Source organism: Pseudoalteromonas sp. MTN2-4, assembly GCF_042848605.1.
Classification (GTDB): Bacteria; Pseudomonadota; Gammaproteobacteria; order Enterobacterales; family Alteromonadaceae; genus Pseudoalteromonas.
On record NZ_BTGK01000003.1, the window covers coordinates 57,672 to 115,342 of the forward strand.

The window sequence follows — 57,671 nt, forward strand, 5'->3', positions numbered from 1 at the left end:
GGAAGACCGCTTTATTGGTTTATTCTCTTCAAGCTTTTATAACAACAGCGCAGCAGATGTGCCAATCTTAGAGAGCAAAATTAATCGCATCATGGAAGCATGTGATTTTGCAAAAGGCACGCACGCATACAAAGCAGTATTGAACATCCTTGAAACATATCCTCGTGATGAATTAGTTCAAGCTCGTGAAGCTGAGCTTTTAGAAGTTGCAACTGGTGTTTTGCAGGTACAAGAGCGTAACATGTGTCGTTTATTCATCCGCAAAGATGTTTATGGCCGTTTCTTCTCATGTATGGTGTATGTGCCTCGAGAACGATATAACACTGCGCTTCGTCGCGAAACACAGCAACTCCTAGCCCGTTCATTTAATTCAACGGATAAAGTTGAATTTACCACTTTCTTCTCAGAATCTACGTTAGCGCGTACACATTATATCGTGCGTGTAGCTGACAACAATATTGAATATAACGTGAAAGATATCGAAAATAATTTAGTTGAAGCAGCCCGCACTTGGGAAGATAAGCTTCAAGCAGCGCTTTTAGAGAGCAACGGTGAGTCTCGCGGTAATGAGCTAAACCGCAAATATAGCAATGCGTTCCCGTCAGCATATAAAGATCAAGTTTTACCTTCGGCTGCGGTTGTGGATATTGAAAAACTTGAAACGCTAGACGAAGAGAACAAACTAGAAATGTTGTTCTATCGCCCTCAAGAAGAAGCAAATTCTAACATTGTTCGTTTAAGCTTATTCCATAAGGATGAGCCTATACACTTGTCAGACGTAATGCCGATGCTTGAAAACTTTGGTTTACGTGTCATCGGTGAAACACCGTATGCAGTGAAGACCAGCGATGGTCAAGTTAACTGGATCATGGATTTCTCTATGCTACTTGATAGCAAAGGAATTTCTGATTTCAATCAAGTTTCAGCGCGTTTCCGTGCAGCACTGACAAATGTTTGGAACAACCTTTTAGAAAATGATGGTTTTAACCGTCTAGTGCTTATGGGCGGCTTAAAAGGTCGCGAAGCGTCAATTCTTCGTGCATACGCTAAGTATATGCGTCAAATCGGTGTTACTTTCTCTCAGTCATACATCGAGAATACTTTTGAGCATTATCCTCAGATCGCAAGCAAGATTGTTGAGCTATTCACTAAAAAGTTCTCTCCTGCAAAACCTGCTGCGCAGAAGACTTTAGACAAGCTAGTTGCGAGTATTCATGAAGATCTGGAACACGTAGCAAACCTGGATGATGATCGTATCATTCGCTTATATGTTGATATGATCAATGCAACACTTCGTACTAACTTCTTCCAAAAAGAAGCTGATGGAACGAACAAATCATATGTTTCATTCAAAGTTCAGCCAAGTGCTATTCCTGAAATGCCATTACCGCTGCCAGCATTCGAAATCTTCGTATACTCGCCTCGCGTAGAAGGTGTTCACTTACGAGGTGGTAAAGTTGCACGTGGTGGCCTACGTTGGTCTGACCGTCGTGAAGATTTCCGTACTGAAGTACTTGGTCTTGTAAAAGCACAACAAGTTAAGAATACTGTTATAGTGCCTGTTGGTTCAAAAGGAGGCTTCGTTTGTAAGCAGCTTCCAACAGAAAGAGAAGCCTTCTTTAAAGAAGGTCAAGAGTGTTACAAGCTATTTATCCGTGGTCTATTAGACATCACTGATAACATCATTCATGGTGACATTGTGCCACCTGTTGATGTTGTTCGTCACGATGAAGACGACCCTTACCTAGTTGTTGCAGCTGATAAAGGCACGGCAACATTCTCAGATATCGCAAATGGTATTGCTGAAGAGTACAATTTCTGGTTAGGCGATGCGTTTGCTTCAGGTGGTTCTATTGGTTATGACCACAAGAAGATGGGTATCACAGCCAAAGGTGCTTGGGAATCAGTTAAACGTCATTTCAGAGAAATGGGAATCGATTGTCAAACAACTGATTTCACAGCGGTTGCTATTGGTGATATGGCAGGTGACGTATTCGGTAATGGTATGCTTCTATCTAAGCATATTCGTTTACAAGCTGCATTTAACCACATGCACATTTTCATCGACCCGAACCCTGTAGCGGCAAGTTCTTACCTAGAACGCGAGAGATTATTTGCACTACCTCGCTCAAGCTGGGAGGATTACGACAAATCATTGATTTCAGAGGGTGGTGGCATATTCTCTCGTGCTGCTAAATCAATTACGCTGACACCAGAAATTAAAAAGATGTTAGGCACTAAAAAAGCCAGCATGACACCAAACGAATTGATCAAAGCATTATTAATGATGCCTTCTGATCTTTTATGGAATGGTGGTATCGGTACTTACATTAAAGCTAAATCTGAAACTGATGCTGATGTAGGTGACCGCGCAAATGATGCTCTTCGTATCAATGGTTTTGAACTAGGTGCTAAAATCTTTGGCGAAGGTGGTAACTTAGGTGCGACCCAACTAGGTCGTATAGAGTTTGCTGCTAAAGGTGGCCGTATCAATACTGACTTCATAGATAACGTAGGTGGTGTTGCGTGTTCAGATAATGAAGTAAATATCAAAATCTTGCTTAATGGTTTAGTGGCAGAAGGTGACTTAACTAAGAAGCAACGTGATGAATTACTCTATGCAATGACAGATGAAGTATCTGAGCTGGTATTGGCTGATTGTTACCGTCAAACTCACACGCTTTCTATCACTAAGTCTAAGGGTCCAGCGACGCTTAAAGAGAAGATCCGCTTTATCCATGCCTTAGAAAAAGATGGCAAGTTAGACAGAGCAATCGAGTTCCTTCCGACAGATGAAGAATTAGCAGAACGTGCAGCTGCAGGTCAAGACTTAACGCGTCCTGAGCTTTCTGTTCTTGTTTCTTACTCTAAAATGGTACTAAAAGAGTCTTTAGTAACAGATGAAGTTTCTGAAAACCCTTATTACCGCCAGTTATTGGTGAATTCTTTCCCTGTTCCGCTTCGTGACAAATTCAATGCGGCAATGGATAACCATCCACTACGTAAAGAAATTATTGCGACTAAACTTGCGAATAATATTGTTAATGACATGGGTCTTAACTTTATGGTTCGTATGCATGAAGAAACAGGTGCTTCAGACAGCGAGATTGCACTTTGTTACTCAATTGCAAGTGCGATTTTTGAAATGTCAGGCACTTGGAATGAGATTGCTGAGTTAGATAACCAAATCTCGGCAGATGTTCAAACTGAAATGCTATATCAACTTCGTCGTACGGTTCGTCGTGCAACGCGTTGGTTCTTACGTCATCGCAATAAGGCTATGACAATTGAACAAACAATTGCATTCTTTGCACCGACATTTAAAGATGTAAGTGCAAACCTAAGTGATTACTTAGTTGCTGACGAATCTGAATCTATTGCTAAAAATGCAGATAAGTTGATTGAACAAGGCGTTCCTTCTGATATTGCGACACGAATCGTATCTCTATCTAGCTTGTTCTCAGTCATGGACTTAGCTGAAGTCGCAGATAACTCGTCTAAAGCGATTGATATGGTATCTAACACTTACTTCAAGTTAGGTGCGAAAATGGGTCTGCATTGGTTCTTGGACCAAATTACGGCTCAGCCAGTGACAAACCACTGGCAAGCACTAGCACGTGCTTCATATCGTGAAGAGCTAGACTGGCAACAACGTTCATTGTCTGAAGTTGTACTTAACAGCCTAGAGACTGAAACAGCAGATGTGAATGAACTTGTAGAGTCTTGGATGGACACTCAATCTGTGTTGCTAACACGTTGGCAGCATATGCTCCAAGAGTTTAAGACATCACAGAGCCACGACTTTGCGAAGATTTCAGTTGCGCTACGTGAATTAATGTTACTTAGCCACAACTGTGACACTTCCAAATAATTTATAAACCGCTAAAATACCTCAGCTTTGCTGGGGTATTTTTTTGCCCTGATTTTTTAACGATTACTAAGGAGTTTTCATGTTTTATGAACTAGCGCGTCGCTATATGTTCGGTCGAGATGCCGAGTGGGCCCATGATTTTGCATTGGGTAACCTTCGTCGTTTTGCCAATACACCGCTCAGTATGGCTTGGTCGCAATCTGTTGCAGATAAACCTGTAAACTTTCTTGGTATAGATTTCAAAAACCCAGTTGGTCTCGCTGCCGGATTAGACAAAAATGCTGAATGTATCGATGCATTTGGCCAAATGGGTTTTGGCTTTATTGAAGTAGGCACTGTAACACCGCGACCTCAAGCTGGTAATGATAAACCACGAATTTTCAGGCTACCTGAAGCACATGCTGTTATTAACCGTATGGGTTTCAATAACAAAGGCGTTGATAACCTCGTTAACAATGTAAAAGCTTCACAATACACAGGCGTTTTAGGTATCAACATTGGTAAAAACAAAGATACGCCAAACGAAAAGGGTAAAGATGATTACATTCACTGTATGCGAAAAGTATTTGAACATGCATCTTACATCACTGTGAATATCTCATCACCGAACACACCAGGGCTTCGAGATCTACAATATGGTGATGCTCTAGATGACTTACTACAAAGTCTTAAGAATGAACAAGTGGATTTAATCGCGAAACATGACAAATCGGTACCAATGCTTGTGAAGATTGCACCTGATGTTGATGCTGTGCAAGTTCAACAAATTGCCGAGTCGCTTATGAAGAATCGAATTGACGGTGTTATTGCGACTAATACGACTCTTGAGCGTGAAGCGGTTAAGGGTTTACAGTACGCTGATGAAATGGGTGGTTTGTCAGGTCGTCCAGTTCGCGAAAAATCTACCTTTGTTGTTAACGAATTGAAAAGGATCACTGAAGGGAAACTTCCGATCATTGGTGTAGGTGGTATCGACTCTGCAGATTCTGCGAAAGAAAAATTGAACGCAGGTGCCGATTTAGTCCAGGTATATACAGGCTTCATCTACGAAGGGCCGCAATTAGTCAAGCGTATTGTCGACGCTTTATAATGATCAGTTATATAACTAAACGATCCTTTTAAATTTGTTCTTATAAACAATTTTAACATTCGTTATTTTTCGTTATACTCCTGTCTCTATCTAGATATGGCTAGTAGGCAGGAGATTTCACAGTGCAAGCTTCTAAAGAATGGCAGTGGTTACGTTGTAATGAACGCAACCGACTTCTTATTGACTTAGGCGATGAGCTTCAACTTTGCACACCCTACAAGTTATACCAACTCACTGGTGACTCAGTATCTAATCCGAAATTTTGTATCGACGATGCAGAATACTACCAAAACGTATACTTCTATTTGCAAAACTTTAAGGTCTGGACAGACGCCCAGTGTTGTCAAATAGCTTTGAATGCGACGGCTGCTAAGTTTCATTTAAAACCCATGCTTGCAAAAAGTTGGTTTTTTAGCGAATACATAGGAAATGCTGATAGAACAGAAGCCATTATTGCACTTACTTCATCTGAACAAACCGGTGAATTTTTAATCGTTGAGTGTGACGCTGAGAGTTCATTGTGTATTAGTTTAAACACTGAATTTAAGCTAGATGAACACCTTACTTTAGAGCCATTTCAAGCAATACGCGTTTTGAATAATCGTATTCACCCTCTGATGTTAGCTGACAAAATTACCAAAACAGCTTAACTCAACAAGGCAAGCAACAAACAACCTGTGATATACTTTCGACCATTAAAGTATATAGGGTTAAAACATTGCAATTTATCGCACTTACTTCGATTGGTATTGAAAATTTATTAGTAGATGAAATCAAAGAGCAAGGCTTAGAGGTTATCAAACAGTCTGTTGGTTCAGTAAAGTTTGAGGCGGATAATAGCCAAGCACAACGATTTTGTTTAGTCACACGTTTTGCAACACGTGTCATGCTGCTTTTAGAAGAAAATGCTGAAATAAAAACCAAAGAAGATTTATATAAATTTGCACGTTTTCAGCCTTGGCAAGAATTCTTTGGCCCAAAACAAACATTTGCGATTGAATTCAATGGTACTAATCAGGCTTTAAAAAATACTCAATTTTCAGGTCTTGTGATTAAAGATGCGGTCGTAGATTATTTCAACGACTTGTTTGAGCAACGTCCGAATGTAGATAAAGCCGAGCCAAATATTCGTATTGTGGCAAAATTAAATAAAAGCCATTGCATGCTTTATCTAGATTATTCAGGCCCACGTTTATCTGACAGAGGTTACAGAACTCGTCAGGGTAAAGCCCCTATTCGTGAAAACTTAGCAGCCGCATTGGTAAAACGCAGTGGTTGGTTGAATGATGTAAGCCGGCCTTTATTTGATCCATGTTGTGGTTCGGGTACTTTACTCATTGAAGCAGTTGGAATGGCAAACAAGGTGCCTGCAAACATTAATCGTAAGTTTGCATTCCAAAACTTACCTAGCTTCAGACCAGCAAAATTTGATGAAATCAAACAGGCTTTAAAAAGTGAAGTAACAGAAAATAACCTATGGATCATGGGGGCAGATTTTGACGAGCGAGTAATCAATGTTGCACAGCAAAATGCGCGCAGGGCAGGCGTTGAAAATCTCATTGATTTTAGTGTTAAAGATGCAAACAAATTGTCTCAAGTTGCCAAGCGTTCTGGTGTTGTATTAAGTAACCTACCTTATGGTGAGCGTTTAGGTGCGATGGCTGAGCTTATAAACCTATACAGAAATATGGGTCTAGGGTTTAAAAAGTACTTCCAAAATTGGCAATTGGCACTTTTAGGCACAGATGAAAGTTTATTCAAATTACTCAAATTAGCAAAATCTAAAACCTATAAGTTTAAAAATGGTCCACTTGATGTTGCACTCTATCTTTATGATGTGAACGAAAAGCAGGTAAGTCAGAGTCAAGAGAAGACAGGTCTGAACTTTGAAGGTTCATCGGCTTTTGGCAACCGTTTAAAGAAAAATAAAAACGCACTTAAATCATGGATTAAAAAAGAGGGCATTAACGCCTACCGCTTATACGATGCTGATATACCTGAATACAATGTCGCTGTTGATATTTATAACGATTCAGCGGTTATCTTTGAATATGCAGCACCTAAAGAAATTGACGATACTGTTGCTCAAAAACGTCTACAAGATGTCATCACCTTAACGTCTGAACAACTTAATATTCCTGCTGAGAATATTGCAGTTAAGGTTCGTAAAAAGCAAAAAGGCGATGCTCAATACAACAGTTTCGATAAGCAAAATAGAGTTGATGTAGTTGAAGAATTTGGTGCAAAATTTAAAGTAAACTTGTTCGATTATTTAGATACCGGTTTATTCTTAGATCACCGTCTGGCACGTCGCTACATTCAGCAAAATGCAAAAGGTCAACGTGTATTAAATTTATTCTCTTACACAGGCAGTGCCTCTGTTCATGCCGCAATTGGTGGTGCTAAGTCGGTTACAACCGTTGATATGTCGAAAACCTATCTGAAGTGGGCAGAAGAAAACTTTGCTCTAAACAATCTCAAAAATCCTCGCTTTAGATTTGAGCAAGCTGATTGCTTAAAATGGCTCGAGCACGCACAAGGCCAATATGATTTGATCTTTTTAGATCCACCAACCTTCTCAAACTCAAAACGTATGAAAGCAGAGTTCGATGTACAGCGAGATCACATTAAATTGATGGAGTGGGTGAAGAAAATTTTAAGTCCAAAAGGTATATTATTGTTTTCTAATAATAAGCGTGGATTCAAAATGGATGAAGTCGCCTTAATGGGCTTAGGTCTGAAGGCTGTGAATATCTCTGATAAGACACTTTCACCGGATTTTAAACGCAATAAACAGATCCATAATAGTTGGTTGATTACACATGGATAAGTTTACCCTTTATCATACAGAGGGCTGTCATTTATGTGAGCAAGCCCTTGAATTATTGAATGCTCAATTACAGTCTGAGCAAATAATTTTAAGAGATATTGTCGAAGAACCAGAGTTGATAGAAAAATATCAGTTCACCATCCCTGTTGTGGCAAATAAAAACAACCAAGAGCTAGGTTGGCCATTCGACGAACAAAAATTAAAAGAGTTTATAGACTAAGATGGATTTAATCAGAATTGCAAAAGCGCAGTTAGCTTTTGGCACACACCCACTATTAGATAATGCCGATGCGGTTATTGAAGCCGGGGAACGTGTCTGTATTGTTGGCCGTAACGGTGCAGGTAAATCAACTCTATTGAAGGTGCTTGATGGGCAAGTTCAATTAGATGATGGTGAAATCAACCAAGTTGGTGATTTAAAAGTATCTCGACTAGAACAAGATCCTCCAAAAGGTGCTGAAGGGTCAGTGTTTGATTACGTAGCGAATGGCATTCCTGACATCGCTAATTTACTGATTGAGTATCACCATGTCAGCGAGCAAATGCAATCAGATTATTCTGAGTCTGTACTAAATAAATTTGAGAAACTGTCTTCTCGTATTGAAGCACAAGATGGTTGGCGTTTTGAAAGCCGTATAAAGCTGGTTTTAGCACAGTTAGAGCTGACTTCTGAGATGCGATTAGAGAAGTTATCAGGTGGCTGGCTAAGAAAGGTTGCCTTGGCAAAAGCACTTGTCAGTGAACCTGATTTATTGCTACTCGATGAGCCAACGAACCACTTGGATATGAACAGTGTTATTTGGCTAGAGCAGTTTTTAAAAGACTTTAAAGGCGGTATTGTATTTATTTCGCATGATAGGGCGTTCATCCGTAGTATTGCTACACGTATTTTAGACTTAGATCGAGGTAAGTTAATTTCTTATCCAGGTAACTACGAAAAATACCTTGAACAAAAAGCGCACGACTTGAAAGTAGAAGAAGCGCAAAATGCCTTGTTTGATAAAAAATTGGCCGAAGAAGAAGCCTGGATCAGACAAGGTATTAAAGCACGTCGTACTCGTAATGAAGGTCGTGTAAGAGCGTTAAAAGCACTGCGTGTAGAGCGAAAGCAGCGTGTTGAGCAAGTAGGTAAAGCTGATTTCAATATCGAAACTGCAGATCGCTCAGGAAAACTTGTATTTGAAGCTAAAAACCTGAAACATGCTTTTAAAGATAAACCTATCGTCAATGATTTCTCTACCCTTGTTATGCGTGGAGACAGAGTAGGTCTGATTGGACCAAACGGTGTAGGTAAAACTACTTTGCTTAAATTGCTATTTGGTCAACTCGAAGCTGTATCTGGCAATGTAAAGCAAGGCGTAAACCTAGAGGTTGCTTATTTTGATCAATATCGAGAGAAGTTAGACGAAGAAGCAACGGTGCAAGACAATGTTGCTGAAGGTAAGCAAGAGGTCATGATGGGAGGTCGTAGCCGACACGTGCTAGGATACTTACAAGATTTCTTATTTCCTCCTGCGCGAGCTAGAACACCAGTTAAGGCATTGTCAGGGGGGGAGAAAAACCGTTTATTATTGGCCAAACTTTTTTTGAAACCTTCAAATGTCCTTGTTTTGGATGAGCCGACTAATGACTTGGACATTGAAACGCTTGAGTTGTTAGAAGATATTATTAACCAGTACCAAGGCACGATTTTAATAGTTAGTCACGACCGAGAGTTCATTGATAACACTTGTAATAGTGTATGGGCGTTTTCGGGTGATGGTGAAGTACTTGATATTGTTGGTGGTTACACTGACTATCAAGTGTATAAAGCTGAGCTTGATGAAAAAACAAAGCAATTAGAAAAGCAGCAAGTTGCACAAGCTGTTAAAGAAGTAAAAAAAGATAAGACAAGTAACAAAAGCAGTAAACTAAGTTACAAATTAAAACTTGAATTAGAACAACTGCCCAGTAAAGTAGAAGCCCTTGAACTTGCACTTGAAGAACAACAAGCTCTAGTCAACGACCCTGAGTTTTTTAAGCGCCCTCAACAGGAAACGCAAGCTGCATTGAACCAATTAGCTGAAACAGAGTCTGAGCTTGAAACCGCTTATGCCCGCTGGGAAGAGTTAGAAGAATTACAGAATCAGTAGTAAGGATTAAAATGAAAAAAACAATTTTAGCAGCAAGCATGTTGTCTGTACTTAGTAGTACGGCATTTGCTGCTACTTACCAATTAACTGAATTGCCAAGATATGCAAATGGCAAGAATACATTCATCTCAGATGTGAATGAGTCTGGAGACATCATAGGTGCCGCAACAGAGTTATTCAATTATGCCATTGACGTGTCTCAATTAGACATCGATGATGCGGATTTAAAGACATCCTATGATAGCTATCTTAGACGGCTTGCAGATAGAAATGAAGAAGCCACCTTTACACTAGACGATATAAAGAATGGTATTTCTGCAACAAACGCAGATGCTAACTCATTTATGCTAGGGTTTTTGGCTGCTAAAAGCAGCGATGCTGAATACCAAAAACTCAATGACCGTATTGGGTTAACAATTACCGCAAACTCTGCAGATGAATTTGTTATTTTTGATACTCAATCGTCAAATGCTGATTCACTTACTCGTTCAGTGACTAACTTCCCGACTGCAATTACTAACGACGGCGTTATTGCAGCCTGGGGCTCTGCACCTTACAGAACAGAAGTTTTTACAAAAGAGGGCGAAGACGATAAAACCTTTTATGTTAGAGATTGGTCTTCTAGGGGATTAGTTATTTCTCCAAGTGGTAAAAGGGTTACGCTTGAGCCTGAATTAGATACTTATGGTGGCTACTCGTCAGTTGCAGATATTGTGCTTCTAGATTCTGGTAACTACATTGCCGTAGGTAATAGTAGTGTATCAATCCCGGAAAATAGTCAAGAAAGTTACAATGAACAATGTGATGGCGTTGATGAGTTAGTTCAAGTCTGTTCATGGAATTTGCAAAGGAGTAGCTTTTACAACACTGAAGCCTACCAATGGGAGCTAGATAATAATTTTAATGTAATAAGTACTAAAAAGTTAGGTTTAGGCTTAGTTCGAAAAGAAGATGAAAAAGGTACTTTCAGCAGTTTTGCACTTGCTACGAATAAAAATGGTGTATCGGTAGGTTACTCAAATGTAAGAAACACTGACGATGACAGATTATATTCGTACGAGCAGGCAGGTTATTTTAAAGATGGCCAATTTATTCGAATTCATGATCATGAAGACTATATTCAAGGTGGTAAAGCCATTGACATCAATAATAATAATATAGTTATTGGCAATTACTACGAACAAGGCAGGAGTTTTGGTGGTGGCGTTATAGTAAGGAAAAAGGTTGGCTTTTACTATGACATAAACGCTGATACCTATAAAGAAATTCCTGCATTCTTTAATGGCTCAAAAGCGACATTAAGAGATATCAATGATCAAGGGCAGATCATTGGTCAAGGAGAGATCGAGAAGAACACTTCAGTACCAAAATATGAGGCGTTCTTATATGAAATAGGTTCAGATACAGTAACAAATATCAATGATTTCTTGCCTTGTAAAGCTGAAGATGGCAGTACATTTCCTTATACGATTGCAGAAGCAACTAAAATCACTGAATCCGGTCATATCTACGCAAATGCGACTAAAACGGTTGAGCGTCGAGACAGCTTAGGTCAAGTAATGAAGGACTCTGAGGGTAACATTGAGAAAGAAGCTGTTTCAGTTCCCGTCCTTTTGACGCCAATCGCTGGTGGTACAATCGAAGAGTGTACAGCTTCTGAAGCTGAACAATATGAAAGACAATCAGCAAGCTTTGGATTTATTTCTCTTTTCGCACTTCCTTTATTGTGGTTAAGAAGAAGAAAAGCTTAAAACTTGTCTGAAGACATAAAAAAAGCCCGTAAGGGCTTTTTTTATGTCTATAATTTAAGAGTTTATTGGCCCCGAGAATTCCAAGCCTTATTGACTGAATGTCGCCATAGCCAGTCAATACCAAAATAGCCAATGAGTGCTGCAATAGAGGCACAAATGAGAGAGCCAACCATGAATGCAGGGCCGATGGTTGATAGACTTTCAACTAACCATTCCCAGCTTGCTTCAAAGTGGAAAGGTTGTGTTTCTTGACCTAACGCAAATACACCTACTCTGTAAGAGCAGTAAAAAATAGGTGGCATAGTTAAAGGGTTTGTTAACCACACTAATGCAACTGATAAGGGTAAATTCACTCTAAAAGGAATAGCACAAGCTGCTGCTAATACCATCTGAAAAGGAACAGGGATGAAAGCGAAAAACAAGCCTACAGAAAAAGCGCCCCGTGCTGAGCGGCGATTGAGATGCCAAAGGTTAGCATCGTGGAGTAAACTGCCAAAAATCTTTAAAGATTTCTGCTGTTTGACCTTGTTGTGATCAGGTAAAAATTTTTGGATCGTCTTTTTTGGCATAACAAGCAACCATATACTTCAATGTTGATGTGCTGGGGATTTCTGTACGGCTGTGTTCAAGCGGTATTTTACTTTCACACTTGGCAGTTTTACAGCTCACTAATATTCCTCATCGTAATGTGTTGCTATTTTAAGCCCATTTTGAATCTATTGTTAGGGTTTATTTTTGCTATTTTTGTTGTAGTCCTACAATCTGAGCTTTTTTATAGTTATAAACTTGATAAAAGGGTGCTTAACGAAGTAAGTGGAATAAACGGAATTGTCACAAAAGTTATTTCACCACATAAAAACTCGCTCGTAGAGTTGAAATTAATCGCAATAAACAATCAAAAAATTCCATTTTATAAGACGGTTAAAGCGCAACTAGCAATACAAGCTGGCAATACTAGCTTAAACCAAGGTGACCTTGTTACAGCAAAGGCTAAATTAAAAGTTTTTAGAACACGGAAAAATAATCATAGTTTTGATTCTGAACTTTATGCTTTTAAGAAACAAATCTACTTTAAGGGAACAATTAAAGAGCTGAAAGTCCGTACTTCAGCTGAAAAAAGTATAAGGCAAAGTTATCGAAATAAAATATGGGAGGCTTTCAAAGCAAAAGAACTAAATTGGCTTTACTATGGATTGAGTACCGGCGATAAATCAACAATTCCCGAAGACAGAAAAGATCATGTAATAAAACTTGGTATCGGACATATGCTGGCAATATCTGGGTTACATGTAGGCATATTGGTTTTCATTTGTTTTTATGTTGCAAAGGGCACAGCTTGGATAATACTAAGTGCGTTCCCGATTAGTTACCAGCGTTTTAATCTTAATAAACTCTACGTTACTTTGAGTCTATTAATTTCATTTCAGTATATTTACCTTTGTAATTTTCCAGTTTCAGCTATCAGAGCCTGGCTAATGGTGGCCATATTCTCGTATATTTTCCTCGCAGGGCGATCTGTAAAAGTAGTTCAAATGATAAGTTATGCGCTGGCTGTTGTGTTATTGCTAAACCCCTTCTCATTACACGACCCCGGTTTGTATTTATCTTTTATCGGTTTTGCAACCGTAGTATGGGTTTTGAATAAAACAAAAGTTCACAGTTTATTTTCAAATTCTTTAATGAGGTTATTGTTAATTCAGTTTGCTTTGTTAATTAGCTTAGCGCCACTCAGCATCTTCTATTTCAATGGGGTGAGTATTGTTGGCTTGCTTGTGAACTTATGCGTGATTCCGTTATTAAGTATCGTTATTTTCCCGTACATTATCTTATGTTTATTAGTTAACGGTGTGTATAGCAATATAGATTTTATGTTTGTTGATTATCTATTGTCAGCTGGGTTAAATATTACAACGCATTATCTTCTTGATTACGCATGGCTGAGATGGTCAAAGTTATCACCTGAAACTGTGGTGCTATTCTACCTGATAGTGATTCTCCTACTAATCAAACACTACAGGGTATTTTCACTTGTACCAGCATTTTCATTGGTATCCAGTTATGCCGTTTCGACCCCTCTATGGCAGGTTGATGTGATGGATGTGGGTCATGGAACATCAGTCCTCATTGCGTCTGATAATCAAGCATTCTTGTATGATCTAGGAGCAAAATACTTTAACTTTTATTCACTGTTTGAACGTGTCACTTTACCTGAGATAAAGGCGCGAGGGTTAGAGCTAAGGCACACGATCATTAGCCATGATGATAAAGATCACAGTGGGGGCCTTGATGAGCTTTATACATTTGATAATTTTGCTTCATTAAGAACTTTTCATAATGGAGATCCGTTAAATCTCTGCCATATTCAGAATATAGAAATGAAAAACATAAGTATTCAAACTATTTGGCCCATTGAAAACATGGACTCTGATAACAACAATTCATGTGTAGCTAAAGTGACAGGCCCTAGTGGAAGTATTTTATTAACAGGTGACATTGAATTTGAAGCAGAAAGAAGACTTGTTGAACAATATGATCAAATATTAAGGTCAGATATCTTACTTGTGCCTCACCATGGTAGTAAAACATCTTCAAGTATAAAGTTTTTAGAAGTTGTTAAACCAGATTTAGGCATAATTTCAAGAAACTATTTTTCACCTTGGCATTTACCCCATAAAACAATTGAAGAACGTTATTCTTCTCTGAACATAAACATATTAGACACTGCACATTCCGGACAAATTACCATTAAATTCTTTGCGGATTCTTACGAAGTAGAACAGTCAAGAGAAAAAACTAACTTTTGGGTAAAGCATCGATATAGATTTTAATTTCGAGTTTAAATACGGCTGTAGCTTTGAGGTAAAATGAAACATTTTCATGAATGTTCATCATTGGTTGTAGCTTAATTCATCGGATTTAGCGCCTAAAGCAAGTGTTATAGCTAGATTTATTATCTGTAGTCTGGGTTATTTGAAGTAGAGCATTTAGTTTTATGCGTTTGAGAAGTACAATAGCAAGGTTATTAAGTAGTTGAGAGCTTCTATGCAAACCAGTGCAAAGCATAATGCAAAGCAAATTTATAAACGTCTTTTTTCATATACGTATGATTTTAAACTAGCAGCCATATTTTCATTCATTGGTATGCTGGGGTATGCGGCGATGGACGCTCAGTTTATTCGCTTAATGCAGCCATTTATCGACGATGGTTTAACATCAAGAAATACAGAAGTATTAACTTGGGCACCTGTTGTTGTAATTTTGCTTGTGTTAGCTCGCGGCGTATTTAATTTCATGGCTTCTTATTGTTTAAGTTATGTTGGCTCGAGGGTCGTACAAAAACTCAGACAACAACTGTTTGAACATATGTTGTTTTTACCTGTTTCATTTCATGATCAGCACTCAAATGGTGAGCTAATATCTAAGATCACATTTGACACTGAACAGGTTCAGCAAGCCATTACAAAAGCGTTACAAGTCATAATCAGAGAAGGCGCATTTGTCGTTTTCTTGCTTTACGTTATGTTCGAAGCGAACTGGAAATTATCGTCTATATTCTTAACTGTTATTCCAATTGTTGCAATAATTGTGGGTGTGGTGGCAAAACGTTTTAGAAAAATCTCGAAAAATATTCAAGACGCTATGGGCGGGGTAACTCGTGGCTCAGAGCAAATGTTGGCTGGTCATAAAGTGATCCACGGTTATGGTGGTCAAGATAAAGAAATCACCAATTTCGCCCAAGTAAATAACCAAAACCGCCAACAACGAGTGAAAATGGATGCAACTCGAGCAATTAGTGTCTCTGTCATTCAATTTTTGGCGGCAGGGGCGATGGCATTAATCTTAGCCATTATTGCAATGCCAAGTGTTATCGATACTATCACTTCAGGCACGTTTGTGGTTCTTTTGTCATCAATGATGATGATGTTAAAGCCATTAAAACAACTAGCGAATGTGAATGTTGAATTGCAACGTGGTATAACTGCGGCGCAGAGTATCTTTGAAATTTTAGATTTAGACATTGAAAAAGATGCGGGCACGCGAAAGCTAGGCAATGCGAAAGGCAACATTGAAGTTAACAACATCACCTTTACTTACCCTACGAAGGATGAGCCGGTTCTAAGCAACTTGTCATTAAAGATAAAAGCAGGTGAAAGTATCGCTTTAGTTGGTCGTTCTGGCTCTGGTAAATCGACACTGTCATCTCTACTTCCTCGTTTCTATGAATTCACAGAGGGTGAAATTTTATTAGATGATCACAATATTGCAGATTACCCGCTTAAAGATCTGAGAGCTCAATTTGCGATTGTTTCGCAGCAAGTAGTGTTGTTCAATGATACGCTAGCAAACAATATTTGCTATGGTGCTGATAGGGTTTTGACCGAACAAGAAATCATCGAAATAGCCAAAAAAGCCCATGTTTGGGAGTTTGTAAAAGACTTACCACATGGTCTTAACACAGTGGTAGGTGAAAATGGGGTGATGTTGTCTGGTGGTCAAAGACAACGTATTGCAATAGCACGCGCAATCGTCAAAGATGCGCCGATTTTGATTTTAGACGAAGCTACTTCAGCACTCGATACTGAATCTGAACGTTTAATACAAGCCGCCCTTGATGAACTGATGAAAGAAAAAACCTCAATTGTTATCGCACATAGACTATCAACAATAGAAAATGCTGATTGTATTTATGTCCTCGATAAAGGCAAAGTGATTGAGCAGGGCGACCATAAATCGTTACTTGAGCATAAAGGCACGTATGCAGCGCTTTGCCAAATGCAATATGGCGAATAACTATGAGCTATATAGAATCATCTTGGTATAAAAAAAAGTCACTGATGACTTGGCTTCTTTCGCCATTAAGTTGCCTATTTTTAATGCTATCAAGTGTTCGAAAACTCCTTTTCAAACTCGGTATTATAAAATCATTTAAGGCTGATATTCCAATTATAGTTGTGGGTAATATTGGCATTGGTGGAAATGGAAAAACTCCGTTTGTATTATGGTTGGTGCCGCATTTAGAAAGTATGGGGCTAAAAGTCGGTGTAATAAGCCGAGGGTATGGTGCTAAGGCGCTTGCTTATCCATATGAATTATCAAGTACCTCGACAGTAGAAGAAGCCGGTGATGAACCTTTTCTAATTTATACTCGCTTACAATGCCCTGTAGTGATAGGAGCAGATAGAGAAGCTAGTTATAAAGTACTTAAAAAAAAATACAAAGTAGATGTGATTGTTTCTGATGATGGTATGCAGCATTATAAAATGCCAAGAGCTATTGAGTTTTGTATTATCGACTCTAAAAGGCGTTTCGGAAACGGTTTTTTAATTCCTGCGGGGCCATTGCGTGAATTACCTTCACGTATTGAAAGTGTTGATTTGGCAATTGAGAATGGCGGCGATAGCCTTTTCTCTTATCAGTTAGCGGCGTCAGGTTTTTATAGCGTAAAGAATAAAAAGTTTGTTGAAAACACACCGACCGAGGGAATTGCTGTCAGTGCCATCGGCTCTCCTGAACGATTTGAAAGCAGTCTTGAAGCGCTCGGTAAAAAGCTTACTGAATGTAAGCATTACCGTGATCATCACGCATATACTGAACAAGATTTTACAGACACAGATTCAAACGCTGTATTTATGACGGAAAAAGATGCCGTAAAATGTCAGCAGTTTGCAAAAAATAATTGGTATTACTTAAAAGTAGACGCCACACTAACCAAAGAATTGATTGAAAAGATCAATCAATTATTAAAACAAAAGGGTATTACACATGGCATTTGATAGAAAATTACTAGAGATCATTGCGTGTCCGGTAACTAAAGGAAAGTTACAGTACGATGCAGAAAATAAAGAGTTGATCAGTACAGCGGCTAAGCTTGCATACCCTATAAATGATGATATTCCAGTTCTATTAGAAAATGAAGCACGTGAGCTTTCTGCTGATGAGGTAGAGCAGTGGAATTCGTAGTCGTTATTCCCGCGCGTTACGCGTCTACTCGTTTACCAGGCAAGCCTTTGGCTGATATCTGTGGTAAGCCAATGATTCAAAGAGTTTATGAGCAAGCATGCAAATCAAAGGCTGCTGCGGTTTATATCGCAACAGATCATCATGCTGTATTTGAAAGAGCAAAAAACTTTACAGACAATGTATTGATGACCAGAGAAGATCATCAGTCTGGTACTGAAAGGTTGTCAGAAGTGGTTGAAAAATTATCATTAGATAAAGACACCATTATTGTCAATGTTCAGGGCGATGAGCCGTTATTAGAAGCTGAAAATATCGACCAAGTTGCAGAGCTATTATTTAATTCTACAGCACCTATGGCGACGTTAAGTGTGGATATTGAAGACGAAGAAGAAGTCTATAATCCGAATGCTGTAAAGGTGGTTCAAGATGTGAATAACAACGCTTTATATTTTTCTCGCGCATCAATACCTTTTCAAAGAGACAGCATGCTAGCGAAAAAAGAAGCCATTCCTCTGCAGCACTTTCAGAGGCATGTTGGTATTTACGCTTATAGAGCAGGTTTTATTGCTGAGTATCTAAATCTTGCTATTTCGCCATTAGAAATTCATGAGTCACTTGAGCAGTTGCGCGTTCTATACCACGGTTATCAAATAAAAATTACCAAAGCATGTAAACCTGTTTACGCAGGTGTTGATACCCCTGAAGACTTGGTTCGAGTTAATAACATTCTGAGTGGCGATGCTTGAAGTTATTTCTGACGAAGATGATTTTATCGTTGCGGTAAAACCTGCAGGGCTTAGTTTTCATTCTGAGCAGGGGGCAGGGTTTGTTGCGCTTTTAGAAACTCAGCAAGCATCCAAATTCTATCCAGTCCATAGGTTAGACAAGGTCACCTCAGGTTTAATCATCTTGGCTAAATCGAGTCAAGCAGCGGCTATGCTAACTGAGCTATTTTCAAATCGAATGGTAGATAAGTTTTATCTCGCGATCACTGAAGGCAAACCGAAGAAGAAACAAGGCTGGATAAAAGGTGATATGTCAGCGTCAAGGCGTGGTACCTATAAGCTCGAGAAAACATCAAAGAACCCTGCTGTCACGCGTTTTTATTCAACAAGCCTCGGTCATGGGTTACGAGGGGTGATATTAAAGCCACTCTCTGGTAAAACGCACCAGCTGCGAGTGGCGATGAAAAGTATCTCAAGCCCAATATTTGGGGATACTGCTTATTCGGCCTCGTCTTCCGATAGAGTATATTTACATGCCTTTGCCTTGTCGTTTCAATGGCAAGGAGAAGATAAGTATTTTTCTTATTTGCCTGATTCAGGTAAAGAGTTTAATAAACTAGTAACAACAGATGCTTTTCGACAATGGAAAGCGCCTTTGAACTTAGATTGGTAACATGACAGAAGAGCAACAATTACGATTTGGTGGCATCGGCCGTTTATATGGTGCGCAAGCTTTGACCTGGCTAGGTGAAGCACATTTCTGTGTCATTGGTATTGGCGGTGTCGGGAGCTGGGTTGCAGAGTCTATAGCACGTACGGGTGTTGGTAAAATCACTCTGATTGATATGGATGATATTTGTGTGACCAATATCAACCGTCAGATCCATGCAATGACTGACTCTGTGGGTGAGCAAAAAATTGAAGCTATGGCCGCGCGCATTAAACAAATTAATCCAGAATGCGATGTTCAACTCATTGATGATTTTTTAACGCTAGAGAACATTCGTGAATATATTACTAGCTTTGATTATGTTATTGACTGTATCGATGCGGTAAATGAAAAAGCAGCCTTGATCGCGCATTGTAAAAGAAACAAAATTCCAGTTATCACAACGGGTGGTGCTGGTGGCCAAATAGATCCAAGTCAAATTCTATATGGTGATGTGGCGAAAACGACGCAAGATCCACTACTGGCTAAAGTTCGCTACTTATTACGTAAAAAGTATAACTTCACCACGAACCCTAAGCGTAAATTTGCAGTGGACTGTGTATATTCAACTGAGCAATTGGCTTATCCTACAGCTGATGGTGAAGTTTGTTTAGCAAAGCAGGGCACTGAGGGGGCAAAGAATATGGACTGCGCGACAGGGTTTGGCTCTGCCACTATGGTCACAGCCAGTTTTGGCTTTTTTGCTTCATCAAAAGCGATAAAAAAATATTTAGAGAAAAAGAAAAAAACAGTGGCGGCTTAAAGCCACTGTTTTACTTGTTCATGAATTGTATCAGCAATGGCTTTGATACCGTTGCCTCTTGATGGACTTAAATGCTTGATCAAATCCAGCTGTTCAAACTCATGGTAGGTATTAATATCTAAGCTTTGCTCAGGCGTTTTACCTTGGTGCATAAGCATAATTAGTCCCATTAGACCTTTGACAATGCGCGTGTCAGAATCACCAATCAAAACAAGGATTTGATCATCGCTCAATTCAACTCTCAGCCAGACTTTACTTTCACAGCCTTTGATCAAAACGTCGTCTGTTTTTAGTAGCTCAGGCATTTCTGGTAAGCTTTTACCAAGTAACATGATCTCTCTGTACATTAGTTGCCAAGATTTTAAATTAGAGAGTTTTTCTTTAAATTCGTTATACGTCATTTTTTTAGATTTCAAGTAAGTCAATGGACTCTTTTAATGCGTGAATAAACGCATTAATGTCGTCACGATTATTATAAAAAGCCAGGCTTACACGGATTGTGCCATCGATACCAAGTGACTTCATTAAAGGCTGTGTACAGTGGTGACCGCTGCGTATTGCGATCCCATAGCCATTCAAAAATGTTGCCAGGTCAAAGTGGTGTTCATTTTTATATCTAAAACTCACTGTGCCAATATTATTTTCAGTATCACCATAAATGATAATGTCATTAATGCTGCGCAACTGAGTTAGCAAATAGTTATAAAGCCTTTGCTCGTATTGTTGCAATTCTTTGTGATCAATTGAATTTAAAAAATCGAGCGCTGCTGAAAAACCAATAACAGCTGAAATATTTGGAGTACCTGCCTCAAACTTGCTTGGTGCATCTTGAAATGATGTCTGTTCAAACGAAACTTCTTTAATCATTTCCCCACCAAATCTTAAAGGATTAAGGGCATTTAATTGGTCATATTTACCATACAAAACTCCCAATCCTGTCGGTCCTAATGCCTTATGTGCAGAAAACACATAAAAATCACAGTCAAGTTTACTAAGATCAGGACGAAGGTGCATAAAGGCTTGTGCGCCATCAACAACTGTAGTTGCTGCAACTTTATGAGCTGCTTGAATAATTTTCTCTACGGGTTGAATATTTCCTAAGGCATTTGAAGCGTGGCTTATGGCCACTATTTTTGGCTTCTGTTCGAAAATTAGCTCAACAGATGATTTTAAATCTAAGATCCCTAATTTTGTGATAGGTAAAACTTTAAGAATACAACCTTTTTCTTTACATAACTCTTGCCAAGGTACAATGTTTGCGTGGTGCTCCAAAGCAGACACGCATATCACGTCACCAGGGTTAAGCTGTGCTTTAATACCATTAGCAATAATATTAATGCTATCTGTCGCACCTGAAGTCCAAACAATTTCTTTATTCTGAACATTTAGAAAATTAGCGACTTTTTCACGGGCTTGCTCAAATGCCGAGGTGGCTTGAGTACTTAGCGTGTGTAAACCCCTGTGTACATTTGCATTTTGCTCGCGATAAAAAGAATCTACACTCTCGATAACTTGTCTTGGTTTTTGGCTGGTAGCACCTGAATCAAGATAGATAAAAAAGTCTTCATTGTTAGAAGTGTTAAAGATAGGGAACTGTTTTCTAAGTTCAGAGATAGGGCACATGCTAAAGAGATTAAGTTAAAATTTTTCAAATTATAACAATAAAAAAGGCCGCGAGTGCGGCCTTTTTTAAATGTTAAAGCATTATCTTTCAGATTTTGCTTTGTAGTCGCGCTGTGTGTAGCCTGTGTAAAGCTGACGAGGACGACCAATTTTGTGACCAGGCTGAGAAAGCATCTCATCCCAGTGTGAAATCCAACCAACAGTACGAGACATGGCGAAGATCACTGTGAACATACTTGTTGGAATACCAATTGCTTTAAGAATGATACCTGAGTAGAAGTCTACGTTAGGGTAAAGTTTCTTCTCGATGAAGTATGGGTCTTCAAGCGCAATTTGCTCTAAACGCATAGCAACGTCTAGAAGTGGATCTTGAATGTTTAGTTCTTCAAGTACTTGGTGACATGTTTCACGCATTACTGTTGCACGAGGGTCGAAGTTTTTGTAAACACGGTGACCGAAGCCCATTAGACGGAATGGGTCGTTCTTGTCTTTCGCCTTAGCAACATATTCGTCAATGCGATCAACTGAACCGATCTCTTCTAACATGTTTAAACATGCTTCGTTTGCACCACCGTGAGCAGGACCCCATAGTGAAGCGATGCCTGCAGCGATACATGCATATGGGTTTGCACCAGAAGAACCAGCTAGACGAACAGTAGACGTTGAAGCGTTTTGTTCGTGATCAGCGTGAAGCATGAAAATACGGTCCATTGCTTTAGCAAGAACAGGACTTACTTCATACTTTTCAGCTGGTACTGAGAACATCATGTGAAGGAAGTTTTCAGCATAGCTTAGGTCGTTACGTGGGTATACAAATGGTTGACCGATGTTGTACTTGTAACACATAGCCGCGATAGTAGGCAGCTTAGCGATTAGTTTAACCGCACTACGGTGACGCTGGTCAGCATCTGAGATGTCTAAGTCGTCATGGTAAAATGAAGAAAGTGCACCAACAACACCACATAGCATAGCCATTGGGTGTGAATCTACACGGAAACCTTGGAAGAAAGCAGCAATCTTCTCGTGCATCATAGTGTTGGTTGTGATTTCTTCTGCGAACTCAGCATGTTGTTCTTCTGTAGGAAGTTCACCATTAAGAAGTAAGTAGCATAACTCGATGTAGTTTGAGTTCTCAGCTAACTGCTCGATAGGGTAACCACGGTGAAGTAGAACACCTTTACCGCCATCGATGTAGGTAATAGATGACTCACAAGAGCCAGTAGACATAAAACCTGGGTCATATGTGAAGTGGCCGTGAGCGCCTAAGGTACGAACGTCAATTACGTCTTGACCAGCAGTGCCAGAGTAAATTGGAAGTTCGATTGGATCATGACCATCAATATGGACTGTGGCTTTTTTATCTGCCATCTATTTATCTCCTATGAAATAACAATGTCGATTGTTATGTTGTGATACTAATGTTAAGCAAATTCAGATCATTTTAACGTATAACAGGGGTATAAAGTCAATTTTTATAAGGATTATGCAAAAATGGATAATAAATATTCTACTCGAGTTTAAATATTATACCATTGGCTAATTCGCAAGCTTCTCAATCTAAACAAGAATTGTAAAAGCACTCTCGGCCTTATATACTGTATGCGGTTTAATACCATGTCGTCTGTGGGTAAACCTATTTTTACAACAAAAATTCGTTTCTGTTGCAAAAAAGGTTTACTTAGAGTGTGTCATTTATACATTCGGTATAAATGGTTTTATAAAAACAAGTAGATGAAGCTCCTTATGTGGGCAAGATGGGCAAGTAACTGTGAAAAAGCAAAGACCTGTAAATCTAGATCTTACGACTATATCTATGCCAGCAACTGCTAAAGCATCAATCCTTCACCGTATTTCGGGTGTGGCATTGTTCATTGCTTTAACATTTGTTATCTGGGCTTGGTCTGAGTCTCTTTCTTCTCCTGAAGGGTTTGAATTTGTAAAAGAGCTATTCACTGGCTTTATTGCAAAATTCATTGCATGGGGCACCTTCGCGGCGCTTTCATATCACCTAATTGGTGGTATTCGCCACATGATCCAAGACATGGGTCACTGGGAAGAATTAGAATCGGGCAATAGCAGCGCTAAAATTGCGATTGCACTTTGGGTAATCGTTGCAATTCTAGCTGGAGTGTGGATATGGTCTTAAATCAAGCAACTCTTAAGCGTGATGGTGTACAAGATTATGTATCATTACGTGCTACCGCGTTAATCATTGCAGCATATGCATTTTTTATCGTTGGTTATTTATTCCTTACCCCTGAACTTACTTATGAAGCTTGGACGGGTTTATTCTCAAACCTTTTTGTTAAAGCAGCAACGTTTATTACTTTAGTGTGCATTATGGTTCACACTCGCATTGGTCTATGGCAGGTACTAACAGACTATGTAAAAGCATCTGCGTTGCGTTCAGTTTTAGGTTTCGTATTAAACCTTATGGCCGCTGCTTACGTAGCAATTGGTCTATTCGTTTTATGGGGTGTTTAAGTGAAATATAATGTTCGTGAATTTGATGCAGTAGTAGTAGGCGCCGGTGGTGCTGGCATGCGTGCTGCTCTTGCGATTTCTGAATCAGGCAAAAGCTGTGCCCTGATCTCTAAAGTATTCCCAACTCGTTCGCATACAGTGTCTGCGCAAGGTGGTATTACAGTTGCTCTTGGTAATTCTCATGAAGATAACTGGGAATGGCACATGTACGATACGGTTAAAGGTTCTGATTACATCGGTGACCAAGACGCTATCGAATACATGACTAAGACAGGCCCAGAAGCTATCACAGAACTTGAGAACATGGGTTTACCATTCTCGCGTTTCGAGAACGGCCGTGTTTACCAACGTCCATTTGGTGGTCAATCTAAAAACTTCGGTGGCGAACAGGCTGCGCGTACAGCAGCTGCAGCTGACCGTACAGGTCACGCACTTCTTCACTGTCTTTACCAACAAAACGTTAAAAACAAAACCAACGTATTTTCTGAGTGGTATGCGTTAGACCTTGTTAAAAACGACAAGGGTGACGTTGTTGGTGTAACAGCCATCTGTATTGAAACAGGTGAAGTTGTTTACTTCAAATCAAAAGCTGTTGTACTTGCAACAGGTGGTGCTGGTCGTATTTATGCGTCTACAACGAATGCACACATTAACACTGGTGATGGTGTTGGTATGGCAGTTCGTGCAGGCATTGCTATGCAAGACATGGAAATGTGGCAGTTCCACCCAACGGGTATTGCTGGTGCAGGTACACTTGTAACTGAAGGTTGTCGTGGTGAAGGTGGTTACCTTCTAAATAAAGACGGCGAGCGCTTTATGGAACGTTATGCGCCAAATGCTAAAGATTTAGCAGGTCGTGACGTTGTTGCACGTGCAATGATGACTGAGATCCGTGAAGGTCGTGGTTGTGAAGGTCCTTGGGGTCCACATATCAAACTTAAGCTTGATCACCTCGGTGCTGAAATGCTTAATCTACGTCTTCCTGGCGTTTGTGACCTGTCTAAGACATTCGCGCACGTTGACCCGGCAGAAGAGCCAATTCCTGTAATCCCAACTTGTCACTACATGATGGGTGGTGTACCGACTAACGTAAATGGTCAAGTACTAAACGTGAATGAAAACGGTGACGAGCGCATCGTTGAAGGTTTATTCGCTGTTGGTGAGATTGCATGTGTATCTGTACATGGTGCAAACCGCCTAGGTGGTAACTCACTACTTGACCTTGTTGTATTCGGTCGTGCAGCAGGTAACTTCTTAGGTACTTACCTGAAAGACTTCGAGTCTACAGGTGATGCGACGCAAGATAACATTGACGAAGCATTTGCTCGCTTTAATCGTTGGGAAAACTCTGAACCTGGTAAAGGTGAAGATCCTGCGCAAATCAAGAAAGATTTACAAGAGTGTATGCAGCTTAACTTCTCGGTATTCCGTGAAGGTGACTCAATGGCAGAAGGTCTTGAGCAGCTTAAAGCTATTCGTGAGCGTCTTAAGCACGCGCGTCTTGACGATAAGTCGTCAGACTTCAATACACAACGTATCGAATGTCTTGAGTTAGACAACCTTATGGAAACTGCTTACTCTACAGCCGTAGCTGCAAACTTCCGTACTGAAAGCCGTGGTGCTCACTCTCGCTTTGACTTCCCAGAGCGTGACGATGCAAACTGGCTATGTCACTCATTACATCACCCAGAGTCAGATGTGATGACTAAACGTGATGTAAACTTTGCGCCGACTACGCGTGAAGCATTCCCACCTAAAGCACGTACTTACTAGGAGTTAACGATGGCAACATTAGAATTTTCTGTTTATCGTTATAACCCTGATGTGGACAATGCGCCACGTATGCAGGATTATAAACTCGAGGTAGAAGAAGGCCGTGATATGATGGTTTTGGATGCACTTTTATTATTAAAAGAGCAAGACCCAACACTTTCTTTCCGTCGTTCTTGCCGTGAAGGGGTATGTGGCTCTGACGGTTTAAACATGAACGGCAAAAATGGCCTTGCATGTATTACTCCGTTATCTGCATTAAAGGGCAACAAAGTTATTTTACGTCCTTTACCAGGTTTACCAGTCATTCGTGACCTCGTTATCGACATGACTCAGTTCTACACTCAATATGAGAAAGTTAAACCTTTCTTAATTAATGATAAGCCAACAGGCGGTATTGAGCGTCTTCAGAGTGTTGAAGATCGTGAAAAGCTTGATGGTCTTTATGAGTGTATTTTATGTGCTTGTTGTTCAACATCTTGTCCTTCATTCTGGTGGAATCCAGATAAGTTCATCGGTCCTGCAGGTCTATTACACGCTTACCGTTTCTTAGCGGATAGCCGTGATACTGCGACTGAAGAGCGTCTGAAAGATTTAGATGATGCATTTAGCGTATTCCGCTGTCACAGTATCATGAACTGTGTAAGCGTATGTCCAAAAGGCTTGAATCCAACTAAAGCCATTGGTCAGATTAAATCTATGTTGTTAAATCGTTCGGTTTAATCCATAGTTAAATCCACAAGATGGCATCTGCAGATGCCATCTTGTTTTAGTTTAATTTCTGCGCGAATAAAAAGGGCTAATTAATGCACGAAGGTGTGATGAAGGCATGGCTAGAATCTTCGCATTTATATGGCGGAAACGTAGCTTATGTAGAAGAGCTTTATGAAGCGTATCTAGACGATGCGACTTCAGTGCCAGAAGAATGGCGTGAGGTGTTTGATCAACTTCCTAAAGTTGATGGTGTGGATGTTGATGTAAAACATTCAGAAGTGAAAGCACAATTTGCTGAACTTGCGAAAAACAAACACAGAGAAGTAGTTGTTGCAGCAGCTGGTACTACAGATGCTAAACAAGTACGGGTACTACAGCTTATCAATGCGTTTAGATTCCGAGGCCATCAAAATGCAAACCTTGATCCGTTAGGTTTGTGGCAACGTGAACGTGTTAGAGATCTAGATTTGTCTTACCATGATCTAGATAATGCTGACTTAGACAAAGAATTTAACGTTGGCTCTTTTGCTTGTGGCAAAGAGACAATGAAACTAAAAGACTTGTATGCAGCCTTGAAAACCACTTATTGTGGTTCTGTTGGTGCTGAATACATGCATATCACTTCTACAGAAGAAAAACGTTGGTTACAAAAACGTTTAGAATCTACCTTCTCACAGCCTCAATTTAGCAAAGAAACTAAACTTAGAATTCTTAAAGGTCTAATTGCAGCTGATGGTCTTGAAAAGTATTTAGGTGCAAAATTCCCTGGTGCAAAACGTTTCTCTTTAGAAGGTGGTGATGCATTAGTACCTATGCTTAAAGAGCTTATTCATCGTGCCGGTGAAAGCGGCCAAGAAGAAGCTGTAATTGGTATGGCACACCGTGGTCGCTTGAACGTTCTTGTAAACGTACTAGGTAAAAATCCACAGGTTCTTTTCGATGAGTTTGCTGGCAAATACGGTGAACTAGCAGGTTCCGGTGATGTTAAGTATCACATGGGTTATTCGTCTGACTTCGCTACCAACGGCGGCGATGTTCATATGGCGCTTGCATTCAACCCATCTCACCTTGAAATCGTTAATCCTGTAGTAATGGGGTCAGTAAGAGCACGTCTTGACCGTTTAGGTTGTAAGAATGGTTCTAAAGCACTGCCTATTACTATACACGGTGACTCTGCAATTGCTGGTCAAGGTGTTGTTCAGGAAACATTCAACTTATCACAAACACGTGCATTTGGTGTAGGTGGTACAGTTCGAATCGTTGTAAACAACCAGGTTGGTTTCACAACATCTAAGCAAGAAGATGTTCGTTCTACAGATTATTGTACTGACATCGCAAAGATGGTTCAGGCACCAATCTTCCACGTGAATTCTGATGACCCAGAAGCAGTGGCGTTTGTAACTCAGCTAGCACTTGATTTCCGTAATCAGTTTAAACGCGATGTTGTTATTGACTTAGTTTGTTACCGTCGTCACGGTCACAACGAAGCAGATGAGCCTAATGCAACTCAACCACTGATGTATCAGAAGATCAAAAAGCACCCAGTTCCTCGTCAGCTTTATGCAGACAAACTCGCTGCTGAAGGTGTAATTTCTGCTGACGAGTCAAAAGCGCTTGCTAATGAATACCGTAATGGCTTAGACAACGGTGTATGTGTTGTTGAAGAAGTAAAAGAAGAAACTAAGCACTCGTCTGATTGGTCTAAGTTTGTAGGTCATGATTGGGATGTAGCTTACGATCCTAAAGTGTCTGTTGAGAAGCTGAAAGAGCTTGGAAACGTGCTTGCTGCTTATCCAGAAAACCACAAAGCTCAGTCTCGTGTTAAGAAAATTTATGACGACCGTAAAGCAATGGCGAGCGGTGATAAATTACTAGACTGGGGTATGGCTGAATCTTTAGCATATGCAACTTTAGTTGATGAAGGCACAGACGTCCGTATGACAGGTCAGGATTCTGGCCGTGGTACTTTCTTCCACCGTCATGCTGTTGTTCACAACCAAGAAGATGCATCTGTTTACTTACCTCTACAGAATATTCGTGAAGGTCAGGGCGCATTTGAAGTTTACGATTCAGTTTTATCTGAAGAAGCTGTATTAGCGTTTGAATATGGTTATGCAACAGCAGAGCCTACTTCACTGGTTCTTTGGGAAGCGCAATTTGGTGACTTCGCTAACGGTGCTCAGGTTGTATTTGACCAGTTCTTAAGCTCAGGCGAGCAAAAGTGGGGTCGTTTATGTGGTTTAACTATGCTTCTTCCTCATGGCTACGAAGGCCAAGGTCCAGAGCACAGTTCTGCACGTTTAGAGCGTTACCTACAACTATGTGCTGACCATAATATGCAGGTGTGTGTTCCTTCAACACCAGCGCAAGTTTATGCAATGCTTCGTCGTCAATCAGTTCGACCTTTACGTCGTCCTCTGATTGTTATGACGCCTAAGTCACTATTACGCCATCCTCTAGCTGTTTCTTCTCTAGAAGAGCTTTCGGAAGGTGTTTTCCACAACATGATTGACGAGATTGACGATATCAATCCTGAAAATGTTGAAAGAGTGGTTTTCTGTAGCGGTAAAGTTTATTACGAGCTACTTCAAGAACGTCGTAAGCTTGAATTAAACAATGTTGCTATTGTTCGTGTTGAACAGCTATATCCATTCCCCCATCAGGAAATGGAAGACATCATGTCTCGCTATCAACATGTTAAAGATTTCGTATGGTGTCAAGAAGAGCCACAAAACCAAGGTGCTTGGTATTGTTCTCAACACCACTTCTGGGAAGCAATCCCAGCAGGTGCAAATCTTTCTTACGCAGGACGTAAGGCTTCAGCTGCTCCAGCATGTGGTTATATGTCTACTCATACTAAAGAACAAAACGCGTTAGTTGCTGACGCATTAACAATTAAGAAATAAGGGATAAGAGATGACAACCGAAATTAAGGTTCCAGTTCTTCCTGAGTCAGTAGCAGACGCTACTGTCGCGACTTGGCATGTTAAAGTTGGTGACGCTGTATCACGCGACCAAAACTTAGTTGACATCGAAACTGACAAAGTTGTTCTAGAGGTAGTTGCACCAGAAGATGGTGTCATTGTTTCTATCTCTGAAGATGAAGGCGCAACTGTATTAGGCGAGCAAGTGATTGCTCAACTTGGTGCTGCTGGCGAAGCTGCTGCACCAGCTCAACAATCAAATGAACAAGCTGCACCAGTAGCTGCTGCAGCAACAGAAGGTAAAGACGTGGAAATTAAAGTACCTGTACTTCCAGAATCAGTAGCAGACGCTACAATTGCAACTTGGCATGTTCAACCTGGTGAAGCGGTAAGTCGTGACCAAAACCTTGTTGATATCGAAACAGACAAGGTTGTACTAGAAGTTGTTGCACCTGAAGACGGTGTGATGGGTGAGCAGATCCATGCTGAAGGTGAAACTGTACTTGGCGAACAAGTGATTGGTAATATCGTTGTTGGCGCTTCTGCTCCAGCGGCGGCACCTACTGCAGACGCGGCACCAGCTTCTGATGAGTCTTCAGACGTATTAACACCTTCAGTTCGTCGTTTAATCGCTGAAAAAGGCCTTGATTCTTCACAGATCAAAGGTACAGGTAAAGGTGGTCGTATCACGAAAGAAGACGTTGATGCATTCCTTAAAGCACCAGCAGCTAAGCCAGCTGCAGCACCAGCAGCGGCATCGGCACCTGCAGCGCCTTTAGGTGACCGTTCACAGAAGCGTGTACCTATGACACGTCTACGTAAAACAATTGCTAACCGTCTTCTTGAAGCTAAGAATTCAACAGCAATGCTTACTACGTTCAACGAAGTTAACATGAAGCCAATCATGGACCTTCGTAAGCAATACAAAGATGTATTTGAAGAGCGTCACGGTATCCGTTTAGGTTTCATGTCTTTCTATGTTAAAGCAGTAACTGAAGCACTTAAGCGTTTCCCTGAAGTAAATGCGTCAATCGACGGTGATGACATTGTTTACCACAACTATTTTGATATCAGCATCGCGGTTTCTACTCCACGTGGTCTAGTTACACCTGTACTTCGTGACTGCGATAAGCTTTCAGTAGCTGAAATCGAGAAGGGTATTCGTGAATTAGCACTTAAAGGTCGTGACGGCAAACTAACTGTTGACGATATGACAGGCGGTAACTTCACTATCACAAATGGTGGTGTATTCGGTTCATTACTTTCTACACCTATCATCAACTTACCTCAGTCTTCAATTCTTGGTATGCACAAAATCCAAGAGCGTCCTATGGCTGTAAACGGTAAAGTTGAAATTTTACCTATGATGTACCTAGCGCTTTCTTACGACCACCGTCAAATCGATGGTAAAGAATCAGTAGGCTTCTTGGTAACAATTAAGGAACTTCTTGAAGATCCAACGCGTCTTCTTCTAGACGTATAATCGTTATTGTTTAGATATTAAGCTGTATGACACATCATACAGCTTTTTTTTTGCGGCTTTGGTCTAACTAGGGTTTTCATACTTAGCCTTGGGATCTATACTAGGGGCGCAATTTGGGATAGCTGTTTATGAACTCATAAATAGCTTTAATAGTATAAGAAATTGGATAAAGCATCATGAATTTGCATGAGTATCAGGCAAAACAACTTTTTGCCGACTATGGTTTACCTGTATCTGAAGGTTTCGCTTGTGATACACCACAAGAAGCAGTTGAAGCTGCTGGTAAAATCGGTGGTGACAAGTGGGTTGTTAAATGTCAAGTGCACGCAGGTGGACGTGGTAAAGCTGGCGGTGTAAAACTAGCTGACAGCAAAGACGAAATCCGCGCATTCGCAGAAAACTGGTTAGGTAAAAACTTAGTAACTTACCAAACAGACGAAAAAGGTCAGCCAGTTGCTAAAATCTTAGTAGAAAGCTGCACTGATATTGCAAATGAATTATACCTAGGTGCTGTTGTAGACCGTGCTTCACGTAAAATCGTGTTCATGGCTTCAACTGAAGGTGGTGTTGAAATCGAGCAAGTTGCTGAAGAAACACCTGAACTAATTCACAAAGCAGAAATCGATCCATTAGTAGGCCCTCAGGCATACCAAGGTCGTGAGCTAGGCTTCAAACTAGGTCTAACTCCTGCACAAATTAAACAGTTCACTAAGATCTTCCTTGGTCTTGCGAACATGTTCATCGATCACGATTTCGCACTTCTTGAAATCAACCCTCTAGTAATCACAGATGCTGGTAACCTTCACTGTCTAGACGGTAAGATCGGTGTAGACGGTAACGCATTATTCCGTCAGCCTAAGATCCGTGAATTCCACGATCCTTCACAAGAAGACGCACGTGAAGCTCACGCAGCAAGCTTCGAGTTAAACTACGTTGCGCTAGACGGTAACGTTGGTTGTATGGTTAACGGTGCAGGCCTAGCAATGGGTACTATGGACATCGTAAACCTACACGGTGGTAAGCCAGCTAACTTCCTAGATGTTGGTGGCGGTGCTACTAAAGAGCGTGTTGCTGAAGCATTCAAGATCATCCTTTCTGATGACAATGTTAAAGCAGTTCTAGTTAACATCTTCGGTGGTATCGTACGTTGTGACATGATCGCAGAAGGTATCATTGGCGCTGTTAAAGAAGTTGGTGTAAACGTACCAGTTGTTGTACGTCTTGAAGGTACTAACTCTGAACTAGGTCGTGAAGTTCTTGCTAACTCTGATCTTGACATCATTGCAGCTGAGTCTCTAACTGACGCTGCTGAGAAAGTAGTTGCTGCTGCGGAGGGCAAATAATGTCTGTTTTAATTAACAAAGATACTAAAGTAATCTGTCAAGGTTTCACTGGTGGTCAAGGTACTTTCCACTCAGAGCAAGCTATCCAGTACGGTACACAGATGGTTGGTGGTGTTTCTCCAGGTAAAGGTGGTACAACTCACCTAGGTCTTCCTGTATTCAACACTGTACGTGAAGCTGTAGAAACTACTGGCGCAACTGCATCAGTAATCTACGTTCCAGCTGCGTTCTGTAAAGATGCTATCCTAGAAGCAATCGATGCCGGTATCCAGCTGATCGTTTGTATCACTGAAGGCATTCCTACACTAGACATGGTTGACGTGAAAGAGAAGCTTGAGCAAACTGGCGTTCGTATGATCGGTCCTAACTGCCCAGGTGTTATCACTCCAGGTGAAACTAAAATCGGTATCATGCCTGGCCACATCCACAAACCAGGTAAAGTAGGTATCGTATCACGTTCTGGTACGCTTACCTATGAAGCAGTTAAGCAAACAACTGACGCAGGTTTCGGTCAATCAACGTGTGTTGGTATCGGTGGTGACCCAATTCCTGGTACTAACTTCATCGACGTACTTGAGATGTTCGAGAAAGACGAGCAGACTGAAGCTATCGTAATGATCGGTGAGATCGGTGGCACAGCTGAAGAAGAAGCAGCTGAGTACATCAAGCACAACGTAACTAAGCCAGTTGTTTCATACATCGCTGGTGTTACAGCTCCTCCAGGTAAGCGCATGGGTCACGCTGGTGCAATTATCTCTGGTGGTAAAGGTACAGCTGATGAGAAGTTCGCTGCACTTGAAGCTGCAGGTGTTAAGACTGTTCGTTCACTAGCTGACATCGGTGTTGCACTTAAAGAAAAAGCGGGTTGGTAATCTAACTTCGCTTAAAAAAGGCTCCTAAGGGAGCCTTTTTTGTATCTAGAATTTTGAAAGCTAAAAGCTAAAAGCTAAAAGCTAAAAGTCTATAAACAACTTAAATTTGTTCTCCTTCGCGAAGTGTGAGTACTTCAAAACCGTCTTTTGTGACAAGAATAGTGTGTTCAGCTTGTGCTGAAAGTTTTCTGTCTTTAGTTACTACAGTCCAACCATCTTTCTTTGTTTTAACTCGAGCTGTGCCTTGGTTAATCATTGGTTCAATGGTGAAAGTCATGCCTTCTTTTAAAGTTAGGCCAGTGTTAGGGCGGCCATAGTGTAAAACATTTGGCTCTTCATGCATTTCTCGGCCTATACCGTGGCCGCAATACTCTTTTACAACCGTGTAGCCAAATTTACTCACATAATTCTGTATTGCAAATCCAATATCTCCTAGCTTTGCACCTGGCTTTACAGTTTTTATACCTAACCACATCGCCTCAGTTGTGACTTTGACCAGTTCTCTGGCATCAGGTTTAGCATCTGGCATGACATACATTTTGCTTGAGTCTGTGATAAAACCATTTTTCTCTAAGGTAATGTCGATATTGACGATATCGGTGCTTTTTAAAATCTGGCTTGCACTAGGTACGCCGTGACAGACTACTTCGTTAATTGAGCTATTTAGACAATATTGATATCCGTATTGTCCTTTTGAAGCAGGGCGCGCCTTTAATTCATTAACGATATAGCTTTCTACTTGCGAATCTATATCTAGCGTTGAAACCCCGGGTTTGATGAAATTATCGAGCATTTTGAACACTTGGGCGAGCAACTTGCCTGATTCTCGCATCAGTGCAATTTCATCTACCGATTTAATGGTAACTTCATTCATTCAGTGATGCCTCTTTTTGTCGCTGTAACATGAGCTCTTGTTGAATTAACTCGTTAAATGTTTTGTCAGGATGCATTTCGCATAAGCGACCTATTTTTATCCAAAATTCGGCTTGTGAGTTGATAGAGCGAGACATAACTGACGACGTTGTACGAATTTCTTCGTGTAGTTCATCTGAAATTTTTACAATACCCATTATATATTCCATATATAAAACGTATATACATTGTATAACGTAAAATAAAAAAAGGAAGCGAATGCTTCCTTTGGTTTGCTTAACATTACATCTAAAATGTTTTTATAATTTTTCTATTTTTCCATTCCAAATGGATCATCAATACTATGACTTGGCTCGGTAAACCATTTAGGGCCGTTTTCCGTCATATAGAAATGATCCTCAAGGCGAATACCAAACTCATCAGGGATCACAAGCATAGGCTCGTTACTAAAACACATGCCTGGTGATAATAGTTGCGGGTTATTCTTTACAAGGTAAGGCCATTCATGAATATCTAAGCCGATACCATGGCCTGTTCTATGTGGACACCCAGGTGTTTGATAATCAGGACCAAGATCAACTGACGCTAAATAATCTCTTGCTGCTTTATCTACATCGCCACAAGTATTACCAATTTGTGCCGCTTCAAATGCAGCAGCTTGCGCATTTTTCTCATGTTTCCACATACTTCTTTGGCGCTCTGTAGCATCACCAAAAACAAATGTGCGGGTGATATCCGATAGATAATCATGTACTTTACAGCCAGTATCAATCAGAACCACATCACCTTCTTTTAATGTCTGCGGATCTTTCACACCATGGGGAAACGAGCTTGCTTTACCAAACAGTACAATGACGAAGTAGTTTCCTGATGGAGCGCCCACTTTTTTATGGGCTTCGTTGATGAAAGCTTCAACTTCTGTCGTGGTGATCCCTTCATGCAACATGCTCGCCGTTGTCTTATGTACTTCTAAAGTCATGTCCATAGCACGTTGAATAAGCTTTAATTCGTTGTCTGATTTATGCATACGACAATGCGCAGTGACTTCTTTACCGTTAATTAGTTTAAGAGAAGGAGCAAGGTTACGAATACCATCAAAAATGAAAAACGCTGCACTTTCATCAATGGCAACTTTAGCATCAGAGCCAATGCCATACTGTTCAAGCACGTTTAAAAATAATTGGTAAGGGCTTTGTTCCTCTTGCCAGCCGTGAATCGGACCTTCAACGACTTGGTAATCTAATAGTGTGCCAATTTCGAAATAAGGCGCGATGAATTGTACATCGCCTTTTGCTGGTAATATAGCACCGACCATGCGCTCACTGGCATACCACTGCATTCCGGTGAAGTATTTTAAATTCGTGCCTGCATTCAAATATAAAGCTGCAATATCGTTGTCTTGCATATAGCGCTGCGCTTTTTCAATACGCTGCTGGTATTCTTCGATGCTAATTGGCTTTAAGTCATGAGTCATATTTTGTAATGACTCTAAAGCTTCTTGTTTGGTTTTCGTACCAACGCCTAATGGCTTCATATTTTGCTCCTAGAATCTGTCTATTCTGTAGGGGGTTAAATCTATGCTAGTTTTCTCACCTAAGCAAAGTTGTGAGACGATTTTTGCCGTAATTGCCGCTTGGGTCAGACCTAAATGTTGATGGCCAAAGGCAAATACAATATTTTTATTATTGGGTGCTGTATTTAATACAGGTAATGAATCAGGAAGAGAAGGGCGATGACCCATCCACGTGGTTTTAACGGTTTGTTTTTCGATACCGTTAACTAGCGCTTTAGCGTGATCTAAAAGCATGGTTGCTCTTGTCATGTTTTCAGTTGCTTCTAGTCCTGCAAACTCGACTGTCCCTGCTAGTCTAAGCCCTTGCTTCATGGGGGTAATAATAAATTGTCTATCGGCTGAAGCAACAGGACGTTTCAAACAAGTCGAATTATCAACCATGGCATGGTAACCACGCTCGGTATCTATCGGTACTTTAAAACCAAGTTGTTTTGCTAAAGGTTTGCTCCAAGCGCCGGTTGAAACTACCACTTTTGCAAACTGATGTTTAGCACCTGATGCGAGCTCTATCATGACGCCATTTTTGTTCGGGATAATTTGTGTCACTTTATCTTTTTTAAATACTAAGCCCTGAGACTCTGACATTTTATATATAGCTTGGCATAAGTCATATGGGTCAACGCTGTGGCCAACCTCAGTAAAATATAAAGCTTGTTTAATGTTCTTGCTTAGACTTGATTCTAGTTCAAAAACCTCATCAGCTTTTAAGTGTTTAACTACAACGCCATTAGCTCGAAATGATTCAGCGATAGACGCAGCCAGTTTAAAATCTTCATGTTCAAAGCTGAGTAGGCTGCCATCTACATGGACCAACCTTTCGAAATTCTCCTCACCTAATAAAGTTTTATATGCAGGTAATGAGGCTTCGTTTAATTGCCTAAGTGCCTTGGTATGCGCACTAAATTTTGACTTAGACATATTGATTAGGAAGCGAGTGAACCAAGGTAAGGCTTTGAATAGATATAACCAATCTATTCTTAAAGCGCCTTTTGGATTTAACAACATACTAGGAAGTTTTGGTAATAAACTCGCTTGTGCAAGTGGGAAAACTTGTTCTGTAGCGAAGTGACCGGCGTTACCTTTAGAACATTTTTCTGCAATACCGTGTTCATCAAATAATGTGACTGAAAAGCCAGCATCAGTTAGACTTTTCGCATTACAAAGCCCAATGATCCCAGCGCCGATAACAGCAATATGTTGCTTTTCTTGCATCGATTGTCTCCAAAATACCTTGAAAGCCTAATTTCAAGATATTGCATGTCTCTATTTTATAGTTTGCATAGAAAACTTTGTTCGTCTTCAAACTGTAAGATTTCTTAATAGTTTCAGTTGCTTAATCTTTTAAATGTCAATATACGTTTAGAACGATAAAAACTTTTAATGAAAAATACATAGTGGAATATTGAACATTGTATACAATATGCGTAGGATGTAAACCATAAAAGGTAAAGAGGAAAGACAATGGACATTAATTGCCAAGTTTTGTATTCAGTAGTTGCTCCGCAATTAAATGAAAGTTTTACGAATCTACTTCAAAATGCTGTGAACACGAATACGGCTCTTAGCATAGTCAAGCAGGGTTATTAATATGCGTAAAGGGACATTTTCTTGTATCGATGGCCACACTTGCGGCAACCCAGTACGCTTAATCACTAGCGGTCACCCTTACCTTAAGGGTGAAACAATGAGTGAAAAACGTCAGCACTTTCTTGCTGAGTTTGATTGGATCCGTCAATCACTGATGTTTGAACCGCGCGGGCACGATATGATGTCAGGTTCATTTATTTATCCACCAACAACCGATGATGGCGATGCGGCTATTTTATTTGTTGAAACATCAGGCTGTTTACCTATGTGTGGTCACGGCACCATTGGCACAGTAACGTTTGCACTTGAAAACGCACAAATGCATCCAAAAGTACCCGGTAAATTAAAGCTAGATACGCCAGCAGGGCGTGTAAATGCTGAATACTCTATGGTTGATGGAAAAGTTGAATGGGTAAAAATATTCAATGTGCCAGCTTTCTTAGCCTATGAAAATATTGAAGTTGATGTGCCAGAGCTTGGCAAGTTAACGGTAGACATTTCTTATGGTGGTAACTACTACATTATTGTCGAACCACAAGAAAACTTCCCGGGTATTGAAAATTGGTCTGCCTCTGAAATTCTTAAATATAGCCCGCTTGTTCGAACAGCAATCAATGAGTTGCTTGAGTGTGTACACCCTGAAGATCCAACCGTAAAAGGCGCGTCGCATCTTCTTTGGACTGGCAAACCAAAGCACGCAGAATCAAGTGCAGCCAATGCGGTTTTCTATGGTGATAAAGCCATAGATAGATCGCCATGTGGCACCGGCACCAGCGCAAGAATGGCGCAGTTATTTGCCAAAGATAAATTACAGCCAGGCGAGGAATTTATTCATGAAAGTTACATCGGCAGCCAGTTCGTAGGGTGCATTGAAGGTGTTACTGAAGTAGCGGGAAAAACAGCAATCCTACCAAGTATCAAAGGATGGTCGAAAGTAACGGGCACTAGCAACATTAGCGTGGATGATAGTGACCCGTATGCTTTTGGCTTTCAAGTTGTATAACAAATTTAAACTAGACTAAAACTAGCATTTAGTAGCTGGTTTTTTCATTGAGGAGAAAAAGATGGAAATTAGCGGTGCAAGCTTTATCGCAGGTGAATGGTTAAAGGATGCGGACGCATCAGTATTTCATGCCTTTTCACCAAAGCGCCATGAGCCAATCGATACTCAGTTTTTCGAAGCAAGCCAAGACATGCTTGCAACTGCGATCAATGAAGCTGAAAAAGCATTTAAAGTTTATAGAAAGACTTCTCTTATTGAGCGTGCAACATTCTTGCATGCCATTGCAGATGAAATAGAAGCCCTAGGTGATCAACTGCTTGAAGTGACTCACGAAGAGACAAACCTGCCGTTTGCCCGTTTACAAGGCGAACGCGGCCGTACTATGAATCAGTTACGTGCTTTTGCACAAGGTTTAGAGCAAAGCCAAAACGGCATTGTGAACCTAAGTGTATTAGACGAGGCAGATCCTGCACGTGCACCGTTAGCTAAGCCGCGCACCCAACTTGATTTTATCCCTGTTGGTGTTGTTGCTGTTTTCGGAGCTTCAAACTTCCCTTATGCGTTCTCGACACTAGGTGGTGATACGGCATCGGCACTCGCTGCAGGTTGCCCTGTTGTTATGAAGAGCCATACTGCTCACCCAGCAACCAGTGAGTTAATGACCCGAGCTATTGAAAAAGCGATTGAGAAGTGTGATATGCCAAAAGGTGTATTCTCAATGATCCAAGCGAAGAAATACGACATGGCACATGCACTTGTTGCAGCAGAGCCAGTTAAAGCTGTTGGTTTCACAGGCTCAATGTCTGTCGCGAGTAAATTAATCGACACGATTAATACTCGTAAAGAAGCTATTCCATTCTATGGTGAATTAGGCAGTATTAACCCGCAGTTTGTGTTACCAGAAATGGCAGCACAAAATGGCGAAGAGCTTGGTGCGAATTTATGTAATTCAATGTTGATGGGCAATGGCCAATTTTGTACTAGCCCAGGTCTTTGGTTAGTACCAAATAGCTCAGTTGCATTACAAGAAAGCGTTAAGAAAACTGTGGCAGCAAGCAGCTCAGATACATTATTATCACCAAATATTCTGAATAGCTTCAAACAAGCCATGGTTGAGCGCACAGATATCGAGGGTGTAGAGCTTTTGGCAGTGGCAGAGTTATCTGAAGAGTTTCATGCAAATGCCCATATCTTTAAAACTGATATTGGCACTTACTTGAATACACCTTCATTACATGAAGAAGTGTTTGGTCCAGCTGCTATGTTGGTAACATATGACTCTATGGTACAGTTAGAAACCTTGGTTGATAAGTTAGAAGGTCAGTTAACAGCATCAATTCATGGCACGGGTAATGATTTAGCATCGGCGTCTGATCTAAGTGAAGATCTACAATACAAAGTAGGGCGTTTAATCGAGAATCAAATGCCTACTGGCGTTGAAGTTTGTGCATCAATGAACCATGGTGGCCCATTCCCATCTTCAACAGATGTACGTTCAACCTCTGTTGGCTTGAATGCGATTCAACGTTTTTTACGTCCAATATGCCGTCAAAGTGCGATGTAATCTAAGTATTGTATTGCTTTATTCGCATATTTAATGCAAAAAAAGACCCAGAGTACAGATTACTCTGGGCTTAGGGGACGGCTCATTTGAGCCAATGCGTTAACTTAAAACACCTTTCTAACAATCAGGGAGAAGTAAGAAAGTAATTTAATTGTAGTTAACTCTTAACAAAAACTACAAATAAACAACACAAAATAAAATCTATAATTATCAGTGGTATATATCCTTATAAGAAATTAGTCTAAAAACTTATTTCGACTGCTAGAGCGACCATTCAATAACGCGATTATTCATAACCAAATCTCTAGGTAATGAGTTTTTGATTTTATTTTTCTGCCATTTCCCTAAGCCTATTGGCGAGCCACAAAGGGTTAAAATAACCTCACCACTATGATTAGAGACTGTTTCAAGTCGAATATCTTTGCCTTGATAATAATCTGCGGCTTGTGATTGGGTAAGCGCATAGGTGTTATTTTCTGCAAGTTTCCCAAGTGCTGTTGCAAATTCATGTTCAAGCCTCACGCCATTTTTATGGGTTGTGCCTAACTTGATCCCGATACGAGAATATTTGATCTTGTTTTCAATTTCAGAGAATCTTTCAGGAAAAAGCCAGAGCTCTTTGTCACGAACTGTCAGCTCACCTGGTAGTGATTTAATTCCAAACTGTTTTTTGATTGCTGACATGAAGCTATTTGTTAACTTTGTTTCAGCCGATGAAAACGGGAAAGCGCCTTTTTTGGTTTTTAAATTCGGGTTATCAACTGATTTTAACTTTTTAAATTTAGCGATGAAAAAGCCTTCGCTGTCAAAAATCTGAGGCCATACATGCAAATAGCCTTCTGAAGTACAGGCTTTATCTGCATTTTCAAACAGTTCATTTAATGGTTCGATTTCAACACAGTCACCAAATTGCTCAAGCAGATACAGACAAACCGCTTGGTTTTCAACAGGCGTGAGTGTACAGGTTGAGTAAATTAAAGAACCACCGGGTTTCAGAGCAAAGAATGCGCTCTTGATAAGTTGTTTTTGTACATTGGCTATATCAATATTTGACGCAACAGACCAATTTTTTAAAGCGTCAGCATCTTTTCTGACTGTGCCTTCACCAGAACAAGGTGCATCAAGCTGAATGTTATCGAAACACTCAAACATATAATCGCCAAAGACAGCACCGTCAAAATGAGACAGTGCACAGTTATGCACGCCCATACGCTTCATATTTGCAGCCAGTACTTTTAAGCGTGAAGAAGAAAGCTCGTTTGCAACCAGAATGCCTTGGTTATTCATCATTGCGGCTATTTGCGATGTTTTTGACCCAGGGGCAGCAGCCACATCTAGGACTATACCATCTTCTTTTAAACTTGATTGAAGCGCCATAGGTGGCAACATTGAGCTGGCTTCTTGAACATAAATACCACCACTCAAGTGAATATCCGTGTTGCCAAGAGGAAGGGCTTTTTCCTCTTCAGCACTTCGCTCAAGCCAAAAACCGGTGTCACACCAAGGAACAGCTTCAATTTTCCAATTATTCGCTGTGCAATATTGCGTAAATTCATTGACTGTAATCTTCAATGTATTCACTCTGACTGAGCGCCTAAGGGGTTTTTGACAATACTCAATAAAAGATTCAATACTCAAGCTGTCAGGTAAATAGGTTTTTACATCGTCGATGAAATTCTGTGGTATGAAGGTATCGGTATTCAAAATAATCTCTAGCAAATTTGCTTTTGACATGATTTTATCATTTAAAGGATAAATTTCTGTCAAATAAAAAAGATGTTTAGTGTAAAAATCTAAATTTACTCAAATATTCGTATTTAAACATATTCTAGTTGGTACTAAAGTTTATAAATTGTTCGAATTGGAATAGTTACACATGATCGCTAGGCACGTTTTTATAATACTGATACTTTCCTTGATAACAGGATGTGGTGGCGGATCGCAATCTGAAGAGCCAGTACCAGAACAGCCCGTAGTATCTGATTCTTATAACGGAGATGGCTCAGGTTCTGATGGGGGGGGAGACGGTTCTAGTGATGACTCTAGCAGTGGGTCTGATCAGGATTCAGATAATGACAGCAGCGATGAAGCCAAACCACTGGTTATTGCCATAAAAATAGATTCAGATACCTTTAAACAAGGTGAAATAGTAAAAGTTAAGGTCGAGGTATCAGAGCAAGACACACAACAAGTTAGCTTTGCATGGGAACAATTATCAGGACCTGAAATCGCACTGACAATGACTGATTCGTTAGAGTTTACTGCTTCTAACAATTTCACAGCTCTAGATGAAAAGTATCATTTCTTAGTGACAGTTACCAATTCAGCTGGTCTTTCCGCGCAACAAGAAGTTAGATTTTCAGTATTGAAGAATATGAACGAGGCACAAGCTTCCAGGCTTCTCCATCAGGCTAGTCTTGGACCGACTTACAATGAAATTCTGGCAGTTTCAGGTAAAAGTTACGAAGAATGGCTTAATGATCAAGTTAACCTCCCGATTACGTATCACAGTCCACTCGTCGAAAATTTCCCAGACCGTGATGAGCCTAATCAAATCAACCGTATTGATGCTTGGTGGAAAGCAAGTTTAAACGCAGAAGATCAGTTAAGACAGCGTGTTGCTTTTGCTCTTAGTGAAATCTTTGTTGTATCCGATCTAAATACATCACTCAGTGGTGAGCCTGAAGGCATGGCTGCTTATTATGACATTTTACTTGAACACGCTTTCGGAAATTATAGAGACTTATTAAAGCAAGTCACTTTATCACCTGTGATGGGCGTATATTTAAGCCATCTAGGAAATGAAAAAGCTGATCTTGAAAGGAATATTCGTCCTGATGAGAACTATGCACGTGAAGTCATGCAGCTGTTTACAATAGGACTCAACGAATTAAATCTAAACGGTACAAATAAATTAGATCAGAATGGTGAAATCATTCCAACTTATGGGCAAAGTGAAATTGAAGGGTTTGCCAAAGTCTTTACGGGTTGGACATTTGCTTATAGTACAAGATGGAGCCGACCAAGTAGAAACTATACTTTGCCTATGCAAGCTTTTGAAGATTATCACTCAATCAGTGAAAAAGTTTTGTTAAATGGTGAGGTTATTCCAGCAAATACGAATGCGGAGCAAAGTCTAGAAATAGCATTAGATAATTTGTTCAATCACGATAATGTTGCGCCATTTATTTCCAAACAGCTAATACAACGATTAATTACTTCTAATCCAAGCCCTGGTTACGTAGAGCGGGTCGCTATGGTATTCAATGATAATGGAGAGGGGGTAAGGGGAGATTTAGCAGCCATAGTGAAAGCGATTTATTTAGATAATGAAGCTAGAGGTTTTGGTATACCGCTTGCTCATTTTGGCAAAATAAAAGAGCCGTTACTCAAAACAGTTCAGTTTTGGCGTGTGTTTAACGCTAGAACCCTTAACAACCGTTATTACACTTGGAATTTACCCTCAACTTATGGTCAAGGCCCTTTGCAATCACCGTCGGTATTCAACTTTTTTAGACCAGACTATCAACCAGGCGAATTAGCCGATACTGAACTTGTTGCCCCCGAACTGCAAATCGCTAATGACGCAGCGTTAGTCGGTATGATTAACACGCACTATGCAGATCTCGTTTGGCGTGTGGCTGAGCGTCACGATGAATTAAATGAAAACAGCCTTTATTTATATATGCAAGCAGACCACGACTTAATCAATATGAATGGGTTGAGTGCAGTTTTAGATAAATACGATCTGCTATTTTTCGCCGGTAATATGTCACAAGAAATGAGACAAGCGTTAGTTGATATGGATGAATTTTTTGCAAGCCGCGATAGTTATCAACGTATTTCAAATCTTGTTTATTTAATTTCAATTTCACCCGAATTTACCTTGCAGCAGTAGGAGACGGACATGAATAGAAGAAAGTTTTTATCTTATTGTATGAAAGGTGGCGTATCGGTTGCCGCATTAACTCAATTGCAACTACAGGCTTTTCAGGGGTCTTTGTCTTACAACTTTGATGATCACAAAGCCTTAGTGTGTGTATTTTTATATGGTGGTAATGACTCTTTGAATATGCTTGTGCCCATAGAAGGTGAGCAGCGCAGTTTATATGAAGCAAGTCGACAAAACTTAGCGGTGACAGATGCACTCCAGCTATCTCCCGTTAGTGAATTTGCCGGTGGAGTAGGTCTTCATCCTGCTATGGGTTCAATAAAAAATATTTTTGATAATAGAAATTTAGCTTTTATATCCGGTGTAGGTAGCTTGATTGTGCCAACTAGCAAAGCAGACTATCAAAATGAAAGTGTGCCACTTCCTAAGCATTTATTCTCTCATAACGATCAGCAAGCTACTTGGATGCATGGCAGAGAAAAAGTATCTTTAAACAGTGGCTGGGGCGCAAGACTATTAGAGCGAATAGAACAAGGTGATTCATTCGTAAATAACATTTCATTAGCGGGAACTAATCCGTGGCAAACCAGTGTTAATCAGACGCCATTCTCATTACATAGAAGTGGTGTCAGTAAAATAAACCCAATTAATGGTACTGGAAATCGCGCAGCCTATGTAAAAAGTATAATGAATAGGGTGCTTGCCCAGTCAACCCATCCTCTAGCAAGTGCATATGGTACAAAAATGCAAAAAGCGATCACAAATACTGAAGTAATGAATAGTGCTATTGAGTCCAGCGAAGATCTAAGCATTTATTTTTCTGATAGTAGTTTGTCACAACAACTGCATACTGTGGCTAAATCAATCTCAGTTAGAGAAACACTCAATGCAAAAAGGCAAATTTACTTTGTGAGTATGGGGGGCTTTGATACACATGATAATCAGCTTACTACACACCCTGCATTATTAGGCGCTTTATCTCAGTCTTTGTCAGAGTTCAATGCTGCGATGTCATCCATCAATGCAAACGATGATGTAACCTTATTTACGATGAGTGATTTTGGTCGCACTTTGACGTCGAATGGTGACGGTACTGATCATGGTTGGGCGGGAAATCAAATCATTATGGGCGGCGCGGTAAATGGCGGAGAAATTTACGGCTCATTGATGACGCAACATCTAGATGGTCCGAATGATACACGTGGGGGTCGTTTGATCCCACAAGTTGCGAATGAGCAATATTTTGCGTCTTTGGCGCAATGGTTTGGTTTAGATAGCTCAGAATTGGTTGATATTTATCCGAATTTAGCAAACTTTAACTTACATACCTTGCCATTTATGCGTAGTTAACAAAAGCATATTGTATACAATTGTTGTTTGGGTTATGTTATTGCCATTATTGGTGGTGGTTTAACTCAAATGCAAACACGATATCTTCAACGTCAGCAACGTTTATTATTAGCTTTACGAGATAAAGACGTAAAAAACTTGTTGGTGTTTAACTACGAAAATATCTTTTATCTAACAGGTTACAGTGGTAATGCAGCTTACCTCATCGTTTCAACACAAGGTCAATGGCTGATCACTGATTATCGATATTTTGAACGAGCAAAATCAGAAAGCAATGGTTGTGAAATTATTTGCAGAGACAGAGATACAGAATCATTGGGCGCATGTATCAAGCGTTTATTACCTCGCGAAAAGACGGGCTTTGAAAGCCAAGCCATTAATTACGGCGCCTGGTTATCTATTGCTGATGAATTAGCTTCATATGACATTTCACCACTCGATGGCTGCATCGAAAAGCTCCGAATGGTTAAAGACGAGTTCGAAGTTGCTTCAATTAAAAAAGCAGCAGCTATTGCAGATTTGGCTCTTGCGGATTTACTCACTCAAGTTTCAAAAGGGGTGACTGAATTAGATTTGGCTACTGAGCTTGACTACAAAATGAAAAAGCTTGGCTCTGGTGGGGTAAGCTTCGACACCATTTTATTGTTTGCTGAGCGAAGTGCATTACCCCATGGAAAGCCTGAAGAAAGAAAGCTTAATTATGGCGACTTATTATTGATTGATTTTGGTGCTGTGGTAAATGGCTATCGTTCAGATATGACGCGTACTTATGTTTATGGCGAACCAAACCCACGTCAACAAGCTATGTATGAGGCTGTTTTGGCATCTCAAAGCAAATCTTTAGAGAGTCTTAAAGCTGGGGTCGATTGTCAGCATCTTAATCAGGTTTCATTAGATGTTTTGGAGCAAGCTGGGCTTTTAGAGTATGCAGGCAAAGGATTGGGACATGGTGTAGGTTTGGCATTACATGAAGTGCCTTTTATAAACCCAAATACAGACTATCTATTAGAAGCAGGCAACATTATTACTATTGAGCCCGGTGTATATATACCTAACTTTGGCGGTATTCGCATTGAAGATGATGTGCTCATTACTCATGATGGTTTTGAGTTTATAACCCATGCACCAAAATCGTTTGTGATTAATTAAGGAAAAGAAATGAAAATAGTTTCCGAACAACAAGTACATGCGAGTTTAAATTTCAACAAGGTCATTGACGCTTTAAAAGAAGGGTTTTCAAGACCTGCGGGCACACCGACCAGACAAGTTTTTGAACTATCAGAGTCTGAAAAGAACCACGATGCTTTTGCCGTTTTACCTGCATGGAATGAAGAAGTTATCGGCGTTAAATCCTTTACTTATTTTCCTTCGAATGCAGAGCATGGCTATAAAAGTTTATATTCTAAAATTATGTTGTTTGATCGCACTCACGGTGAGCCACTGGCATTGGTAGATGGCACGAGTGTGACACTTTGGCGAACGGCAGCAGTGTCCGCGCTAGCAAGTCAATATCTATCAAGACAAGATAGTGCCCATTTGGTGTACTTTGGTTCAGGTAATTTGTCACGATACATGATTGAAGCCCATATGAATGTACGTAATATTAAGAAAGTAACCATCATTGCAAGAAACACAGATAAAGCAGAAAGTTTACGGTCGTTACTTACTGAAAAATATTCACAAGTAGAATTTTTACTTGGAGAGTCAAATCAAGCAACCATTAGTTCGGCTGACATCATCAGTTGTGGTACGGGGGCACATGACCCTTTGTTTGATGGTAATTGGGTGTCAGATGGCGCGCATATAGACTTAATTGGCAATCACCACAAACAATTTAGAGAGTGTGACTCTGCTTGTGTTGTGCGTTCAAAAGTGTTTGTCGATAGTAAAAAGAACGTGTTGAATGAAGCTGGGGAGATACTTATTCCTATTGCCGAAGGCGTTTTTTCGGAGCAGCAGATCATCGCTGAACTTAACGAAATGCATCAACTTGATACATTAAGAGCTAAAACTGATATTACTTTATTTAAATCAGTTGGTACTGCGCTAAGCGACCTTATAACAGCACATTTGGTGTATAAGTCGCAGTGATGATCTGGTTAAGTGTACTCGTTACCTCGTTATTTTTTGCTGCCACATTCATAATGTGGCAGAGCAAAAAGAAGCAATTAAACAAACGTATATGGCGTCAGGTGCAAGTCGAGAATTTGGTTAAAGTAAAACAACATAAGGCAGGACCATTAGAAATGTTAGGTGAGTCGAGTCTTTTAGTTGAATTTACTTTTAATGAAACTAGCTATTGTTGTCAAACTGCTTTTAGACCCGATTTATATGAATCGTTTAAAGATCAAAAGGCCACTTTCATTTTAATTGACCCTAAGAACCCCAAACAGTGTTATTACAATGCTTGTCAGCAAACAAGATATGCAAAGTTGTGGGTGAGCCTTTCACTTTGTCTTAGTGCTTGTTTAATTCTAATCGCTTTATTAAAAAATACTTGATTGCTTAAAGATAGAAAGTAGGTATCTAAAAAAGAAATTGTACTTTCAATAGAGCAACAAAAAGCCGACTTACGTCGGCTTTTTTAACTTAGCTATTCTCTTCAGCGTATTTCTTGCACGCTTCGGTATCAACACACTCACCATAAAGGTACAGAGAGTGGTTAGTTAGCTTAATACCATTTTGAGTTGCAATTTCAATTTGTCGAGTTTCAATAACTTCATCTTCAAACTCGATAACTCGACCACATTTTAAACATACTAGGTGATCGTGGTGAGTGCTGCCCGCTAATTCAAAGACAGATTTACCACCTTCAAAGTGGTGGCGAGTAACAATGCCTGCATCATCAAACTGGTTTAAAACTCGATAAACTGTTGCAAGGCCAATTTCTTCGCCTTTATCTAATAAAATTTTATAAACGTCTTCAGCGCTGATATGTTGATTATCAGGAGACTGCAAGATTTCTAAAATTTTAATTCGTGGCAAAGTAACTTTTAACCCTGCTTTCTTCAACTCTAAATTATGATCAGTCATTATCTGTCTCAGTAATTTTATTAATTCTATTTTACTCTAGCAATGAGCACGACTTCATTACTAAAGGTAACGTGCATTGACTATAAGTGCAAAACTTATTGATTAGTCAACAAGTTCACTTAGGCACATTTCATCAAATACTTGTGCACACCATGCTTTAACACGTTGTTCTGTTAACTCTGGTTGACGGTCTTCATCAATACCCAGGCCAACAAAGTGATTATCATCAGCCATCGCCTTAGAAGCTTCGAAGTCATAGCCTTCTGTAGACCAGTGACCAACAACAATAGCACCACGCTCTGTAACGATATCGTTGATCATGCCCATGGCATCTAGGAAATACTCAGCATAATCTTCTTGGTCACCACAACCAAAAATAGCAACTAGCTTGCCTTCGAAATCGATTTCTTCAAGCTCAGGGAAGAAATCATCCCAATCACATTGTGCTTCACCATAATACCAAGTTGGAATACCAAACAGGATTAAATCAAACTCAGCAATTTCTTCTTTACTACTTTTAGCGATGTCTTTTACATCAACAAGCTTTTTACCAAGCTCTTTTTGAATCATTTTAGCAACGTGTTCAGTGTTACCAGTATCGCTACCGAAAAAAATACCTACGCTTGCCATGTAATACTTACCTTCTATCTATTATTCGCTAATTTCTCTTGCAAAATGGTTTCTATCAGTGCGCTTCTACTGATGTTTTGCGCTTGAGCCATATCACTTAGAGCTTGATAAAGCTCAGATGATACTTTGAATTCAATACGCTTTAACCCTCTTGCCTTATCACGTTTGATCTGGTTTCGTTTATTAACCTTCAACTGCACTTCTCGTGGAAGTGGGTTCGTTTTAGGACGACCAGGACGTTTCTCATTTTCAAAAAGATCGATTGTTGTACGATCTGTTTCTGACTTGGCCATGTTTATCCTACGCCAGCGCCTTGCCAAAATGCTTGAATAAGCCCTTTCGCAATAAAACCTGAACAGCCTAGAAACAATACGAGCCAAACAATATATCGACCAAATTTAGGCACATCACCTTTTTTTAAAACATCGTTGATTGCCATTCCGATAAAGAAAAAGATGCCTGCTAAACCGAAATACAGTCCCATAGTTTCAAACTGTTGAATATACTGATTGGCCATACTTGCTCTAACTAATATTTAAACGGCGGCTACTATACCATAACCGAGTATCATAATTTAATAGTGTGAGTGAAAAACTCGCTAATTATTGAAGAAAATCAATAATTGACCGATTTACGGCTTGTGGTTTTTCAGCATGCAGCCAATGACCAGCGCCATGGATGACTTTTGCTTTCGAATTGGGAAATAATGAGACGATTGCATCTCTATGTTCAGGCAATATGTAGTCTGAATTATTCCCCTTAATAAATAAGGTATCACATTGACAAGAATGAGTCTCATTAATGTTTGAAATGATCTTTGAATAGTTTTCAACAATGGTATTTAAGTTAAATTTCCAAGCATATCCGTTTTCAAACTTAGACAAGCTTTTTAATAAAAATTGTCTAACTCCCATCTCATCTATAAATTCTTTCATTATTGTGTCAGCTTTACTTCGCGAGCTTACACCTTGTTTCTGAACAGATTGCAGCGCATTAATAATTGCACTATGACGAGGGTGGTAATCAACAGGTGCAATATCAAGTACCACAAGTTTATTAACACGTGCTTCATCAAGCATGGCTAATTGCATTGCAACTTTACCACCCATCGAATGGCCGATTATATGCGCTTTTTTTATATTCAATTCATCAAGCAAATTGAGTATATCTTGGGCCATAGCAGGGTAACTTACTTCATCTACATGGAAAGATGCACCATGATTTCTTAAATCTATATTAATGACAGTGTAATGTTCGCTAAGGGCTTTAGCGATAATGTTAAGGTTCTCTAATGAACCGAATAGCCCATGCATGATCACGACAACGGGACCCGCTCCTGTTTGCTTGAAATTTAATAGCATTTTGCACTCCGATAAATTATGAGGTAATTTTGCCAGTGTATTGGTGAAATGCAAAGGCATAGTGTCTTGGCTCATTTCATTATATAATCAGCTCGATGCACCAAAATCAGTAATGACAGGAAAAGCATGAAAAAAATAGAAATAGATGACGAGCTTTATCAATATATCGCCAGTAATACACAAAGCATTGGTGAAAGTGCCTCAGACATTCTGCGTCGTTTATTAAAGTTATCACCCAACTCATCTTCAGAAGTTGATGATGTTGTATTAGAAGAAGAACAAGAAACAGTTGAAGAACAAAGCGTCATAAAAGTGACCACTAAAACTGCTAATGTTTTTAATATTCTTAATAAAGAAGAGCTCGCTATGCAAAAAGGTGTAGTAGGCCGCTTCTTATTTATTTTAAGTGCATTACACCGCACCCATAAAGACAGCTTTGATTCAGTATTAGAAATCAAGGGCCGTGATAGAATTTATTTTGCAAAAAGTAAAGAAGCTTTATTAGAAAGTGGCAGCAGTATGAACCCTAAAAATATCGCAGACAGTGAATATTGGGTCATGACCAATTCTAATACCACACGTAAGAAGATGATGTTACATGAGGTTGCCCTAGGTTTAGGGTACAAAGAAGCTGACGCTGAAACTATTAGAGATTACTTATAAGGACGTTCTATGTCTATCCATCCAGGTGCTGGCCAACCAGCAAAACACGACACATTAGTGAATATTCCAAAACTTGTCTCGGCTTATTATTTAAATGAACCAGATTTAGAGCAAAACCCGGAGCATTGTGTTGCTTTTGGTACATCAGGCCACCGTGGATGTTCGTTAAATGTTAAGTTTAACGAGTCTCATATTCTAGCAATTACACAAGCTATTTGTGATTATCGAAAAGCAAATAACATTTTTGGCCCGCTATTTTTAGGTAAAGATACCCATGCGTTATCTGAAGCAGCTTTTAACTCAGCCATAGAAGTGTTAGTAGCGAATGAAGTACAAGTCATTACGCAAGAAAATGATGACTATACTCCAACACCTGTGATCAGCCATGCGGTTGTGTGTTATAACAAAGCACATCCACATGAATTAAGTGATGGTATTGTTGTGACGCCTTCGCACAACCCACCTGAAGATGGTGGTTTCAAATATAACCCGCCAAATGGTGGCCCAGCTGATACTGATATCACCAAGTGGATCGAAGACAGAGCCAATCAGTTATTGCTAGAAGATTTAGTCGAAGTTGAGTTATTTCCTTTCGCTAAGGCTAAGCAATCTGGCTTCATTAAGTATGAAGATTTAATCACACCTTATGTTGATGATTTAATCAATATTGTTGATCTAGACGCGATTGCAAAGGCAGGTGTAAAAATTGGTATTGACCCATTAGGTGGTTCTGGTATCAATTTCTGGCCTGTAATTAAAGAAAAGTACGGACTAGATTTAACCGTTGTAAACCCTGAGGTTGATCCGCGTTTTGCATTTATGCCTTTAGATAAAGATGGCAAGATCCGTATGGATTGTTCGTCACCTTACGCGATGGCAAACTTAATTGCGTTAAAAGATGATTTTGATATTGGTATTGGTAACGATCCGGACTATGACCGTCATGGCATAGTAACCAAAGGCGGTTTGATGAATCCAAATCATTTCTTAGCAGTGGCGATTGATTATCTACTTACTCATCGTGATTGGGCGAAAGACATTAAAGTGGGTAAAACATTGGTGTCTTCGGCAATGATCGACAAAGTGGTTAAGTCACATGATAAAGAGGTGTTTGAAGTACCAGTAGGCTTCAAATGGTTTGTAAAAGGTTTAAGTGAGCAGTGGCTTGTATTTGGTGGCGAAGAAAGTGCCGGCGCGTCATTCTTACGTCGTGATGGTAGTGTTTGGAATACCGACAAAGATGGCTTTATTTTAGGCCTACTTGCAGCTGAAATATTAGCTGTAACCGGTAAAACACCATCAGAACGTTACAAAGAGCTTGAAGCGGAGTTCGGTGCACCTCTTTACAAACGCATTGATGCCCCCGCTAATGCAGCACAAAAAGCAAAATTGAAAGCGCTTAGTGCTGCAGATGTGACTGCAGATAGACTAGCAGGTGACAAGATTATTGAAAAACTCACTGAAGCACCAGGTAACAAAGCTGGCATTGGTGGTTTAAAAGTCGTAACTGAATCAGGCTGGTTTGCAGCTCGTCCATCAGGCACAGAAGATATTTACAAAATTTACCTTGAATCTTTTAAAGGTGAAGCACATTTAGCGTTACTAGAACAAGAGGCCAAAGCGCTTGTTGATTCTGTAATTAGCTAAACAATTTATTCTATAAAAGCCATGCTCAAGCATGGCTTTTTTATTTATACACTCTCACAAAAGGGGACAGTATGTACCTTGAAACATTGAAAAAGTCAGGTGACTTTTTATCGATTACACGCGAAAACGAATTTCATTTAGAACCGACTTCATTTGCTCTTGTAAATGGTACGAAAGTTGAAGTACTTGATACGGGCGTTATTAAATTCACACCTAGTGCAAAAACAACAAAAGATATTGTCTTATCAAGCGCGGTTCATGGCAATGAGACTGCCCCCATTGAAATTTGTGATGAACTAATCCAACACATTATCTTAGGCAAATTAGAACTTAAGCAACGTGTGCTGTTTATTTTTGGTAATCCAAAGTCAATCAACATTGGTGAGCGATTTGTAGAAGAAAACCTAAACCGTTTATTCAGTGGATCACATAGCAAAGGTGATGTGCAAAATGCAGAAAGAGACAGAGCGAAAAAGTTAGAAACTTATGTATCTGATTTTTTTAATGAGGTAGAAACTGGGCGTTATCGTTGCCATTATGATTTACACACGGCTATTCGAGGTTCAAAAAACGAGAAATTTGCAGTTTATCCGTTTTTAAATGGCAAGCCTTGGAAAAAGTCACAACTTCAGTTTTTGCTTTCTTGTGGCGTTAACACTGTATTAATGATGGCAGCACCGGCAACTACATTCAGTTATTTTTCTTCAAACGAATTTGGCGCTGATGCGTTTACCATAGAGCTGGGTCAGGTTAAGCCTTTTGGTGAAAATGATATGGTGCGCTTTGAGAAAACCAAGCAAACGCTGACTGCATTAATTAGCCAAGAAGATGTAGAATATCAGAAATTTAATTCTGAAGACTTTGAGTTGTTTGAAGTGTATCGAACGATTAATAGAACACAAGAAGCATTTAACTTTACCTTCCCTGATAGCGCAGTGAACTTTACAGGCTTTGCAAAGGGTGAGTTGTTAGCAAATGACGGCGAAAAGCAGTATTTTGCAGAAGTTGAAGGTGAAGCCATTATTTTCCCAAATGCTAAAGTTGCACTTGGTCAACGTGCATTATTAACCGTTATTCCTATGCAAATTAATGAAAACTTCATATAAGCAACTGAATTAAAAGCTAATAATATAGCGTATTCTTTTCTTTCCAGTAATATTTATGCAAATTAAGTGTTATTCATCTATGATCAGTTGAATAACACTTTACGTTAACGTAAAGTGTCGATAGGTTTAATTTAAACCAATTGCATAAATCGCACAGATTATTCATAAAACAACATAGCGAACGAATAAATACTTTTGAGTAGTTATTTGCATGCAAATGGATAATGACAACAAGAGAAGGTAGGTTATGATTAACCCGAATAACATATCTCTAAATATCAGCCACGCGCTGGAATTTATTGATGGCCATGCACTGAATATCCCCACCTTAAAAATTCTCGGTGACAATGGTGAGATCCTTGATGGTGCAACCGCACCAGAGCTAGATAAAGAAACAGCATTAAAAATATATAGCACTATGCGTTTCATTCGTTTACTAGATGAACGTATGCAGGCTGCACAGCGTCAAGGTCGTGTTAGTTTTTACATGCAATGTCTGGGTGAAGAAGCCGCTGTGACTGCAAGTGCAGCAGCGCTTAAACATGATGACATGATCATGGCCCAATACCGCGAGCAAGCAGCGCTTGCTTATCGTGGTTTTAGCCTAGATAACTTTATGAATCAAATGTTCTCAAATGAACTTGATTTAGGTAAAGGTCGTCAGATGCCTATCCACTATGGCTCTAACGAACTTAATTATATGACGATTTCTTCACCGCTTGGTACGCAAATCCCGCAAGCAACTGGCTATGCATATGGTCAAAAATTGAATCATATTGATGCTACAACCGGTGAATTAGCTTCAGAAATTGATAACGTTACGATTTGTTATTTCGGTGAAGGAGCTGCATCTGAAGGCGACTTCCATGCGGGTTTAAACATGGCTGCTGTGCATAAAGCACCGGTTGTATTCTTCGCGCGTAATAATGGTTATGCGATTTCAACGCCAGCTGATGAACAATTTAAAGGCGACGGTATTGCTGCGCGTGGTGTCGGTTATGGTATTAAGACTATTCGTGTTGATGGTACTGACACACTGGCTGTTTATGCCGCAACACAAGCTGCACGCAAGATTGCAGCAGAGCATGGCGATCCTGTACTAGTTGAATCTATTGCTTATCGCTTAGGTGCTCACTCAACATCAGATGATCCATCTGGCTACCGTAGTAAAGATGAAGAAGCAGAATTCAGAGCGGCTTGTCCAATCGAGCGATTCAAAAGCTGGCTATTAAAGCAAGGCTGGTTAAACGAAGCAGAAGACGAAGCGGCAAAAGATAAGATCCGTGAAGAAATACTTGCGGCATTAAAGGTTGCTGAGAAAGTTCAGAAACCAGCACTAGAAGAGCTCGTTTCTGATGTATACGACACGCCAATTCCTGCGCTTCAAAAACAATATGAAGAATTAAAAGAACATATTAAGCAACATCCAGAAGCGTACCCAGTGACTGCAGGGAGAATCAAATAATGGCAAAAATGAACATGTTACACGCCATTAACTCGGCGCTAGACATCACTATGGCAGAGCATCCGCAAGCATGTATCTTCGGTGAAGATGTGGGTTATTTCGGCGGTGTATTCCGAGCAACCTCTGGTTTACAAGAAAAGTACGGTAAGCACCGTGTATTCAATACACCTCTGACAGAGCAAGGTATACTTGGTTTTGCAAACGGTTTAGCGGCTTTTGGCGCACCGGCACTGGCTGAAATTCAGTTTGCTGATTATATCTTCCCGGCATTCGATCAGATCGTGAACGAATCTGCAAAATTTCGTTACCGTAGTGGTAATGAGTTCAATGTTGGCAATCTAACAATTCGAACGCCTTACGGCGGTGGTATCGCGGGTGGTTTATACCATTCACAATCTCCAGAAGCTTACTTTGCGCATACGCCAGGTTTGAAGCTAGTTGTACCTCGTAACCCTTATCAAGCTAAAGGCTTATTGCGTGCCTGTATTAAAGACGATAACCCGGTCATTTTCTTCGAACCTAAGCGTTTATATCGTGCTTCAGTTGGTGAAGTACCTGAAGAAGATTACGAAATTGAACTTGGTAAAGCTGAAGTCGTAAAAGAAGGTTCAGATGTGACGCTACTCGCTTGGGGTGCGCAGATGGAAATCATCGAGCAGGCTGCTGAAAAAGCAGAAGAAGCGGGTATAAGCTGTGAGATTATTGACTTACGCAGTATTCTGCCTTGGGATGTTGAAACGATTGCTAAATCAGTCACCAAAACAGGTCGCTTGATTATTAGTCACGAAGCACCGATCACCAATGGCTTTGGTGCTGAGATTGCTGCAACTATTCAGCAAGAATGTTTCTTACATTTAGAATCGCCGATTTTGCGAGTGTGTGGCTTAGATACTCCTTACCCACTAGCACTTGAAAAAGAGTACGTACCAGATGCACTTAAAGTGTTCTCTGCGATTCAAAAGTCTGTTGAGTTTTAAGGATTAGACATGTCAAAAGAATTTATCTTACCAGACATTGGCGAAGGCATTGTAGAGTGTGAAATCGTTGAATGGTTAGTCTCAGTGGGCGATGAGGTAAAAGAAGATCAACCTATCTGTGATGTTATGACCGACAAAGCCTTGGTACAAATTCCTGCAGTGCATGATGGTTTGATTACACAATTACACTATGAAAAAGGCGAAATTGCCAAAGTACATGAGCCGCTTTTTGCGATGGATGTAGCGGGCGCAGCACCTGCTGAACAATCTAATGACGTTCAAGCATCAAAAGATGTTTCGAGTTTACATTTAGAAGACTTTATTCTGCCAGACATTGGTGAAGGTATTGTTGAATGTGAAATCGTTGAGTGGTTAGTCAGCGAAGGTGACACCATTGTTGAAGACCAAGCTGTGTGTGACGTAATGACAGACAAAGCCTTGGTACAGATCCCAGCTAAATACGATGGTGTAGTTGAAAAGCTATACTATCAAAAAGGCGAAATTGCACAGGTTCACAATCCGTTATTCCAAATGCGTTTAGCTGGTGGTAATGGCAATGTTCAAACTTCTTCTGTCGCTGAAAGTAAACCAGCTGTAAAAGCTGAAACACAAAATACAGCAGTGAAAACGCAATTGCCAAAAAATGGTAAAGCAATCGCATCTCCTGCTGTACGTCGTTTAGCGCGTGAGCAAGATATCGACATTAATTTGGTGCCAGGCTCAGGTAAAAATGGTCGAGTGTATAAAGAAGACATAGCTCGATTTGTAAATGGTGAAACTGAACAACAAGCCGTTGTTGAAACTAAACCAGCTGCATCAAACAATGCGCCAGTTTCTGAGGTTGCTCATGCAGTCACTTCGGGGGGCACTCGTGTAGAGCCTATTCGTGGCATGAAAGCGGCAATGGCAAAACAGATGGTAGCTTCTGTATCGACCATTCCACACTTTACATTCAGTGATGAAATCGATTTAACCGACCTTATTGTACTTCGTAAAGAGCTTAAAGAGCAGTATGCGAAAGAAGGTATTAAGCTGACAATGATGCCATTCTTTATCAAGGCACTCTCGCTTGCGATTAAAGAGTTCCCAATCGTTAACTCAAAAGTAAATGACGACTGTACTGAAATCACCTATTTTGATGATCACAATATCGGTATGGCCGTAGATTCAAAACTCGGTTTATTGGTGCCAAATATCAAAGGTTGTCAGAGTAAATCTATCGTTGATGTTGCGCAGGATGTTACGCGATTAACTGATGCAGCTCGAGAAGGGCGCGTTTCACCTGATGATTTAAAGGGCGGCACAATTTCGATTTCGAATATTGGTGCAATTGGTGGCACAACCGCTACACCAATTATCAATAAGCCGGAAGTTGCCATTGTTGCACTCGGTAAATTACAGCACCTACCACGTTTTGATCCTCAAGGTAACGTTGTATCGCGTGCAATTATGCAAGTCAGTTGGTCTGGCGACCATAGAGTGATTGATGGTGGCACAATTGCTCGATTCAATAACCTTTGGAAGGCTTACCTAGAAAACCCTGCGAAAATGATGATGGCGATGCGCTAGGTTATTTTCAAAGTTTATTTTTAAAGCCCTGCCCAGTGCGGGGCTTTTTGTTAATAACCACTTCAAGTTTTTACTCTAGTTCTATTTTATCGATACTTCTTTTTTGTACCTGTTAGCCCTTTATTTATGAGCAAATGTATATTTTGTTACATATTCTAGTTAACAAAAGATAAAATAAAATATTGTATACAATATAAATTATATGTATTGTGTTATGCGTCATTATGAAAAACGCAAAACTCACAGGAGTAGGACAACTCATGAAGTACAATAATAAAAAAGGTAACTATCTAAGAAAAAGCCTTGCAGCGACTGCAATTGCTGCAGCATTAA

The 57,671-nt window shown here is 40.0% G+C and carries 49 protein-coding genes (2 of these 49 cut by a window edge); 35 read left to right on the forward strand and 14 right to left on the reverse strand.

What is annotated here, in order from left to right:
- The 7 genes from ACGHEH_RS09160 to ACGHEH_RS09190 form a co-directional block, all read left to right on the forward strand.
- Positions 1-3,871 carry the 3' portion of an NAD-glutamate dehydrogenase gene (locus ACGHEH_RS09160; RefSeq protein WP_390444326.1) on the forward strand. The gene continues 968 nt to the left of window position 1, outside the view, so only the last 3,871 of its 4,839 coding nucleotides appear in the window; the start codon falls outside the window, past its left edge; the stop codon is at positions 3,869-3,871.
- Between the two features lie 79 nt (positions 3,872-3,950).
- Positions 3,951-4,961: a quinone-dependent dihydroorotate dehydrogenase gene (gene pyrD, locus ACGHEH_RS09165; RefSeq protein ID WP_390444328.1), complete on the forward strand. Its 1,011-nt coding sequence runs from the start codon at positions 3,951-3,953 to the stop codon at positions 4,959-4,961.
- Between the two features lie 122 nt (positions 4,962-5,083).
- Positions 5,084-5,611, forward strand: coding sequence for a cell division protein ZapC domain-containing protein (locus ACGHEH_RS09170; protein ID WP_390444330.1), 528 nt, complete (start codon positions 5,084-5,086; stop codon positions 5,609-5,611).
- A gap of 68 nt (positions 5,612-5,679) precedes the next feature.
- Complete coding sequence (gene rlmKL, locus ACGHEH_RS09175) at positions 5,680-7,791, forward strand: bifunctional 23S rRNA (guanine(2069)-N(7))-methyltransferase RlmK/23S rRNA (guanine(2445)-N(2))-methyltransferase RlmL (RefSeq protein WP_390444333.1); 2,112 nt, start codon at positions 5,680-5,682, stop codon at positions 7,789-7,791.
- The gene (locus ACGHEH_RS09180; protein WP_390444336.1) at positions 7,784-8,011 is read left to right on the forward strand and encodes a glutaredoxin family protein; all 228 of its coding nucleotides are present in this window, start codon (positions 7,784-7,786) and stop codon (positions 8,009-8,011) included. The genes rlmKL and ACGHEH_RS09180 overlap by 8 nt, the downstream gene beginning before the upstream one ends.
- A gap of 1 nt (position 8,012) precedes the next feature.
- Positions 8,013-9,923, forward strand: coding sequence for an ABC transporter ATP-binding protein (locus ACGHEH_RS09185; protein WP_390444339.1), 1,911 nt, complete (start codon positions 8,013-8,015; stop codon positions 9,921-9,923).
- A gap of 11 nt (positions 9,924-9,934) precedes the next feature.
- Positions 9,935-11,674: a DUF3466 family protein gene (locus ACGHEH_RS09190; protein ID WP_390444342.1), complete on the forward strand. Its 1,740-nt coding sequence runs from the start codon at positions 9,935-9,937 to the stop codon at positions 11,672-11,674.
- A gap of 62 nt (positions 11,675-11,736) precedes the next feature.
- On the opposite strand, the gene ACGHEH_RS09195 is transcribed toward ACGHEH_RS09190, so the two are convergent.
- On the reverse strand, positions 11,737-12,243 hold the full coding sequence (locus ACGHEH_RS09195) for a DUF2062 domain-containing protein (protein WP_138478583.1): 507 nt from the start codon (positions 12,241-12,243) through the stop codon (positions 11,737-11,739).
- Positions 12,244-12,270: 27 nt separating this feature from the next.
- Between ACGHEH_RS09195 and ACGHEH_RS09200 the strand changes: the two genes are divergently transcribed.
- The 7 genes from ACGHEH_RS09200 to tcdA all read left to right on the forward strand — a co-directional run bounded on the left by ACGHEH_RS09200 (position 12,271) and on the right by tcdA (position 19,832).
- Positions 12,271-14,502: a DNA internalization-related competence protein ComEC/Rec2 gene (locus ACGHEH_RS09200; RefSeq protein ID WP_390445173.1), complete on the forward strand. Its 2,232-nt coding sequence runs from the start codon at positions 12,271-12,273 to the stop codon at positions 14,500-14,502.
- 214 nt (positions 14,503-14,716) lie between these two features.
- Positions 14,717-16,465, forward strand: a complete 1,749-nt coding sequence (gene msbA, locus ACGHEH_RS09205; protein ID WP_390444346.1) for a lipid A export permease/ATP-binding protein MsbA — start codon at positions 14,717-14,719, stop codon at positions 16,463-16,465.
- A gap of 2 nt (positions 16,466-16,467) precedes the next feature.
- Positions 16,468-17,448 (forward strand): tetraacyldisaccharide 4'-kinase, encoded by a 981-nt coding sequence (gene lpxK / locus ACGHEH_RS09210; RefSeq protein ID WP_390444348.1) that lies wholly within the window; start codon positions 16,468-16,470, stop codon positions 17,446-17,448.
- The gene (locus ACGHEH_RS09215; protein WP_130253800.1) at positions 17,438-17,635 is read left to right on the forward strand and encodes a Trm112 family protein; all 198 of its coding nucleotides are present in this window, start codon (positions 17,438-17,440) and stop codon (positions 17,633-17,635) included. Before lpxK ends, ACGHEH_RS09215 begins: the two co-directional genes overlap by 11 nt.
- Complete coding sequence (gene kdsB, locus ACGHEH_RS09220; RefSeq protein WP_390444351.1) at positions 17,623-18,381, forward strand: 3-deoxy-manno-octulosonate cytidylyltransferase; 759 nt, start codon at positions 17,623-17,625, stop codon at positions 18,379-18,381. Before ACGHEH_RS09215 ends, kdsB begins: the two co-directional genes overlap by 13 nt.
- Positions 18,374-19,033 (forward strand): pseudouridine synthase, encoded by a 660-nt coding sequence (locus ACGHEH_RS09225; RefSeq protein ID WP_390444354.1) that lies wholly within the window; start codon positions 18,374-18,376, stop codon positions 19,031-19,033. The genes kdsB and ACGHEH_RS09225 overlap by 8 nt, the downstream gene beginning before the upstream one ends.
- Position 19,034: 1 nt before the next feature.
- Positions 19,035-19,832 (forward strand): tRNA cyclic N6-threonylcarbamoyladenosine(37) synthase TcdA, encoded by a 798-nt coding sequence (gene tcdA, locus ACGHEH_RS09230; protein WP_390444357.1) that lies wholly within the window; start codon positions 19,035-19,037, stop codon positions 19,830-19,832.
- Here tcdA and ACGHEH_RS09235 read toward each other — a convergent pair.
- The 3 genes from ACGHEH_RS09235 to ACGHEH_RS09245 all read right to left on the reverse strand — a co-directional run bounded on the left by ACGHEH_RS09235 (position 19,829) and on the right by ACGHEH_RS09245 (position 22,823).
- A complete protein-coding gene (locus ACGHEH_RS09235) occupies positions 19,829-20,233 on the reverse strand; it encodes a SufE family protein (RefSeq protein WP_390445176.1) in 405 nt (134 codons plus the stop codon). The genes tcdA and ACGHEH_RS09235 overlap by 4 nt on opposite strands.
- A gap of 4 nt (positions 20,234-20,237) precedes the next feature.
- Entirely contained in the window at positions 20,238-21,455 is a 1,218-nt protein-coding gene (locus ACGHEH_RS09240) for an aminotransferase class V-fold PLP-dependent enzyme (RefSeq protein ID WP_390444359.1), read from the reverse strand.
- Between the two features lie 81 nt (positions 21,456-21,536).
- Positions 21,537-22,823, reverse strand: coding sequence for a citrate synthase (locus ACGHEH_RS09245; RefSeq protein ID WP_058029934.1), 1,287 nt, complete (start codon positions 22,821-22,823; stop codon positions 21,537-21,539).
- A gap of 400 nt (positions 22,824-23,223) precedes the next feature.
- Here ACGHEH_RS09245 and sdhC point away from each other — a divergent pair, with 400 nt between their 5' ends.
- The 8 genes from sdhC to sucD all read left to right on the forward strand — a co-directional run bounded on the left by sdhC (position 23,224) and on the right by sucD (position 33,045).
- Positions 23,224-23,601 carry a succinate dehydrogenase, cytochrome b556 subunit gene (sdhC, locus tag ACGHEH_RS09250; protein ID WP_058029933.1) on the forward strand — a complete coding sequence of 126 codons (378 nt, stop codon included), beginning with the start codon at positions 23,224-23,226 and terminating at the stop codon, positions 23,599-23,601.
- Positions 23,592-23,939 carry a succinate dehydrogenase, hydrophobic membrane anchor protein gene (gene sdhD / locus ACGHEH_RS09255; RefSeq protein WP_390444363.1) on the forward strand — a complete coding sequence of 116 codons (348 nt, stop codon included), beginning with the start codon at positions 23,592-23,594 and terminating at the stop codon, positions 23,937-23,939. The genes sdhC and sdhD overlap by 10 nt, the downstream gene beginning before the upstream one ends.
- Positions 23,940-25,712 carry a succinate dehydrogenase flavoprotein subunit gene (gene sdhA, locus ACGHEH_RS09260; protein ID WP_058029931.1) on the forward strand — a complete coding sequence of 591 codons (1,773 nt, stop codon included), beginning with the start codon at positions 23,940-23,942 and terminating at the stop codon, positions 25,710-25,712. It abuts the gene before it with no gap.
- A gap of 9 nt (positions 25,713-25,721) precedes the next feature.
- Complete coding sequence (locus tag ACGHEH_RS09265) at positions 25,722-26,432, forward strand: succinate dehydrogenase iron-sulfur subunit (protein WP_058029930.1); 711 nt, start codon at positions 25,722-25,724, stop codon at positions 26,430-26,432.
- Between the two features lie 83 nt (positions 26,433-26,515).
- Positions 26,516-29,329 (forward strand): 2-oxoglutarate dehydrogenase E1 component, encoded by a 2,814-nt coding sequence (locus ACGHEH_RS09270; RefSeq protein WP_390444366.1) that lies wholly within the window; start codon positions 26,516-26,518, stop codon positions 29,327-29,329.
- 10 nt (positions 29,330-29,339) lie between these two features.
- On the forward strand, positions 29,340-30,830 hold the full coding sequence (gene odhB / locus ACGHEH_RS09275; RefSeq protein WP_390444369.1) for a 2-oxoglutarate dehydrogenase complex dihydrolipoyllysine-residue succinyltransferase: 1,491 nt from the start codon (positions 29,340-29,342) through the stop codon (positions 30,828-30,830).
- 176 nt (positions 30,831-31,006) lie between these two features.
- Positions 31,007-32,173 carry an ADP-forming succinate--CoA ligase subunit beta gene (gene sucC, locus ACGHEH_RS09280; RefSeq protein WP_058029927.1) on the forward strand — a complete coding sequence of 389 codons (1,167 nt, stop codon included), beginning with the start codon at positions 31,007-31,009 and terminating at the stop codon, positions 32,171-32,173.
- Positions 32,173-33,045 carry a succinate--CoA ligase subunit alpha gene (gene sucD / locus ACGHEH_RS09285; protein WP_058029926.1) on the forward strand — a complete coding sequence of 291 codons (873 nt, stop codon included), beginning with the start codon at positions 32,173-32,175 and terminating at the stop codon, positions 33,043-33,045. Before sucC ends, sucD begins: the two co-directional genes overlap by 1 nt.
- Before the next feature lie 100 nt (positions 33,046-33,145).
- Here the strand turns inward: sucD and map are convergent, their stop codons facing one another.
- The 4 genes from map to ACGHEH_RS09305 form a co-directional block, all read right to left on the reverse strand.
- Positions 33,146-33,919: a type I methionyl aminopeptidase gene (gene map / locus ACGHEH_RS09290; protein WP_390444372.1), complete on the reverse strand. Its 774-nt coding sequence runs from the start codon at positions 33,917-33,919 to the stop codon at positions 33,146-33,148.
- Positions 33,912-34,115: a ParD-like family protein gene (locus ACGHEH_RS09295; RefSeq protein WP_138478613.1), complete on the reverse strand. Its 204-nt coding sequence runs from the start codon at positions 34,113-34,115 to the stop codon at positions 33,912-33,914. The genes map and ACGHEH_RS09295 overlap by 8 nt, the downstream gene beginning before the upstream one ends.
- A 113-nt stretch (positions 34,116-34,228) precedes the next feature.
- A complete protein-coding gene (locus ACGHEH_RS09300; RefSeq protein WP_390444375.1) occupies positions 34,229-35,452 on the reverse strand; it encodes a M24 family metallopeptidase in 1,224 nt (407 codons plus the stop codon).
- 9 nt (positions 35,453-35,461) lie between these two features.
- Positions 35,462-36,703 (reverse strand): NAD(P)/FAD-dependent oxidoreductase, encoded by a 1,242-nt coding sequence (locus tag ACGHEH_RS09305; RefSeq protein WP_390444378.1) that lies wholly within the window; start codon positions 36,701-36,703, stop codon positions 35,462-35,464.
- 376 nt (positions 36,704-37,079) lie between these two features.
- On the opposite strand from ACGHEH_RS09305, the gene ACGHEH_RS09310 reads away from it, so the two are divergent.
- Together ACGHEH_RS09310 and ACGHEH_RS09315 are read left to right on the forward strand one after the other, a co-directional pair.
- The gene (locus ACGHEH_RS09310) at positions 37,080-38,081 is read left to right on the forward strand and encodes a 4-hydroxyproline epimerase (protein WP_390444380.1); all 1,002 of its coding nucleotides are present in this window, start codon (positions 37,080-37,082) and stop codon (positions 38,079-38,081) included.
- A gap of 61 nt (positions 38,082-38,142) precedes the next feature.
- The gene (locus ACGHEH_RS09315; protein ID WP_390444382.1) at positions 38,143-39,645 is read left to right on the forward strand and encodes an aldehyde dehydrogenase (NADP(+)); all 1,503 of its coding nucleotides are present in this window, start codon (positions 38,143-38,145) and stop codon (positions 39,643-39,645) included.
- Positions 39,646-39,906: 261 nt separating this feature from the next.
- Here the strand turns inward: ACGHEH_RS09315 and rsmF are convergent, their stop codons facing one another.
- Positions 39,907-41,349: a 16S rRNA (cytosine(1407)-C(5))-methyltransferase RsmF gene (rsmF, locus tag ACGHEH_RS09320; protein ID WP_390445179.1), complete on the reverse strand. Its 1,443-nt coding sequence runs from the start codon at positions 41,347-41,349 to the stop codon at positions 39,907-39,909.
- Between the two features lie 172 nt (positions 41,350-41,521).
- Between rsmF and ACGHEH_RS09325 the strand changes: the two genes are divergently transcribed.
- The 4 genes from ACGHEH_RS09325 to ACGHEH_RS09340 are packed head-to-tail and all read left to right on the forward strand — an operon-like array spanning position 41,522 to position 46,978.
- Complete coding sequence (locus tag ACGHEH_RS09325; RefSeq protein ID WP_390444384.1) at positions 41,522-43,543, forward strand: DUF1800 family protein; 2,022 nt, start codon at positions 41,522-41,524, stop codon at positions 43,541-43,543.
- 9 nt (positions 43,544-43,552) lie between these two features.
- Positions 43,553-44,887, forward strand: a complete 1,335-nt coding sequence (locus ACGHEH_RS09330; RefSeq protein ID WP_390444387.1) for a DUF1501 domain-containing protein — start codon at positions 43,553-43,555, stop codon at positions 44,885-44,887.
- A gap of 27 nt (positions 44,888-44,914) precedes the next feature.
- Entirely contained in the window at positions 44,915-46,036 is a 1,122-nt protein-coding gene (locus ACGHEH_RS09335; RefSeq protein WP_390444390.1) for a M24 family metallopeptidase, read from the forward strand.
- Between the two features lie 9 nt (positions 46,037-46,045).
- Positions 46,046-46,978 (forward strand): ornithine cyclodeaminase family protein, encoded by a 933-nt coding sequence (locus ACGHEH_RS09340; protein ID WP_390444393.1) that lies wholly within the window; start codon positions 46,046-46,048, stop codon positions 46,976-46,978.
- A gap of 498 nt (positions 46,979-47,476) precedes the next feature.
- Here ACGHEH_RS09340 and fur read toward each other — a convergent pair whose 3' ends face one another.
- The 5 genes from fur to ACGHEH_RS09365 all read right to left on the reverse strand — a co-directional run bounded on the left by fur (position 47,477) and on the right by ACGHEH_RS09365 (position 49,911).
- Positions 47,477-47,920: a ferric iron uptake transcriptional regulator gene (gene fur, locus ACGHEH_RS09345; RefSeq protein WP_349286542.1), complete on the reverse strand. Its 444-nt coding sequence runs from the start codon at positions 47,918-47,920 to the stop codon at positions 47,477-47,479.
- Between the two features lie 102 nt (positions 47,921-48,022).
- A complete protein-coding gene (fldA, locus tag ACGHEH_RS09350; protein ID WP_390444397.1) occupies positions 48,023-48,550 on the reverse strand; it encodes a flavodoxin FldA in 528 nt (175 codons plus the stop codon).
- A gap of 14 nt (positions 48,551-48,564) precedes the next feature.
- Positions 48,565-48,843 (reverse strand): LexA regulated protein, encoded by a 279-nt coding sequence (gene ybfE, locus ACGHEH_RS09355; protein WP_058029913.1) that lies wholly within the window; start codon positions 48,841-48,843, stop codon positions 48,565-48,567.
- Between the two features lie 2 nt (positions 48,844-48,845).
- Positions 48,846-49,067 (reverse strand): DUF2788 domain-containing protein, encoded by a 222-nt coding sequence (locus ACGHEH_RS09360; RefSeq protein WP_058029912.1) that lies wholly within the window; start codon positions 49,065-49,067, stop codon positions 48,846-48,848.
- Positions 49,068-49,152: 85 nt separating this feature from the next.
- On the reverse strand, positions 49,153-49,911 hold the full coding sequence (locus tag ACGHEH_RS09365; RefSeq protein WP_390444400.1) for an alpha/beta fold hydrolase: 759 nt from the start codon (positions 49,909-49,911) through the stop codon (positions 49,153-49,155).
- Positions 49,912-50,037: 126 nt separating this feature from the next.
- Here ACGHEH_RS09365 and seqA point away from each other — a divergent pair, with 126 nt between their 5' ends.
- From seqA to ACGHEH_RS09400, 7 genes are all read left to right on the forward strand, one after another.
- Complete coding sequence (gene seqA / locus ACGHEH_RS09370) at positions 50,038-50,574, forward strand: replication initiation negative regulator SeqA (RefSeq protein WP_390444403.1); 537 nt, start codon at positions 50,038-50,040, stop codon at positions 50,572-50,574.
- Between the two features lie 9 nt (positions 50,575-50,583).
- Positions 50,584-52,221: a phosphoglucomutase (alpha-D-glucose-1,6-bisphosphate-dependent) gene (gene pgm / locus ACGHEH_RS09375; protein WP_390444405.1), complete on the forward strand. Its 1,638-nt coding sequence runs from the start codon at positions 50,584-50,586 to the stop codon at positions 52,219-52,221.
- A gap of 71 nt (positions 52,222-52,292) precedes the next feature.
- Positions 52,293-53,327 (forward strand): succinylglutamate desuccinylase, encoded by a 1,035-nt coding sequence (gene astE, locus ACGHEH_RS09380; protein ID WP_390444407.1) that lies wholly within the window; start codon positions 52,293-52,295, stop codon positions 53,325-53,327.
- A gap of 247 nt (positions 53,328-53,574) precedes the next feature.
- On the forward strand, positions 53,575-54,792 hold the full coding sequence (locus tag ACGHEH_RS09385; RefSeq protein ID WP_390444410.1) for a thiamine pyrophosphate-dependent dehydrogenase E1 component subunit alpha: 1,218 nt from the start codon (positions 53,575-53,577) through the stop codon (positions 54,790-54,792).
- A complete protein-coding gene (locus tag ACGHEH_RS09390) occupies positions 54,792-55,769 on the forward strand; it encodes a transketolase C-terminal domain-containing protein (RefSeq protein ID WP_390444413.1) in 978 nt (325 codons plus the stop codon). The genes ACGHEH_RS09385 and ACGHEH_RS09390 overlap by 1 nt, the downstream gene beginning before the upstream one ends.
- Before the next feature lie 9 nt (positions 55,770-55,778).
- On the forward strand, positions 55,779-57,338 hold the full coding sequence (locus tag ACGHEH_RS09395; RefSeq protein ID WP_390444416.1) for a dihydrolipoyllysine-residue acetyltransferase: 1,560 nt from the start codon (positions 55,779-55,781) through the stop codon (positions 57,336-57,338).
- 260 nt (positions 57,339-57,598) lie between these two features.
- Positions 57,599-57,671, forward strand: partial view of a TonB-dependent receptor domain-containing protein gene (locus ACGHEH_RS09400; RefSeq protein ID WP_390444418.1) — the 5' end (the start) only. Its footprint extends 2,915 nt past the window's final position; the window shows 73 of its 2,988 coding nt (coding positions 1-73); its start codon is at positions 57,599-57,601; its stop codon lies off the right edge, out of view.

What these genes read in the sequence shown, in the direction of transcription:
- pyrD (WP_390444328.1), top strand. Translation starts at nt 3,951, where the DNA reads ATGTTTTATGAACTAGCGCGTCGCTATATGTTCGGTCGAGATGCCGAG.
- ACGHEH_RS09180 (WP_390444336.1), top strand. Translation starts at nt 7,784, where the DNA reads ATGGATAAGTTTACCCTTTATCATACAGAGGGCTGTCATTTATGTGAG.
- ACGHEH_RS09185 (WP_390444339.1), top strand. Translation starts at nt 8,013, where the DNA reads ATGGATTTAATCAGAATTGCAAAAGCGCAGTTAGCTTTTGGCACACAC.
- ACGHEH_RS09190 (WP_390444342.1), top strand. Translation starts at nt 9,935, where the DNA reads ATGAAAAAAACAATTTTAGCAGCAAGCATGTTGTCTGTACTTAGTAGT.
- ACGHEH_RS09195 (WP_138478583.1), bottom strand. Translation starts at nt 12,243, where the DNA reads ATGCCAAAAAAGACGATCCAAAAATTTTTACCTGATCACAACAAGGTC.
- ACGHEH_RS09200 (WP_390445173.1), top strand. Translation starts at nt 12,271, where the DNA reads ATGTGCTGGGGATTTCTGTACGGCTGTGTTCAAGCGGTATTTTACTTT.
- msbA (WP_390444346.1), top strand. Translation starts at nt 14,717, where the DNA reads ATGCAAACCAGTGCAAAGCATAATGCAAAGCAAATTTATAAACGTCTT.
- lpxK (WP_390444348.1), top strand. Translation starts at nt 16,468, where the DNA reads ATGAGCTATATAGAATCATCTTGGTATAAAAAAAAGTCACTGATGACT.
- ACGHEH_RS09215 (WP_130253800.1), top strand. Translation starts at nt 17,438, where the DNA reads ATGGCATTTGATAGAAAATTACTAGAGATCATTGCGTGTCCGGTAACT.
- ACGHEH_RS09225 (WP_390444354.1), top strand. Translation starts at nt 18,374, where the DNA reads ATGCTTGAAGTTATTTCTGACGAAGATGATTTTATCGTTGCGGTAAAA.
- tcdA (WP_390444357.1), top strand. Translation starts at nt 19,035, where the DNA reads ATGACAGAAGAGCAACAATTACGATTTGGTGGCATCGGCCGTTTATAT.
- ACGHEH_RS09235 (WP_390445176.1), bottom strand. Translation starts at nt 20,233, where the DNA reads ATGACGTATAACGAATTTAAAGAAAAACTCTCTAATTTAAAATCTTGG.
- ACGHEH_RS09240 (WP_390444359.1), bottom strand. Translation starts at nt 21,455, where the DNA reads ATGTGCCCTATCTCTGAACTTAGAAAACAGTTCCCTATCTTTAACACT.
- ACGHEH_RS09245 (WP_058029934.1), bottom strand. Translation starts at nt 22,823, where the DNA reads ATGGCAGATAAAAAAGCCACAGTCCATATTGATGGTCATGATCCAATC.
- sdhD (WP_390444363.1), top strand. Translation starts at nt 23,592, where the DNA reads ATGGTCTTAAATCAAGCAACTCTTAAGCGTGATGGTGTACAAGATTAT.
- ACGHEH_RS09265 (WP_058029930.1), top strand. Translation starts at nt 25,722, where the DNA reads ATGGCAACATTAGAATTTTCTGTTTATCGTTATAACCCTGATGTGGAC.
- ACGHEH_RS09270 (WP_390444366.1), top strand. Translation starts at nt 26,516, where the DNA reads ATGCACGAAGGTGTGATGAAGGCATGGCTAGAATCTTCGCATTTATAT.
- odhB (WP_390444369.1), top strand. Translation starts at nt 29,340, where the DNA reads ATGACAACCGAAATTAAGGTTCCAGTTCTTCCTGAGTCAGTAGCAGAC.
- sucC (WP_058029927.1), top strand. Translation starts at nt 31,007, where the DNA reads ATGAATTTGCATGAGTATCAGGCAAAACAACTTTTTGCCGACTATGGT.
- sucD (WP_058029926.1), top strand. Translation starts at nt 32,173, where the DNA reads ATGTCTGTTTTAATTAACAAAGATACTAAAGTAATCTGTCAAGGTTTC.
- map (WP_390444372.1), bottom strand. Translation starts at nt 33,919, where the DNA reads ATGAATGAAGTTACCATTAAATCGGTAGATGAAATTGCACTGATGCGA.
- ACGHEH_RS09295 (WP_138478613.1), bottom strand. Translation starts at nt 34,115, where the DNA reads ATGGGTATTGTAAAAATTTCAGATGAACTACACGAAGAAATTCGTACA.
- ACGHEH_RS09300 (WP_390444375.1), bottom strand. Translation starts at nt 35,452, where the DNA reads ATGAAGCCATTAGGCGTTGGTACGAAAACCAAACAAGAAGCTTTAGAG.
- ACGHEH_RS09305 (WP_390444378.1), bottom strand. Translation starts at nt 36,703, where the DNA reads ATGCAAGAAAAGCAACATATTGCTGTTATCGGCGCTGGGATCATTGGG.
- ACGHEH_RS09310 (WP_390444380.1), top strand. Translation starts at nt 37,080, where the DNA reads ATGCGTAAAGGGACATTTTCTTGTATCGATGGCCACACTTGCGGCAAC.
- ACGHEH_RS09315 (WP_390444382.1), top strand. Translation starts at nt 38,143, where the DNA reads ATGGAAATTAGCGGTGCAAGCTTTATCGCAGGTGAATGGTTAAAGGAT.
- ACGHEH_RS09325 (WP_390444384.1), top strand. Translation starts at nt 41,522, where the DNA reads ATGATCGCTAGGCACGTTTTTATAATACTGATACTTTCCTTGATAACA.
- ACGHEH_RS09330 (WP_390444387.1), top strand. Translation starts at nt 43,553, where the DNA reads ATGAATAGAAGAAAGTTTTTATCTTATTGTATGAAAGGTGGCGTATCG.
- ACGHEH_RS09340 (WP_390444393.1), top strand. Translation starts at nt 46,046, where the DNA reads ATGAAAATAGTTTCCGAACAACAAGTACATGCGAGTTTAAATTTCAAC.
- fur (WP_349286542.1), bottom strand. Translation starts at nt 47,920, where the DNA reads ATGACTGATCATAATTTAGAGTTGAAGAAAGCAGGGTTAAAAGTTACT.
- fldA (WP_390444397.1), bottom strand. Translation starts at nt 48,550, where the DNA reads ATGGCAAGCGTAGGTATTTTTTTCGGTAGCGATACTGGTAACACTGAA.
- ybfE (WP_058029913.1), bottom strand. Translation starts at nt 48,843, where the DNA reads ATGGCCAAGTCAGAAACAGATCGTACAACAATCGATCTTTTTGAAAAT.
- ACGHEH_RS09360 (WP_058029912.1), bottom strand. Translation starts at nt 49,067, where the DNA reads ATGGCCAATCAGTATATTCAACAGTTTGAAACTATGGGACTGTATTTC.
- ACGHEH_RS09365 (WP_390444400.1), bottom strand. Translation starts at nt 49,911, where the DNA reads ATGCTATTAAATTTCAAGCAAACAGGAGCGGGTCCCGTTGTCGTGATC.
- seqA (WP_390444403.1), top strand. Translation starts at nt 50,038, where the DNA reads ATGAAAAAAATAGAAATAGATGACGAGCTTTATCAATATATCGCCAGT.
- pgm (WP_390444405.1), top strand. Translation starts at nt 50,584, where the DNA reads ATGTCTATCCATCCAGGTGCTGGCCAACCAGCAAAACACGACACATTA.
- astE (WP_390444407.1), top strand. Translation starts at nt 52,293, where the DNA reads ATGTACCTTGAAACATTGAAAAAGTCAGGTGACTTTTTATCGATTACA.
- ACGHEH_RS09385 (WP_390444410.1), top strand. Translation starts at nt 53,575, where the DNA reads ATGATTAACCCGAATAACATATCTCTAAATATCAGCCACGCGCTGGAA.
- ACGHEH_RS09390 (WP_390444413.1), top strand. Translation starts at nt 54,792, where the DNA reads ATGGCAAAAATGAACATGTTACACGCCATTAACTCGGCGCTAGACATC.
- ACGHEH_RS09395 (WP_390444416.1), top strand. Translation starts at nt 55,779, where the DNA reads ATGTCAAAAGAATTTATCTTACCAGACATTGGCGAAGGCATTGTAGAG.